General features: G+C 45.5%; 56 protein-coding genes and 1 tRNA gene (1 of these 57 only partly in view). 40 read left to right on the forward strand and 17 right to left on the reverse strand.

Annotation, left to right across the window (positions count from 1 at the left end; all coding sequences use genetic code 11):
• From ICN27_RS04185 to ICN27_RS04220, 8 genes are all read left to right on the forward strand, one after another.
• On the forward strand, positions 1–115 hold the final stretch of the coding sequence (locus ICN27_RS04185) for an NADH-quinone oxidoreductase subunit M (protein ID WP_216269081.1). It extends 1,352 nt beyond the left edge of the window; 115 of the gene's 1,467 nt are visible here — the last part of the coding sequence; the start codon falls outside the window, past its left edge; the stop codon is at positions 113–115.
• Between the two features lie 10 nt (positions 116–125).
• A complete protein-coding gene (gene nuoN / locus ICN27_RS04190; protein ID WP_215309971.1) occupies positions 126–1,631 on the forward strand; it encodes an NADH-quinone oxidoreductase subunit NuoN in 1,506 nt (501 codons plus the stop codon).
• Between the two features lie 105 nt (positions 1,632–1,736).
• Positions 1,737–2,339, forward strand: a complete 603-nt coding sequence (locus tag ICN27_RS04195; RefSeq protein WP_216269082.1) for an NUDIX domain-containing protein — start codon at positions 1,737–1,739, stop codon at positions 2,337–2,339.
• A 60-nt stretch (positions 2,340–2,399) separates the two neighbouring features.
• Positions 2,400–2,927 carry a DUF1178 family protein gene (locus ICN27_RS04200; RefSeq protein WP_216269083.1) on the forward strand — a complete coding sequence of 176 codons (528 nt, stop codon included), beginning with the start codon at positions 2,400–2,402 and terminating at the stop codon, positions 2,925–2,927.
• A gap of 82 nt (positions 2,928–3,009) precedes the next feature.
• Positions 3,010–3,762: a transporter substrate-binding domain-containing protein gene (locus tag ICN27_RS04205; protein WP_215309977.1), complete on the forward strand. Its 753-nt coding sequence runs from the start codon at positions 3,010–3,012 to the stop codon at positions 3,760–3,762.
• A gap of 44 nt (positions 3,763–3,806) precedes the next feature.
• The gene (locus ICN27_RS04210) at positions 3,807–4,460 is read left to right on the forward strand and encodes an amino acid ABC transporter permease (protein WP_216269084.1); all 654 of its coding nucleotides are present in this window, start codon (positions 3,807–3,809) and stop codon (positions 4,458–4,460) included.
• 34 nt (positions 4,461–4,494) lie between these two features.
• Positions 4,495–5,226 carry an amino acid ABC transporter ATP-binding protein gene (locus ICN27_RS04215; protein WP_216269085.1) on the forward strand — a complete coding sequence of 244 codons (732 nt, stop codon included), beginning with the start codon at positions 4,495–4,497 and terminating at the stop codon, positions 5,224–5,226.
• Entirely contained in the window at positions 5,226–5,891 is a 666-nt protein-coding gene (locus ICN27_RS04220; RefSeq protein WP_216269086.1) for an amino acid ABC transporter permease, read from the forward strand. Before ICN27_RS04215 ends, ICN27_RS04220 begins: the two co-directional genes overlap by 1 nt.
• An 89-nt stretch (positions 5,892–5,980) precedes the next feature.
• Here the strand turns inward: ICN27_RS04220 and ICN27_RS04225 are convergent, their stop codons facing one another.
• Positions 5,981–7,501: a CoA-acylating methylmalonate-semialdehyde dehydrogenase gene (locus ICN27_RS04225; RefSeq protein WP_216269087.1), complete on the reverse strand. Its 1,521-nt coding sequence runs from the start codon at positions 7,499–7,501 to the stop codon at positions 5,981–5,983.
• Positions 7,502–7,652: 151 nt separating this feature from the next.
• On the opposite strand from ICN27_RS04225, the gene ICN27_RS04230 reads away from it, so the two are divergent.
• The 3 genes from ICN27_RS04230 to ICN27_RS04240 all read left to right on the forward strand — a co-directional run bounded on the left by ICN27_RS04230 (position 7,653) and on the right by ICN27_RS04240 (position 10,466).
• Positions 7,653–8,774, forward strand: a complete 1,122-nt coding sequence (locus ICN27_RS04230) for an NADH:flavin oxidoreductase/NADH oxidase (protein ID WP_215309985.1) — start codon at positions 7,653–7,655, stop codon at positions 8,772–8,774.
• Between the two features lie 82 nt (positions 8,775–8,856).
• Positions 8,857–9,795: a Bug family tripartite tricarboxylate transporter substrate binding protein gene (locus ICN27_RS04235; protein ID WP_370624482.1), complete on the forward strand. Its 939-nt coding sequence runs from the start codon at positions 8,857–8,859 to the stop codon at positions 9,793–9,795.
• A gap of 11 nt (positions 9,796–9,806) precedes the next feature.
• Positions 9,807–10,466, forward strand: a complete 660-nt coding sequence (locus ICN27_RS04240; RefSeq protein WP_215309989.1) for a SprT family zinc-dependent metalloprotease — start codon at positions 9,807–9,809, stop codon at positions 10,464–10,466.
• 13 nt (positions 10,467–10,479) lie between these two features.
• Here the strand turns inward: ICN27_RS04240 and dnaQ are convergent, their stop codons facing one another.
• From dnaQ to ICN27_RS04265, 5 genes are all read right to left on the reverse strand, one after another.
• Positions 10,480–11,190, reverse strand: a complete 711-nt coding sequence (dnaQ, locus tag ICN27_RS04245; RefSeq protein ID WP_216269089.1) for a DNA polymerase III subunit epsilon — start codon at positions 11,188–11,190, stop codon at positions 10,480–10,482.
• Positions 11,191–14,289, reverse strand: a complete 3,099-nt coding sequence (locus ICN27_RS04250; RefSeq protein ID WP_216269090.1) for an efflux RND transporter permease subunit — start codon at positions 14,287–14,289, stop codon at positions 11,191–11,193.
• A complete protein-coding gene (locus ICN27_RS04255; protein ID WP_216861220.1) occupies positions 14,286–15,548 on the reverse strand; it encodes an efflux RND transporter periplasmic adaptor subunit in 1,263 nt (420 codons plus the stop codon). Before ICN27_RS04255 ends, ICN27_RS04250 begins: the two co-directional genes overlap by 4 nt.
• Before the next feature lie 163 nt (positions 15,549–15,711).
• Positions 15,712–16,167, reverse strand: a complete 456-nt coding sequence (gene rnhA / locus ICN27_RS04260; RefSeq protein WP_216269092.1) for a ribonuclease HI — start codon at positions 16,165–16,167, stop codon at positions 15,712–15,714.
• Between the two features lie 4 nt (positions 16,168–16,171).
• The gene (locus tag ICN27_RS04265) at positions 16,172–16,957 is read right to left on the reverse strand and encodes a class I SAM-dependent methyltransferase (RefSeq protein WP_255534977.1); all 786 of its coding nucleotides are present in this window, start codon (positions 16,955–16,957) and stop codon (positions 16,172–16,174) included.
• A gap of 36 nt (positions 16,958–16,993) precedes the next feature.
• Between ICN27_RS04265 and gloB the strand changes: the two genes are divergently transcribed.
• The 7 genes from gloB to ICN27_RS04300 all read left to right on the forward strand — a co-directional run bounded on the left by gloB (position 16,994) and on the right by ICN27_RS04300 (position 26,823).
• Positions 16,994–17,803, forward strand: coding sequence for a hydroxyacylglutathione hydrolase (gloB, locus tag ICN27_RS04270; RefSeq protein ID WP_216269094.1), 810 nt, complete (start codon positions 16,994–16,996; stop codon positions 17,801–17,803).
• Positions 17,785–19,203, forward strand: a complete 1,419-nt coding sequence (locus ICN27_RS04275; RefSeq protein WP_255534978.1) for a transglycosylase SLT domain-containing protein — start codon at positions 17,785–17,787, stop codon at positions 19,201–19,203. Before gloB ends, ICN27_RS04275 begins: the two co-directional genes overlap by 19 nt.
• A 35-nt stretch (positions 19,204–19,238) precedes the next feature.
• Positions 19,239–21,122 (forward strand): propionate--CoA ligase, encoded by a 1,884-nt coding sequence (locus tag ICN27_RS04280; protein ID WP_216269095.1) that lies wholly within the window; start codon positions 19,239–19,241, stop codon positions 21,120–21,122.
• A 244-nt stretch (positions 21,123–21,366) separates the two neighbouring features.
• Entirely contained in the window at positions 21,367–22,560 is a 1,194-nt protein-coding gene (gene carA / locus ICN27_RS04285; RefSeq protein ID WP_216269263.1) for a glutamine-hydrolyzing carbamoyl-phosphate synthase small subunit, read from the forward strand.
• Positions 22,560–25,823, forward strand: coding sequence for a carbamoyl-phosphate synthase large subunit (carB, locus tag ICN27_RS04290; RefSeq protein ID WP_216269096.1), 3,264 nt, complete (start codon positions 22,560–22,562; stop codon positions 25,821–25,823). The genes carA and carB overlap by 1 nt, the downstream gene beginning before the upstream one ends.
• Positions 25,824–25,842: 19 nt before the next feature.
• A complete protein-coding gene (gene greA, locus ICN27_RS04295) occupies positions 25,843–26,319 on the forward strand; it encodes a transcription elongation factor GreA (protein ID WP_215310005.1) in 477 nt (158 codons plus the stop codon).
• Between the two features lie 18 nt (positions 26,320–26,337).
• Positions 26,338–26,823, forward strand: a complete 486-nt coding sequence (locus tag ICN27_RS04300) for a DUF4149 domain-containing protein (RefSeq protein WP_216269097.1) — start codon at positions 26,338–26,340, stop codon at positions 26,821–26,823.
• Positions 26,824–26,930: 107 nt separating this feature from the next.
• On the opposite strand, the gene ICN27_RS04305 is transcribed toward ICN27_RS04300, so the two are convergent.
• Entirely contained in the window at positions 26,931–27,557 is a 627-nt protein-coding gene (locus tag ICN27_RS04305; RefSeq protein ID WP_215310008.1) for a YhbY family RNA-binding protein, read from the reverse strand.
• 138 nt (positions 27,558–27,695) lie between these two features.
• Here ICN27_RS04305 and ICN27_RS04310 point away from each other — a divergent pair, with 138 nt between their 5' ends.
• The 11 genes from ICN27_RS04310 to phoR all read left to right on the forward strand — a co-directional run bounded on the left by ICN27_RS04310 (position 27,696) and on the right by phoR (position 39,378).
• On the forward strand, positions 27,696–28,370 hold the full coding sequence (locus tag ICN27_RS04310) for an RlmE family RNA methyltransferase (RefSeq protein WP_216269098.1): 675 nt from the start codon (positions 27,696–27,698) through the stop codon (positions 28,368–28,370).
• A gap of 127 nt (positions 28,371–28,497) precedes the next feature.
• A complete protein-coding gene (gene ftsH / locus ICN27_RS04315) occupies positions 28,498–30,375 on the forward strand; it encodes an ATP-dependent zinc metalloprotease FtsH (protein ID WP_216269099.1) in 1,878 nt (625 codons plus the stop codon).
• 4 nt (positions 30,376–30,379) lie between these two features.
• Entirely contained in the window at positions 30,380–31,249 is an 870-nt protein-coding gene (gene folP, locus ICN27_RS04320; RefSeq protein WP_370624473.1) for a dihydropteroate synthase, read from the forward strand.
• A 43-nt stretch (positions 31,250–31,292) separates the two neighbouring features.
• Positions 31,293–32,636, forward strand: coding sequence for a phosphoglucosamine mutase (gene glmM, locus ICN27_RS04325; protein WP_215310014.1), 1,344 nt, complete (start codon positions 31,293–31,295; stop codon positions 32,634–32,636).
• Positions 32,637–32,751: 115 nt separating this feature from the next.
• Positions 32,752–33,774, forward strand: coding sequence for a phosphate ABC transporter substrate-binding protein PstS (gene pstS, locus ICN27_RS04330; protein ID WP_215310016.1), 1,023 nt, complete (start codon positions 32,752–32,754; stop codon positions 33,772–33,774).
• Positions 33,775–33,861: 87 nt separating this feature from the next.
• Positions 33,862–34,851 (forward strand): phosphate ABC transporter permease subunit PstC, encoded by a 990-nt coding sequence (pstC, locus tag ICN27_RS04335; RefSeq protein WP_215310018.1) that lies wholly within the window; start codon positions 33,862–33,864, stop codon positions 34,849–34,851.
• Positions 34,848–35,714, forward strand: coding sequence for a phosphate ABC transporter permease PstA (pstA, locus tag ICN27_RS04340; protein ID WP_215310019.1), 867 nt, complete (start codon positions 34,848–34,850; stop codon positions 35,712–35,714). The genes pstC and pstA overlap by 4 nt, the downstream gene beginning before the upstream one ends.
• 56 nt (positions 35,715–35,770) lie before the next feature.
• Positions 35,771–36,562, forward strand: a complete 792-nt coding sequence (pstB, locus tag ICN27_RS04345; RefSeq protein ID WP_215310021.1) for a phosphate ABC transporter ATP-binding protein PstB — start codon at positions 35,771–35,773, stop codon at positions 36,560–36,562.
• 12 nt (positions 36,563–36,574) lie between these two features.
• Entirely contained in the window at positions 36,575–37,282 is a 708-nt protein-coding gene (gene phoU / locus ICN27_RS04350) for a phosphate signaling complex protein PhoU (RefSeq protein ID WP_215306659.1), read from the forward strand.
• Between the two features lie 21 nt (positions 37,283–37,303).
• Complete coding sequence (phoB, locus tag ICN27_RS04355; protein WP_216269100.1) at positions 37,304–38,017, forward strand: phosphate regulon transcriptional regulator PhoB; 714 nt, start codon at positions 37,304–37,306, stop codon at positions 38,015–38,017.
• A gap of 62 nt (positions 38,018–38,079) precedes the next feature.
• On the forward strand, positions 38,080–39,378 hold the full coding sequence (gene phoR / locus ICN27_RS04360; protein WP_215310026.1) for a phosphate regulon sensor histidine kinase PhoR: 1,299 nt from the start codon (positions 38,080–38,082) through the stop codon (positions 39,376–39,378).
• 15 nt (positions 39,379–39,393) lie between these two features.
• On the opposite strand, the gene ICN27_RS04365 is transcribed toward phoR, so the two are convergent.
• Positions 39,394–39,618, reverse strand: coding sequence for a hypothetical protein (locus tag ICN27_RS04365; protein WP_215377647.1), 225 nt, complete (start codon positions 39,616–39,618; stop codon positions 39,394–39,396).
• A 661-nt stretch (positions 39,619–40,279) separates the two neighbouring features.
• Positions 40,280–41,110, reverse strand: coding sequence for a hypothetical protein (locus ICN27_RS04370; protein ID WP_215310030.1), 831 nt, complete (start codon positions 41,108–41,110; stop codon positions 40,280–40,282).
• 155 nt (positions 41,111–41,265) lie between these two features.
• Here ICN27_RS04370 and ICN27_RS04375 point away from each other — a divergent pair, with 155 nt between their 5' ends.
• From ICN27_RS04375 to ICN27_RS04385, 3 genes are all read left to right on the forward strand, one after another.
• Positions 41,266–41,451, forward strand: coding sequence for a hypothetical protein (locus ICN27_RS04375; protein WP_215310032.1), 186 nt, complete (start codon positions 41,266–41,268; stop codon positions 41,449–41,451).
• Between the two features lie 113 nt (positions 41,452–41,564).
• Complete coding sequence (locus tag ICN27_RS04380; protein ID WP_215310034.1) at positions 41,565–43,316, forward strand: alkaline phosphatase; 1,752 nt, start codon at positions 41,565–41,567, stop codon at positions 43,314–43,316.
• 158 nt (positions 43,317–43,474) lie between these two features.
• A complete protein-coding gene (locus tag ICN27_RS04385; protein ID WP_215310036.1) occupies positions 43,475–44,491 on the forward strand; it encodes an alpha/beta fold hydrolase in 1,017 nt (338 codons plus the stop codon).
• 7 nt (positions 44,492–44,498) lie between these two features.
• On the opposite strand, the gene ICN27_RS04390 is transcribed toward ICN27_RS04385, so the two are convergent.
• Positions 44,499–45,467: a hypothetical protein gene (locus tag ICN27_RS04390; RefSeq protein WP_215310037.1), complete on the reverse strand. Its 969-nt coding sequence runs from the start codon at positions 45,465–45,467 to the stop codon at positions 44,499–44,501.
• A gap of 27 nt (positions 45,468–45,494) precedes the next feature.
• Complete coding sequence (locus tag ICN27_RS04395) at positions 45,495–45,914, reverse strand: hypothetical protein (protein ID WP_216269102.1); 420 nt, start codon at positions 45,912–45,914, stop codon at positions 45,495–45,497.
• 143 nt (positions 45,915–46,057) lie between these two features.
• Between ICN27_RS04395 and ICN27_RS10465 the strand changes: the two genes are divergently transcribed.
• Entirely contained in the window at positions 46,058–46,270 is a 213-nt protein-coding gene (locus ICN27_RS10465; RefSeq protein WP_304608924.1) for a GDCCVxC domain-containing (seleno)protein, read from the forward strand.
• Positions 46,271–46,395: 125 nt separating this feature from the next.
• Positions 46,396–47,907 carry an exopolyphosphatase gene (ppx, locus tag ICN27_RS04400; RefSeq protein ID WP_215310041.1) on the forward strand — a complete coding sequence of 504 codons (1,512 nt, stop codon included), beginning with the start codon at positions 46,396–46,398 and terminating at the stop codon, positions 47,905–47,907.
• Positions 47,908–47,910: 3 nt separating this feature from the next.
• On the opposite strand, the gene ICN27_RS04405 is transcribed toward ppx, so the two are convergent.
• The 4 genes from ICN27_RS04405 to ICN27_RS04420 are packed head-to-tail and all read right to left on the reverse strand — an operon-like array spanning position 47,911 to position 51,137.
• Complete coding sequence (locus ICN27_RS04405; protein WP_255534979.1) at positions 47,911–48,846, reverse strand: GNAT family N-acetyltransferase; 936 nt, start codon at positions 48,844–48,846, stop codon at positions 47,911–47,913.
• Positions 48,847–48,891: 45 nt separating this feature from the next.
• Complete coding sequence (locus ICN27_RS04410; RefSeq protein WP_216269103.1) at positions 48,892–49,293, reverse strand: diacylglycerol kinase; 402 nt, start codon at positions 49,291–49,293, stop codon at positions 48,892–48,894.
• A gap of 9 nt (positions 49,294–49,302) precedes the next feature.
• Positions 49,303–50,331, reverse strand: a complete 1,029-nt coding sequence (locus tag ICN27_RS04415; RefSeq protein WP_216269104.1) for a glycosyltransferase family 1 protein — start codon at positions 50,329–50,331, stop codon at positions 49,303–49,305.
• Positions 50,328–51,137, reverse strand: coding sequence for a UDP-2,3-diacylglucosamine diphosphatase (locus ICN27_RS04420; protein WP_215310047.1), 810 nt, complete (start codon positions 51,135–51,137; stop codon positions 50,328–50,330). The genes ICN27_RS04415 and ICN27_RS04420 overlap by 4 nt, the downstream gene beginning before the upstream one ends.
• A gap of 147 nt (positions 51,138–51,284) precedes the next feature.
• On the opposite strand from ICN27_RS04420, the gene ICN27_RS04425 reads away from it, so the two are divergent.
• From ICN27_RS04425 to ICN27_RS04445, 5 genes are all read left to right on the forward strand, one after another.
• Positions 51,285–51,995: a 1-acyl-sn-glycerol-3-phosphate acyltransferase gene (locus ICN27_RS04425; protein ID WP_255534980.1), complete on the forward strand. Its 711-nt coding sequence runs from the start codon at positions 51,285–51,287 to the stop codon at positions 51,993–51,995.
• 65 nt (positions 51,996–52,060) lie between these two features.
• On the forward strand, positions 52,061–52,966 hold the full coding sequence (gene ppk2 / locus ICN27_RS04430) for a polyphosphate kinase 2 (RefSeq protein ID WP_216269106.1): 906 nt from the start codon (positions 52,061–52,063) through the stop codon (positions 52,964–52,966).
• A 58-nt stretch (positions 52,967–53,024) separates the two neighbouring features.
• Positions 53,025–53,852 (forward strand): hypothetical protein, encoded by an 828-nt coding sequence (locus ICN27_RS04435; RefSeq protein ID WP_216269107.1) that lies wholly within the window; start codon positions 53,025–53,027, stop codon positions 53,850–53,852.
• Positions 53,849–54,421, forward strand: a complete 573-nt coding sequence (locus ICN27_RS04440) for a chromate transporter (RefSeq protein WP_216269108.1) — start codon at positions 53,849–53,851, stop codon at positions 54,419–54,421. Before ICN27_RS04435 ends, ICN27_RS04440 begins: the two co-directional genes overlap by 4 nt.
• Positions 54,418–54,945 carry a chromate transporter gene (locus ICN27_RS04445; RefSeq protein ID WP_216269109.1) on the forward strand — a complete coding sequence of 176 codons (528 nt, stop codon included), beginning with the start codon at positions 54,418–54,420 and terminating at the stop codon, positions 54,943–54,945. The genes ICN27_RS04440 and ICN27_RS04445 overlap by 4 nt, the downstream gene beginning before the upstream one ends.
• A 7-nt stretch (positions 54,946–54,952) precedes the next feature.
• Here the strand turns inward: ICN27_RS04445 and ICN27_RS04450 are convergent, their stop codons facing one another.
• Both ICN27_RS04450 and ICN27_RS04455 read right to left on the reverse strand, forming a co-directional pair.
• Positions 54,953–57,058: a TonB-dependent receptor gene (locus ICN27_RS04450; protein WP_216269110.1), complete on the reverse strand. Its 2,106-nt coding sequence runs from the start codon at positions 57,056–57,058 to the stop codon at positions 54,953–54,955.
• Positions 57,059–57,148: 90 nt separating this feature from the next.
• Positions 57,149–57,514 (reverse strand): hypothetical protein, encoded by a 366-nt coding sequence (locus tag ICN27_RS04455; RefSeq protein ID WP_216269111.1) that lies wholly within the window; start codon positions 57,512–57,514, stop codon positions 57,149–57,151.
• A 60-nt stretch (positions 57,515–57,574) separates the two neighbouring features.
• Here ICN27_RS04455 and ICN27_RS04460 point away from each other — a divergent pair.
• Positions 57,575–57,651, forward strand: a tRNA-Pro gene (locus ICN27_RS04460).
• Positions 57,652–57,671: the final 20 nt, after the last annotated feature.

Here is a 57,671-nt window from a genome sequence, read left to right on the forward strand (position 1 = left end):
GGCAGCACTATCTATCTGTGTGATCGGTATGGGTGTTTATCCAAAGCCTTTTACCGACATCATTCATCCAGCTGTGATTAATCTGCTACAGCATGTTGCTGTTAGCAAACTCTGAGTAAAAGCTAATGCAAGCATTTGACCTATACGCCGTCCTGCCAGAACTCGTTTTACTTGTAGTCGCCTGTCTTTTGTTGGTGGCAAGCGTTTATGTTCCTGAGCGTCAGCCAGCAACCCCTGGTGTAGAGCAAGATATTTTCCATACGCCACGTGGTGTTGGCTTTGTTTACTTTTTCACCATCATCCTGTTGGTCTACTTGATTATTGCTTTTGTAGCTCGCATGGGAGACGTATCCATCGTAGCTATGAATGGCTTATTTCAGTCAGATCCCATATCAAACCTCTTGAAAGCTTGTTCATGTGCTGCGGTATTGGTGAGCTTGGTGTATTCAAAACAGTATCTGACTGATCGCGCATTATTCCGTCCTGATTTCATTGTCTTGGTTTTGTTAGCCTTGTTAGGTCAATTTGTATTAATCTCTGGCGCAAACCTACTGACACTCTATTTAGGTCTTGAGCTGATGGCTTTGCCAACCTATGCCCTGGTGGCGATGCGTCATAGCAGCGAGAAGAGTGTTGAAGCAGGCATTAAGTACTTTATTCTTGGAGCTCTGGCATCTGGTTTCTTACTCTACGGCATGTCTATGTTGTATGGCGTTACTGGATCACTAGATTTAATTGAGATCTTCCGCACTGTTGCTGATCCACGCGTCAATCATTTGGTTATGGCCTTCGGCTTGGTATTTATCATCTCCGGCTTAGCCTTTAAGTTGGGGGTTGTGCCGTTTCATATGTGGGTGCCGGATGTGTACCAAGGCGCTCCGACAGCGGTGACTTTAATGATTGCAGCTGCACCCAAGCTAGCTGCTTTTGCTTTGCTTTTCCGACTCCTGGTAAATACATTGTTGCCGCTGATGGGTGATTGGCAGCCAATGCTGGTGATTCTTGCCGTTTTATCCTTAGTAGTAGGTAACGTCACTGCTATTGCGCAAACCAATATTAAGCGGATGCTGGCTTATTCTGCGATTGCGCAAATGGGCTTTGTATTGCTCGGCATGTTGTCCGTGTTTGATGATCATGCATTTAGTGCATCCATGTTCTATGTCATTACCTATGTATTGACTACCTTGGGTAGCTTCGGTCTGCTCATGATGTTGTCACGCAAGGGCCATGATTGCGAAACGATTGACGACCTCAAGGGTTTAAATAAGCGTCACCCTTGGTTTGCCTTCATTGGCTTAGTAATGATGTTCTCTTTGGCTGGTATTCCGCCAACAGTGGGCTTTGCTGCCAAACTTGGCGTACTTGAAGCTCTCGTTGATGGCGAGCATACTTTCTTGGCCATTATTGCAGTGATCGCATCCTTGATTGGCGCCTTCTACTACTTGCGAGTGGTTAAGGTGATGTACTTTGATGAGCCAAAAGAAGAGCATGCTGCTGAGATTTCTGGATCTGGTTTTGCCCGCGGACTGTTGAGCTTGAATGCGATATTGGTTCTGGCTTTAGGGATCCTTCCAGCCGGGCTGATGGCTGTTTGCTTGGATGCAATGCGCCGCACTCTGCTAGGCTCATAGGCGGAATCATCAATTAACTTGCGATATAGGCTCCTCATCGGAGCCTTTTCTTTTGTTGTCACCCAGATTTTGTATGATGGACCTTCAATTAATGAAAGATGCACCATGACTGAAAAATCATTTAAAGACTTGCCAATTGGCGATGCCCATTTAAGGGAAGAGCGCTTGTCCGGTGAGGATATTTACGGTGGCATCTTTTTGAATATGAAGCGCGATCAAGTGAGTCTGCCAGATGGAAATCAGGCGGTGCGCGAGTATCTTACTCACCCAGGCGCAGTCGCTATTTTGGCGATCCTAGATGATGGCAGGGTACTGATGGAGCGCCAATATCGCTACCCCATTGCAAAGGCCTGTATTGAGATTCCTGCAGGTAAGTTGGAGATTGGTGAAGATCGATTGCTTTGTGCTCAACGAGAGCTTGAGGAGGAGACTGGCTACTCTGCAAGTAAATGGAGCTTTATACGCCGCATTCATCCGGTGATTTCGTATTCTACGGAATTTATTGATATCTATCTCGCTGAAGGTTTAGTCACTGGCAAAAGCCACTTGGATGATGAAGAGTTTTTGGATGTATTTGCTGCTCCTTTAGAGCAATTATTGGATTGGGTAGAGCGGGGGGAGATTACGGACGTCAAAACAACGATTGCGACCTATTGGTTGGATCGCTATCGTCGCGGTTTAGTGAGTCCTAAGCCTATCTCGGGCTAATCTAACTATCCCTTAAAATAGGTCTATTGAATTTGGTATTTTTGCCCCTATATAGATCTTATGAAAGTTTATAACCTCGCTTGTCCACTGTCTCATCGCTTTGAGGGGTGGTTTGTCTCTGAAGAGGATTGCCTTGCACAGCAAGACAAGGGAATGCTGGCGTGCCCTATTTGCGATAGCACGGAGATTTCCCGTATGCCATCGGCTCCCCATATTGCTAAATCAGGATCTAGTAAAGATACCCCGACTTCAACTGAGCTTGCCGTTGCCAGCTCAGCCGCAACGGATCCGGCTGGCGTCAGTGGCACATTAAGTGGTGATGTTGTTGCGTTGACTGGTAGTGACCATTCTCAGTTGGAGGCACAGGTACAGGCAGCCTTTTTAAAGGGTATGCGTGAGTTGATGGGGCGCTCTGAGGACGTTGGGAGTTCTTTTGCCGAAGAGGCTCGAAAAATTCACTATAAGGAATCTCCTGAGCGCAGTATCCGCGGTCAAACCACGCTTGACGAAGCTGAGGCTTTGCGTGATGAGGGGATTGAGGTATTGGCAATGCCTATGATGCCTGCCTTCAAAAACACCTTGCAGTAGCCAGCGCCTCCCTAATTCCCCTATACTTGGTGTGCACCCAGAGTCTGGATATCACCATTGATTAGGATAGGAGAATTACCCCATGAAACGCATTTTTCTAGCATTGTTTGCCGCTGTTCTAGTGCTCACCATTGCGGCTTGCTCCAAGTCCCCCGATACCAAAGAAATTAAGGTTGCTGTTTCTCCTGCATCTCCCCCCATGTTATTTGATGACAAAGGGCAGATTGTTGGCGTTGATATGGATATTTTTCAGGGCTTCTGCCAGTCTCGTGGATGTACTTTAAAAGTCACTCCGTACGATTGGGCGGGAATGTTGGGTGCTGTATCTAGCGGTCAGGCTGATGTGGCTTTCTCAGGAATTTCTATTACTGATAAGCGTAAAGAGGTGATGGATTTTTCTCAGCCTTACTATGACAATGCTTGGCATCTTGTCAGCATGAAAAATAAAAATATTCAGATCACTGATTTGAATCAACTCAAGAAATACTCTATCGGCTATCCACGTGGCATGGCTTACGATGATCTCATCAAGAATGAGCTAGAGCCAAAAGGCTACTATTCATTAAGTAAGGTTAAGCTCTACCCCTCATACGCAGAAGTGATTACCGATCTGCAGAATGGCAATTTGGACTTAGCCTTTATTGAGGAACCTGTATTTCTAAATTACGAAAATAAACTGCAGTTGCCGATTCAGAGTAGCTACGTATTTAAGGGTTTTGATAAGCTAGGTTTTGCTTTTGCTAAAGGCTCTAAGCTACGCGATGATTTTGATAAATACCTCAATGAACTGGGGCCAGAAAAAATCAAAGCCATTCTTGATAAGTGGATGAAGTAAGCCCCATTTATTAACAACTTAATCAGTAGTCAAAAGGCTGCCCTGTGACTTTTCTGGATATTCTTGCCCAGTTAGCTCAGGGCATTTCTTATACGGTTCTGGTAACTCTCGTTTGCTCACTAACAGGCTTAGTAGTCGGCTTATTTTTAGCAAGCCTACGCCGTCTCGATATTTATTGGTTAACCCCGCTGATTGACTGCTATACCTATGTCTTTAGGGGTGTACCAGTGTTGGTCTTACTATTTATGGTGTACTTTGGTTTACCAGGGATTGGCTTTAAAGTTCCACCCTTAATGGCGATGGCACTCAGTTTGGGTTTAGTGGCATCCGCCTATTTAGCCGAGGTATTTCGGGGGGCGTTTAACTCAGTAGATCCCGCTGAAGTGATTGCTGCTCAGGCTATGGGAATGACTCGTATACAGGTTCTCAGGTTTATCGAGTTACCCCAGATGCTGCGATTTTCTGTGCCGGGCATGGTCAATGAGTTCACCTCAGTTCTCAAATATTCTCCATTTGCGTATACGGTGGGGATCCCTGAGATTACCAAGCAAGCGATGACACTCACCTCTACCACGCTGCGTGGCATTGAGGTCTATCTAGCCGTGGGCATTTTATATTTTGTGATTTACCGAATTTGCTTAGTTGGTGTACAACTTCTGAGTAAGCGTTTCCAAATTCCAGGCATGTCTCCAGCATGAGCGCGAGTACTACATTATTTAAAGAGGTAATCCTGTGGCATTAATTCAAGTGAGGGATTTGGTAAAAGAGTTTGATGGGCAAACTGTCTTATCCAACATTAACCTGGATTTAAAAGAGGGTGATGTTCGGGTCTTGATGGGCGCCTCTGGCTCTGGTAAATCTACCTTACTACGTTGCCTTAATCGCTTAGTTGAGCCCACCTCGGGATCGATTATTTTTAGAGGCAAAGAGGTATTGCATCCTTACGAGGATGTCCGCGAGCTGCGTAAGCAAATTGGTTTTGTATTTCAGCAATTTGCCCTTTACAGCCATCTCACCGTGTTAGAGAACGTGTCATTAGGTCTACGTAAATTGCATCAGATGGGTAAGGCTGAGGCCAAAGAAAAAGCCCTCCAAGAGCTATCCCATTTTGAGATGACGATCCATCAAAATAAATATCCCTCGCAGCTTTCTGGCGGACAGAAGCAGAGGGTGGCTATTGCCCGTGCGCTTGCCATGGATCCGGCAGTTTTAGTGCTCGATGAGCCTACCTCAGCACTGGACCCTGTTATGTCTAGAGATGTTGCTGATCTCATCAACCGCTTGCATGGTGAGGGGATCACAATGATCTGCGTCACCCATGACCTGAACTTGGCACGCAATATTGCGGATACTGTAATGTTTTTGGATCGTGGCGTCATTCGGGCTGATGATCGAATCGATGTATTGAGTCAACATTCTGATCCAGATATTAAAGCCTTCTTTGGTGCCGAGGAGAAGCGTTAATGGGAGGGTGGCCATCCTTCGCTCGTGATCTCACGGAGCAAATGCCTTTGATTTTGACGGGGCTAGTGAAGACCTTGCAGTTGGCAGGCTTGATTAGTATTTCAGGATTGCTTTTAGGCATCGTCGTGTTTTATCTCACGCTGAGTAAAAATCAATATGTGCGTAGAGCTATTAATTCATATATCTCCTTTTTTATTGGTATGCCCCTAATCGTTTTATTGTTCTTGATGTATTACGGTTTGCCACAGTGGGGCGTGCGACTTTCTCCATTCACAGTTGCATTTATTGGATTTACATTCAATGTAGCAGCATACAATGCGGCATATCTCAAGACTGCCTTTAACGGATTGGATAAAAGTCAGCTAGAGGCGGCGAGTGCTCAGGGCTTCAGTCCCTTGCAAATCTTTCGCTTGATTACTTTGCCACAGGTAATTCGACTATCTATTCCAGCATTAACCAATCAAGTGATTGCGAATCTCAAAGATAGCTCGGTGGCCTTCTTGATTCAATACACCGAATTCTTTGCTCGGGTTCAAGAGTTGGCTGCGACCAATTTCCAATTCTTTAAGGCCTATTTTTTGGCCGCCTTAGTCTATCTAGCCCTAGTATCGGTGATTGTATTGTTCGCTCGGGCTATTGAGAGGCGTTATCTTATTCCCGCCTAGTATTGCTACTGAATCGAAAATATACGATAAAAAAATAGCGACCCGAGGGTCGCTATTGTCATTTACAGATCCTCTCTGCGGACCAGAATTTATTTCGAAGTCGGCATCACAAATTCTGCGCCCTTGGCAATACTCTCAGGCCAGCGTTGCATCACACTCTTTTGCTTGGTGTAGAAGCGAACACCTTCTTTACCGTAGGCATGCATATCGCCAAAGAGGGATTTCTTCCAACCGCCAAAACCATGCCAAGCCATTGGCACGGGGATAGGTACGTTAATACCAACCATACCCACTTGTACGCGGCGAGCAAATTCACGGGCAATATTACCGTCGCTTGTAAAGCAGGCCACACCATTACCAAACTCACAAGAGTTCACTAAATTGAGTGCTTCAGTGAAGTTCGCTACACGCATGCAAGATAGTACTGGCCCGAAGATTTCTTCTAAATAGATCTTCATCTCGGAGGTCACGTTATCAAACAGTGTGCCACCGATAAAGAAGCCATTCTCATGCCCTGGCACCTTCAAACCACGACCGTCTACTAATAGCTTTGCACCAGAAGCAACGCCGCTATCAATGTAGCCAGTGATGCGCTCTAGGGCAGCTTTAGTAACAATAGGGCCCATTTCAGCATCGAGCTCCATGCCGTTCTTCACCTTCAGAGTCTTAGTGCGCTCGATGAGTTTTGGCATGATTTTCTCAGCAACATCACCGACCAAAACCGCTACTGAAATTGCCATGCAGCGCTCACCAGCAGAGCCATAGGCCGCACCAATCAAAGCATCAATCGTCTTGTCGATATCAGCATCAGGCATCACTACCATGTGATTCTTAGCGCCCCCTAGAGCCTGAGAGCGCTTGCCAAAGTGCGCGCAACGCTCATAGATATAGTTGGCGATGGGGGTAGAGCCTACAAAGCTTACTGCTTTGACGTCAGGATTTTCAATCAAGGCATCTACAGCTTCTTTATCGCCTTGCACCACGTTAAACACGCCATCAGGCAAGCCAGCTTCTTTTAATAGCTTTGCCATAAACAAGGATGCGGATGGATCAGTGGGGCTAGGCTTAAGAATGAAGGTGTTACCACAGGCAATCGCCACTGGGAACATCCACATTGGGACCATGACAGGGAAGTTAAATGGCGTCACGCCAGCAACTACACCTAAAGGCTGGCGCATTACCCAGTTATCAATATCGGTCGACACTTGCTCGGTGTAATCACCCTTGAGCAGCTCCGGAATGCCGGTGGCGAACTCCACAATTTCAATACCGCGAGTAACTTCACCCTGGGCATCAGTAAACACTTTGCCGTGTTCAGCAGTAATCATGGCGGCCAACTCATCACGGTTTGCGTTGAGTAGTTCAAGATACTTAAACATAATGCGCGCACGGCGCAATGGGGAGGTTTGGCTCCAAGTCTGGAATGCTGTCTGAGCATTTGTTACAACATCATCAACCTCTTTGCGGCTAGCTAGGGCTACGCGTCTTGCAACAGCGCCTGTAGAGGGATTAAATACATCGGCGAAACGACCATCTTTTGGGTTAACGACTTTACCGCCAACGAAATGGCCAATATCTTCTTTTGATGTAAAAGCTTGGGGTGCGCTCATAGTGATTTACTTAATATTCTATTGTCTGGTTTTGGGTTCAATAAAGATGCTTGGGCTAGATTCCGCACAACTTTGTGGTCTCGTTTATTCTACTGAATCTATTTTATCGCTTTAGCTAGTTTTACGCTTTTTCAGCCCTAAAGGTAAGCAAATGAGTCTTTTATTCTCCAGTTATGTTCTAAGCTCCCCTAAAGGGCCTCTAACCCTATCAAACCGAGTCGTTGTGGCCCCAATGTGCCAATACTCTGCTGTCAATGGAGAGGCTCAGGATTGGCATTTAATGCACTGGGGTAATCTCCTGAATAGTGGTGCAGGACTCTTCATTATTGAAGCCACCGGGGTGACTCCTGAGGGACGTATCACCCCTGTATGCCTGGGTCTGTGGGATGACCGCACAGAAGCGGCCCTGAAAGACAAGCTCACGAGAGCCCGGAGTTTAGCTCCAGCCACCCCTGTATTCATTCAGCTGGCACATGCTGGTCGCAAAGCCTCAAGTGCAAGCCCTTGGGCTGGTGGTCAATTGCTCTCCAAGGAGCAGGGCGGCTGGGACATGGTTGCACCATCAGCTATTCCACAGTTAAAAGATGAGCGCCTGCCACACGAACTCTCAAAAACAGAGTTATCTGAGCTCATTGCCGCATTTGTTATTGCGGCGCAGCGGGCTGAGCGGATTGGGATTGATGGTATTGAGTTGCACGGTGCCCACGGCTATCTCTTGCACCAATTTTTATCGCCAATCGCCAATCAACGCACGGATGAATATGGCGGCTCTTATGAAAATCGCATCCGCTTTCCATTGGAGTTATTTGCGGCGGTACGAAAGGCCTATCAAGGAGTCTTGGGTATCCGCATTTCTGCAAGCGATTGGATTGAGGGTGGTTGGACACCCGAAGAAACGGCTAATTTTGCTGCTCGACTGAAGCCCTTGGGATGTAATTTTGTTCACATCTCTTCAGGGGGAATTTCTCCATTGCAAAAGATTGCGATTGGACCAAATTACCAAGTGCCATTTGCCAAGATTGTGAAAGACAAGTCCGGCATTCCAACGATGACAGTTGGCTTGATTACCGAGCCTACGCAAGCTGAAGATATTTTGCAAAAAGGGGATGCGGATTTAATCGCTCTAGCACGAGCATTTTTATATAAACCCCGTTGGGCTTGGGAGGCTGCTGCGGCCTTGGGTGGCATCGTGCCTTCCAATGAGCGTTACTGGCGTTGCTTACCGCGTGAAGCCCAGGCCATTTTTGGTGACGTCAAAGTAGGGCAGCGATAATCCTTAATTAAGCACAAATAAAACCCAGTTCCTGGAGATCAATGTGAAATCAATCAAACTCATCTATCGTTTTTTAGCCGTCATTAGCATTGCATTAGGCTCTCACTTTGTTCAAGCCCAATCATTCCCGGATCGACCAATTACCTTGGTAGTTCCGAACCCGCCTGGAGGCTTAGTAGACACCTCAGCGCGTTTATTGAGTGAGCCCTTAGCTCGGGTGATTGGTCAGCCTGTGATTGTGGATAACAAGCCAGGTGCCAGCGGAAATACTGCCTATCAATATGTTGCTAAGGCTAAGCCCGATGGATATACCTTGCTGATTTCGTATTCTGGATATCACGTTGGCAATCCTTCCTTGATGGATAAATTACCGTGGGATCCAATTAAAGATTTTTCTCCAGTTGGGCTCCTCACAGTTTCTACGAATGTGATTGCAGTGCATCCTTCAGTGCCTGTGAATAACTTAAAAGAATTAATTGCTTATGCTAAGGCCAATCCTGGAAAGCTTAATTACGCCTCTCAGGGCAATGGTTCGGTATCTCATATTGGGACTGAAATCTTTAAGCAAAATACAGGTGTAGATATTGTTCATGTTCCTTACAAAGGTTCTGGCCCTGCAATCCAGGATGTATTAGCAGGTCAGGTGCAAGTATTTATTACGACACCACCTTCGGTGATGCAACACGTACAAAGTGGAAAGCTGAAAGGCTTGGCTGTGACTGGTAAAAGTCGTCACCCTGGCATGCCCAATGTGCCTACGACTGCCGAAGCAGGCTTGCCTACATTTCAATTGGAATCTTGGGTCGCTTTATATGCGCCAGCGGGCACGCCAGCACCAGTCATTACTAAGCTGACCGAGTCTGTTAAGAAAAGTCTTGCTCTACCTGAAGTGAAAGAGCGTTCTGATGCAGCAGGTGTTGAGTTGCGTTATCTAACGCCTTCTCAGATGGATGCCTTGTTGAAAAAAGAATTGCCTTATTGGGATAAAGCAATCAAATCCGCCAATATCAAGCTTGATTAAGTGATCGACAAATGAAGCAACACTCTGTAAGAGAATCTTGGTTAGAAGATGCTGTAAGACATTTGGAGCCGGTATTCTCAAAGGCGGGATATGCCATACCTCCAGTGAGAGTATCTTGCGGCTTTCCAGCCTCTAGTAGCCCTAGAACAACCTTGGGGCAATGTTGGCCGCGCGAGCGCTCTGGTGGAGGAGTTAACGAGATCTTTATTTCGCCTAAGTTGGATGATCCTGTTCAGTTATTAGATACTTTGGTGCATGAGCTATGTCATGCCGTGGACGACTGCTTTAGTGGCCACGGAGAGGACTTCAAGGGCATTGCGCAGACTGTTGGTTTAGAAGGTCCCGCCAGAATGGCTCATGCGACTGAAGAGTTGATGGTGCGTCTCATGATGATTAGTCAAGAGCTTGGGCCATATCCACATCAGGCAATTGTTTTTCCACCCCCAAGGCCGAGTAATGCGAGTCGCAATAAAGCCAAGTGTAGCCAGTGTGGATATGAGGTCACGCTATTAAAAAAGTGGGCTACTTATGGCGCGCCTATTTGTCCGAAAGACAATATTCGAATGCAAGAAGCGCTTATCGAGACGATCGAAAATACGACCGAGCACGATACAGAATCTGTTACAGGATCTAAGCCAAAGGCGGATGAAATACGCCGCGCTATCAGCTAATGAGCAATATTTATTAGCCAGCAATAGTAGAAGGGCTCCAAACAGGATCCTTCTTGCTTGCCTTGGCAATGTCAGCCAAGATCTTTTCATGTAACTGGCAATCTTCTTCGCTTGCTGTCACCATTTTGAGTTTGGTGGGCAGGGCTTTGGTTTGTCCTGAGGCGTCAGTACCAACGGTGTAATCAATAAGGTCAATCGATAAGTCTTCTTGCCCACGCGTCATGGCTACATAGACTTCAGCCAATAATTGGGCATCCAATAAAGCGCCGTGCAAGGTTCGTTGTTGATTGCTAATCGCAAAGCGTTCACAGAGGGCATCAAGCGAATTACGCTTGCCCGGGAACATTTGGCGGGCATCGAGTAGGGTATCGGTAATTTTGGAGGCAAGGCCCCTAAAAGCTGGGCGCTTTAGGAGTGCAAATTCGTTATCAAGAAAGCCTAAGTCAAACGCTGCATTATGAATAACTACTTCAGCCCCATCAACAAATTCAATTAACTCTTCCACGATATTGGAGAATACAGGTTTGTCGGATAGGAACTCACGAGAGAGTCCATGCACTGCAAAGGCGCCAGCATCGATATCACGTTCAGGATTAATGTAGTAATGAAAGGTGCGATCGGTTAGGCGACGACCTACCATCTCAACGCAACCAATTTCAATAATACGATCGCCTGTAGCAGGATTAAGACCGGTGGTTTCAGTATCGAGAATAACTTGACGCATTTAGGTGCCTTCTAAAACAGATGGAGGTATTTCAAGGGGTCCGTTACCCGCGTACTTATCTAGATACAAATAGATCACGGGGGTAATAATGAGTGTTACAAATTGCGAGAAGATTAAACCACCGGCCACACTGATCCCTAAGGGTTGACGCAATTCTGCGCCTGCGCCTAAACCTAATGCAATTGGTAGGGCGCCCATCAGAGCGGCAATCGTTGTCATCATGATTGGTCTAAAACGCAAGATGCAAGCCTCACGAATAGCCATCTCTGGCGACATGCCTTGGTTGCGCTGAGCATCCAAGGCAAAGTCAATCATTAGGATCGCATTTTTCTTCACAATACCAATGAGCAGCAAGATACCGATCGAAGCAACAACGGTTAGCTCAAATCCAAAGATGCGCAAGGACAAAATTGCACCAATCGCTGCAGAGGGCAGGCCAGCCAAAATGGTGAGAGGGTGGATATAGCTCTCGTACAGAACGCCAAGCAGGATATAAATAACGCCCAGTGCAGCCAATAGCAAAATGACCTGACCCGATTGATTGTCCTTAAATACGGCTGCATCACCACCATAGCTCGTGATAATGGAAGGTGGTAAATCAACTGCCTTAACAAAGCCATCGATTGCCTTTGTTGCATTCCCTAAGAAAACATCTGGAGCGAGGTTAAAAGAAATCGTTACCGCTGGAATTTGACCCTGATGATTTACTGCAGTGGGTCCCACAGTTCTGACAAAGCTCGCCAGACTGGATAGCGGAATCAATTTATCTGTCGCTCTACCCCGAACGAAGACCTTATTCAAGTCTGTTTCAAATTGACGATCATCCTGCGCTGTTTCCAAAATCACATAATAGGTATTGACAGGGGTATAGATGGTGGATACCTGCCTTTCACCAAAGGAAGAGTAGAGGGCAGTACGGATATCGGCAATGGACACTCCCGCACTGGCAGCTTTTTCCCGATCAATTTCAATTTTGACATTCAAACCTTTTAATTGCGAGTCACTAGTGACATCCTTAAAAATCGGATCAGCGCGCATTTTTTGCAACAATTTCTCAGCCCATTCATTGACACCTTCAAAGCCAACGCTTTGAAGAGTAAATTGATAGCGGCTTTTACTGCTTCGACCACCTAGCTGTAAATTTTGTACCGGGCTCATGTAGACCTGAATACCAGGAATTTCTTTGAACTTGGATCTAAGCCCCTCCATCACCTTGCTCATTTTTTGGCGCTCATTCTTGGGTTTCAGAATGATGAAGAATCTTCCGGTATTACGGCCAGAACTTTGGCCACCGCCAAGAATAGAGATGGAGGTTGCCACATTAGGGTCACTATCAACCACTTTCGCAGCCTGATCTTGTAAAGCCATCATCGCTCTAAAGGAGGTGTCTTCAGAGGCCTCCACGGTCACGCGTAATTGACCAATATCTTCTTCCGGAAAGAATCCTTTTGGACTATAAACAAAGAGGGCAATAGTAATGACAAAGCTGGCTAACGCCCCGTATAACACTCTCTTTCTATTCGCTAAGGCTAAATCTAAATAGTGGACATACTTTTTTAAAGTCCACTCATATGCGCGATCGAACTGCTTTGTGATTTCATATTCTTTGGGGTGCTCACCAGGTTTTGGCAAAAAGCGGCTGCATAACATTGGTACTACTGTTAATGAGACAACAGCCGAAACTAGAATTGATAGCGTTACCACAACGGCAAATTCTCTAAAGAGAAGACCAATTGGACCGGCCATAAAAAATAGTGGAATAAATACTGCCACCAAAGATATGGAGATTGAGATGATCGTAAAGCCAACCTCTTTACTGCCTTTTAAAGCAGCCTTTAATGGATCCATGCCTTCTTCAACATACCGCATGATGTTTTCTAGCACTACGATTGCATCATCTACCACCAAGCCAACAGCAAGAGTGATACCCAGCAATGAAATGTTGTTGAGGCTATAGCCCAAAAAGTAGAAAACAAAGAATGCACCGATCAGAGAAATCGGTAAGCTAATGGATGGAATGATAGTTGCAGAAACATGCTTTAGAAATAGGAAGATTACTAAGACAACGAGTGCGATAGTGAGAAGCAGTGTGAGATTGACATCATGAATCGACTCAATAATTGAAAGCGATCGGTCATTAATCAGTGTTAACTGAATAGATTCCGGCATTTGCGCTTTGAGAGAAGGCAATAGTTTTTTAATGGAGTCAACCACTTCAACCGTATTGGCATTTGGTTGGCGCAGTACGGCAATCGCTATTGAGCGCTCACCTTTTGCCGAGGCAAAGGTCTTTACGTCCTCAAAGCTCTCTTGTACATCAGCAACATCTTTGAGATAAATTGGATATCCATTACGCTGGGCAACGATCAGGTTGCCAAATTCTTGAGCTGATACTAGTTGTGGGTTGGCATAGATGGTGATGAGCTGGCGGGGTCCATCAAGGGTTCCAACCGGGCTATTGGTATTGGCTTTGTTGACTGCAGCCGCCACCTCATCCATGGTGATATTGCGATTACCCAAAGCATCTGGTCTCACGCTCACTCTGACTGCATAGCGCTTTGCTCCATAAACAGCTACTTGTGAAACCCCAGAAATAGTGGATAAGTTTGGGGACATCAGGTTCTCTGCATAAGCGTTCATTTCAGAGAGGCTGATTGATGGGGAGCTCATGCGTACAATTAATACGGGTGTATCGGCAGGATTAATCTTTCGATAAGAAGGGGGTACCGTCATTTCAATTGGCAAACGGCGCTGGGCCCGTAAGAGAGCTGCTTGAACATCTACGGCTGCTTTATCAATGTCACGATCACTTGTAAATTCAAGGGTGACACTCGTTGAGCCAAGTGAGTTAGTGGAGCTGATGACTTTGATGCCATCAATTGTTGAAAATTCTTTTTCGAGTGGCAGCGCAACAGCCGAGGCCATAATTTCAGGTGATGCGCCAGGTAAGCTGGCCGATACAGAAATAACTGGCGTATTGAAACTAGGAAGAGCGGCTACTGGAATCTTAAAATAGGCAACACCCCCAGCAATGACAGTTGCAATAGACAGCAATACTGTCATTACGGGACGTCTAATGCATAACTCAGAAAGCGTCATTTTGGTTCAGCGGCAGTAGATTTATCGGCGGGGGGCTTCTCTGATTTAGCAGCTTTTGCCTCACGCACTTTGCTACCGGTGCGTAAATTCTGCTTACCCTCAACCACAATGCGATCGCCAGAATTAATTCCAGTAATGACTGAGGTGCCCAGGTACTCATAGGGTACTTTCACCGGCTTTGCGGTGACTTTATCGTCCTTATCAACTACATATACTAGACGCCCAGCAGGGCCGATGACAATGGCTTGAGTGGGAACGGCAATCACGTCTTTTAAGGTGTTGGCATTGAGCGAAACGCGTGCAAATTGCCCAGGCAGTACTTCCAATTTATCGTTCGGAATTTGTGCTTTAACTCGAACTGCCGCAATTAACGGGTCAACTTGGTTATCGATCACCAGAACCTGACCTTCATAAGTATTTTTTCCAGTATCACCAATAGTCACTTTTACCTTTAAAGGTGCATCATCTTTTTTATTTTCCAGGATGATGGGAATATCCTTTTCTGGAATGACAAACTGAACATTAATCGGGTTAAGTTGCGTGATTGTGACCATCGAACCTACGCTCGAGGTAGCAGTTGAGTTTGTTGAAGTTGTTACGACATTACTTGCTTGCACAAGAGAGCCGGGGAAGACGTTGATGATGCCTGCTCTTCCGTTAATCGGTGAGCGAATTGAGTCAAAAGAGAGTTGAACTTCAGCAGATCGAGCAGCCGCCTGAGCCGACTTTGCATTGGCGAGGGAGGTTTCTAATCCTGCCTTAGAAATAAAGTTTTTCTCTACCAACTCCTTAGCGCGTAAATATTGTTTTTGCGCGTCATCTGCCAATGCTTTTAACTTCTCATAGTTGGCGCGGTCATTTCGATCGTCTAGGGTAAAGAGGAGTTCACCTTCTTTGACTTCTTGCCCATCCTTCACATGGATGGTCTTAACTGTATTAGTAATCATTGGGCGAATATCAACGATGCTATTGGAGATAATCGTGCCAGTGGCTTCAATAATGAGAGGGACATCCTTCTTTTCAGCTACAACGCTGGTAATAGTTTGAGGTCCACCACCGCCTTTAGTAGGAGCTGGGAAAAAATAGTCATAGGTTTTAGATCCGGCATACAAAATGACCAGCACAATCAAAATGCGCCACTTGTATTGCAGAGTAAATGCTTTGACTGTGGGGTAGTCAATTTTTTTAAGCTTACTCAGGTGCGGGGAAGTTTTTTTCCAAACAGCGCACAAACGACTCATGACCCAGTTTTTTAGCATGAAAAGCTTAGTAACCAACTTATCGAGTGTAGATTCAATTTTTGACACGGTCTCAGCTTTTTCTTGGTTTTATATGGGTTAGGCGGTCAATTCTTGATCGACTCTGAATGCAATCATTCTCTCATAAGACCGTAAGAATCGGGCTGCAGGGCATTGATCCAAATTAAGGGAGAAATTCTTCTACACCCTTGTTTGCCAAGAGGTCTGCCAGCTCATTCCCAGGGTGGCCGTTATGGCCACGAACCCAATGCCAAGTGATCTGATGGTCGGGAATGAGGGCATCTAATTCTTGCCATAAATCAGCATTTTTAACGGGATCTTTGCTGGCGGTCTTCCAACCCCTCTTTTTCCAACCCTCCAGCCACTCAGTGACACCCTTTTGTACGTACTGAGAGTCGGTCCAAAGTTCTACCGAGCTAGTTTGCTTCAGGGCTCGCAGCGCATGAATGACAGCGCTAATTTCCATCCGATTGTTAGTGGTGTGTTCGGCACCACCATGAAGGTGCTTCTCATGGCCGCCAGAGCGCAAGACAGCACCCCAACCGCCGGGGCCGGGATTGCCTTTGCAGGCACCATCGGTATAAATGACGATATGAGGAAGGGGTTTGGTGTGAGGCATGCCGTTAATTTACTCGGTCTTGCTCTTTTACTAATTGCTGGCGACTTTCAGCGACAGGGTTCAATTGAGTGATCGCTGGGATGCGCAGACCTTGGACTTGTCCGATGAGGCGGATGCCTTGCTGGCGCTTGATGGCGGAAACTAAGAAAACAGCACCAAAAATAGGCCACCAGCGGTTACCAGCTGGCTCCATAAAGTCCATTCTGGCCATGCCTGACTCACCACTCAAGGGGAGTTTATAGCAGCCAAAATGACCTCTATCTAGTGAGAAGTTCAGTAGCTGCAGCCAGTCTTTAATTCTAAGAAGGCTAATAAATTGACCATCTCTCGGTAAATAGGGGGTGCCGATCAATCTACTAAGATACTGACGCATACCCCAAAGACTAGCCGGATTAAATCCAGAAATAATTAAGCGGCCCTCTGGGCGAAGGACGCGCTCAGCTTCTCGCAAAATTTGATGGGGATCAGCAGCAAATTCCAAGACATGGGGCAACACCAGCAAATCAATGGATTCAGAGGCAAAGGGCAGTTCATTGGCATTGCCCTCAATCTGATGCCAATTAAACTGGCCAGCCTGCTTTTGGCGATCATGAGTGTTAATCAGTAGCGCGTGCAAGGGCATGCGGTTTTCTGCCAAGGTATTGATTTGCGGCAAACCAATTTGCACGGCATAAAAACCAAAGACATCCGCCACGATTTGATTAAAGCATTTTTGCTCCCAGGCAAGTACATAGCGCCCAGGGGGCGATTGCAGCCATTTTTCCCATGAACTCCATGGTGGTGCGGGCATCTGAGAGGGGGCGGGTGGGGTTGGTATCATCGGTCTATGGTGAAGAATACTTTATTGCAAGTTTGGCCGATACCGGCTTTTGATGACAATTACCTCTGGTGTATCCATGATGGCCAGTCTGCTTTGATCGTTGATCCAGGTGATGCTGACCCTGTACTGCAATATCTTGAGCAACATCAGTTGACCCTGACTGGTATTTTAATTACCCATCACCATGCAGACCATACCGGCGGCATTCTGACTTTGCTCAATACCCTTGGCTCGAATATCCCGGTTTATGGCCCTGCCGCGATTGATATTCCGGGTCGTACCCATGCCTTGATGGAAGGCGACAAGTTAGAAGTCGCTGCGCCACGGATTAGTCTTGAGGTTTACGAAGTGCCTGGCCATACTTTGAGTCATATTGCCTACTTTGCAAACATGCAGGCCAATGTAGTTGAGCCCATGCTGTTCTGTGGTGATACCTTATTTGCATCTGGCTGCGGTCGTTTGTTTGAAGGCACTCCAACGCAGATGAGCCAGTCTCTCGCGAAGTTTATCGATTTGCCTAAAAACACGCTGGTGTATTGCACCCATGAATACACCTTATCCAATATTCGCTTTGCACTGGCAGTTGAGCCGAATAACGCCAACCTGATTACTTGGGCGGAAACTGCTAAAGCTCTGCGCGATCAACACCTGCCAACATTACCAACGACTATCGGGCAAGAGCTGCAAGTGAATCCATTCATGCGCTGTGATCAACAGGCTGTGATTGATGCCGCCCTCGAGGTCTCGGGTGAAAAATCTCTCCCAACACCCGCACATGTCTTGGCGGTAATTCGGGCATGGAAGGATCGGTTCTGATGTTGTGGCGCTATGCGGCGATATTGCTGATTACGCTACTCACAGGTTGTGCCAGTACTGGAGACTGGTCCTCTGATGTACCGACACGTCAAGATCCACGCGCTTCTAATGCAAAGCGGGTAAACCTAAAAAATCAATCCGTCAGCGATCTGTACGCACCATCAAGCAACCTCTGGATTCGGATTCGGGATGGCTTCGAGATGGAGCCCATGAATACACCGCTGGAGATCGAACAAGTACGTTGGCTTAGTGCACGCCCAGACTATGTGCATCGCTCAATGGCTCGGTCATCACGCTACCTGTTTTATATCGTGCAAGAGGTAAATGCGCGCAAGATGCCAACAGAGATCGCATTGCTTCCATTTGTCGAAAGTGCATTCGTGACGCACGCCAAATCTAGTGCAAAGGCCATGGGCTTGTGGCAATTCATGCCTGCAACTGGCAAAGATTTTCAGTTAACGCAAAACGTCTTTAGGGATGAGCGCAGGGATGTTTTGCAGTCTACTGATGCAGCATTGGATTACTTGCAACGTTTGCATAAGCAGTTTGGTAGCTGGGATCTCGCTTTAGCCGCCTATAACTGGGGCGCGGGCAATGTCTCCAAAGCCCAGAAACGCAATCTTGCTGCAGGACTTCCAACCGATTACCTGAGTCTTAAGATGCCTAATGAGACTCGCAACTATGTTCCGAAGTTAATGGCCTACCGGCAGATTGTTTTGGATCCGAAAGCCTACGGGATTGTTCTGCCAGATCTAGAAAACCATCCGTATTTCGTTGCCGTAGATGTCGGGTCAGATATCGACGTTGCCTTAGTCATTAAATTGAGTGAAATTCCAGAGGACGAGTTTCATAGTCTGAACCCCTCATTTAATAAGCCGGTCATCTTGAGTAATGCTAATCAGCAAATCTTGCTACCGTTTGGACATGCTGAGGTCTTCCAGGAAAACTTGAAGAAATACACCAAGCCACTATCTTCTTGGACGGCAGTGCAAGTGACCAAGACAGAATCAGTTGAGCAAGCCGCAAAAACGCTTGGTGTTGATGCCGACACCTTAAGAGCAGTCAATGGCATTCCCAAAAGCATGAGAATTAGGGCGGGTTCAACGGTTCTCGTTCCTAAAACGAGTCAGCGTCCTGGTGATATCTCAGTGGCGTTAGCCGAAAATGGCAGCCTCAGTTTGGATAAGTCAGCGCCTAAAAATTGTGCAAAAGGGGCTAAGTGCGCAGTGGCAAAGTCTGGAAAAGGCACTTCTAAGGGTAATTCTTCTGGGAATAATGCTGCAACTCAGCATAAATCCGCATCGACAGGACTTGCAAAATCTGCGAAAAATGTATCTTCGAATGCAAGTAGCTCGACCCCCAAGACTTCGGCTAGCAAAGGGGCCAGCAAGATTCAGTAAGTCCAGATACTTTAATTTACTTATTTAGGTTGACCATGTCCTATAAATCAGAACACGAACGCTCCATTAAAGATCCAGATGGATTCTGGGGAGAGCAGGCAAAACTCATTCATTGGGAAAAACCATTCAATAAAGTTCTGGATTACGCAAATCCTCCGTTTGCTAAATGGTTTGAGGGTGGCTTAACCAATCTTTGCTACAACGCAGTCGATCGTCACCTCAAAGATCGTGCCGAGCAGATCGCTCTAGTCGCGGTTTCAACAGAAACGAATCTAGAAAAAGCATACACATTTCAGGAGTTGCACGAAGAGGTCAATCGTATTGCGGCCATCTATAAAGCCAACGGCGTTCAAAAGGGTGATCGTGTATTGATTTACATGCCGATGATTGCTGAGGCCTGTTTCGCAATGCTCGCTTGTACACGCATTGGTGCAATTCACTCTGTGGTCTTTGGTGGCTTTGCATCCCACAGCTTGGCATCACGTATCGACGATGCCAAGCCGAAAATGATTGTGACTGCAGAAGCGGGCGCACGAGGCGGTAAAGCAGTTCCTTATAAGCCCTTGCTCGATGAGGCAATCAAGCTCGCCAGCTACAAGCCTGAAAAAGTCCTGATCGTGAATCGTGGCCTAACTGAGTTCACCGCAGTGGCCGGTCGTGACTTGGACTACGCAACTGAGCGCCAAAAGCACCTCAATGATTTAGTGCCGATTGAGTGGGTGGATGCAACTCACACTTCATATATTTTGTATACCTCTGGCACTACTGGTAAACCTAAGGGCGTACAACGTGACACCGGTGGTTATGCAGTCGCCTTGGCTTCCACCATGAAGCACATCTTCTGCGGCAATCCTGGCGAGACCATGTTCTGCACCTCAGATATCGGTTGGGTAGTGGGTCATAGCTACATTATTTACGCACCCTTGCTAAACGGTATGGCAACTATTCTTTATGAAGGCACGCCCTTACGTCCTGATGCAGGTATTTGGTGGGAGTTGGTTGAGAAGTACAAAGTTTCAGTCATGTTCTCTGCGCCAACTGCAGTTCGTGTTCTCAAAAAACAAGATCCTGCCTTCTTAACTAAATATGATCTCTCGAGCTTGCGTGCTTTGTTCTTAGCAGGCGAGCCTCTGGATGAGCCAACGGCAACTTGGATCCATGATGCGATCAAAAAGCCGATTGTGGATAACTATTGGCAGACCGAAACGGGTTGGCCGATGTTGGCAATTCAGCGTGGCGTAGAAGTGATGCCGCATAAGTTTGGCTCCCCTGGCGTCCCTTCATTTGGTTACAACATGAAGTTATTGGATGATGCGACTTCGGAAGAGTTGGGTCCGGATCAAAAAGGCGTTATTGCGATTGAAGGTCCTTTGCCTCCTGGTTGCATGCAAACGGTTTGGGGTGATGACAAGCGTTTTGTCAGTACTTATTGGGAAACTATTCCCGGTAAGACTATTTACTCCACCTTTGATTGGGGTATCAAAGACAAAGACGGTTACTTCTTTATTTTGGGGCGGACTGATGATGTAATTAACGTTGCTGGTCATCGACTGGGCACTCGTGAGATCGAGGAGAGTATTTCTAGCCATCCGAATATCTCTGAAGTAGCAGTAGTGGGAATTGAGGACAAACTCAAGGGTCAAGCTGCGATCGCCTTTGTGATTCCAAAGGATGCCTCTAATACAGCTACTTTAGAAGCGGAGTGCATGAAAACCGTCGACACCACATTAGGTGCAATTGCTCGTCCTGGCCGTGTTTATGTGGTTACGGCTTTGCCCAAGACCCGTTCAGGCAAGATCGTCCGCCGTGCTCTCCAGGCTGTAGCTGAAGGGCGCGATCCCGGTGATATCAGCACTATGGAAGATCAAACCGTTTTAGCTCAAATTAAGACCATCATCGAACAAAGCGCAAAGTCTTAAATCCAGCTTGGCAGCATCAAAATAAGCCCCTCAGTCTGGTGACTGAGGGGCTTATTACCTTGCAAGCCTCATTGGCTGGGAATCCAAGGATTTATACGCAAAACTGGTATGATTCAAGGGTTCAAAACTTAATAAATTACCCTAGCGCTTAAAGACACTCACCTCCCGCACAAACAGTCCTGGGTTGGTCTTTTTGGGGTGTTGAGCGTCGGATGGAGCAGGGACTGGAGATGGTTTGTCACCCTTGCTTCCTTCTTTTCCTCCCGCCGTGTTGGCCTTAGCCGACGGCACTATATTTCCTGGTCTTAGTATTGGCGCTCCTGGCGAAACTACCGGCGAAGTTGTTTTCAATACTGCTCTGACTGGCTATCAAGAGATCATCACTGATCCTAGCTATTCACGCCAAATTGTCACCTTGACATACCCGCACATCGGCAACGTTGGGGTAAATGATCAAGATGCTGAGTCGGATCAGATTCATGCGGCTGGCTTGGTTGTAAAAGATCTCTCTAAGCGTGTTTCGAATTTCCGTGCCGAAGAAAGTCTGGATAGCTGCCTCAAAAAAGCAGGGGTAGTAGGCATCTCTGGTATCGATACGCGTAAGCTCACTCGCATTCTGCGTGATAAGGGTGCTCAGTCTGGCGCGATTGTTGCCGGCAAGATGGGCGATGACGTAGCGGCCCTGGGTAAGAAAGCCTTGGATCTCGCTAAAGCCTTCCCGGGCATGGCTGGTTTAGACCTTGCTAAAGTCGTGACCACAAAAACTCCATACCAATGGCGTGAGGCTGAGTGGGATCTGCACGGACCTGACGGCAAACCCGCATATCGATCTTTAAATACTGGCAAGCCAAACAAAAAAGTGGTTGCTTATGACTTTGGTGTGAAGCGTAATATTTTGCGGATGTTGACCGAACGTGGCTGTGAGCTAACCATTGTTCCTGCGCAAACTAGTGCCGCCGAAGTGTTGGCAATGAATCCCGATGGTGTGTTCTTATCAAACGGCCCCGGAGATCCCGGTCCTTGTGATTACGCGATTGCTGCTGCAAAAGAAATTATTGAGAAGGGCGTTCCGACTTTCGGTATTTGCTTGGGTCACCAAATTATGGGCTTAGCTGCTGGTGCTAAAACCTTGAAGATGAAATTTGGTCACCATGGTGCGAATCACCCGGTAAAAGATTTGGATACTGGGCGCGTCGCGATTACCTCTCAGAATCATGGTTTTGCAGTAGATGCGAAAACTTTGCCTGACAACATTCGCGTTACGCACGTGTCTTTATTTGATGGATCACTGCAAGGTTTGGCTTGGAAAGATAAGCCTGCTTTGTGTTTCCAAGGGCATCCTGAGGCCTCACCAGGCCCTCACGATATTGCCTATTTATTTGATCGTTTTGTGGAGCTCATGAATGCTGCCGCTGTTGGTAATAAGGGGGGCAAATAATGCCTAAGCGTAGCGACATTCAGAGCATTCTGATTATTGGTGCCGGTCCAATTGTGATTGGACAAGCTTGTGAGTTTGACTATTCTGGTGCGCAAGCTTGTAAAGCGTTGCGTGACGAGGGTTACAAAGTCATTCTGGTAAACAGTAATCCTGCCACCATCATGACAGACCCCGAGATGGCAGATGTAACTTACATCGAACCGATTACTTGGGAAGTAGTGGAGCGCATTATTGCCACTGAGAAACCCGACGCTATTTTGCCAACCATGGGCGGTCAAACTGCCTTGAACTGCGCACTCGATTTACATCGCCATGGCGTCCTCGAGAAATACGGTTGCGAATTGATTGGCGCTTCACCAGAGGCGATTGATAAAGCGGAAGACCGTCAAAAGTTTAAAGATGCGATGACCAAAATTGGTCTGGGTTCTGCAAAGTCTGGTATTGCGCACTCCATGGATGAGGCGCATGAAGTGCAACAACGTATTCAGAAAGAAACTGGTAGCTTGGGTTTCCCAGTAGTCATTCGACCTTCGTTCACCATGGGTGGATCAGGCGGTGGCATCGCTTACAACCGTGAAGAATTTGAAGAGATTTGTAAGCGCGGTTTAGATTTATCGCCAACCCGCGAGCTCTTGATTGAAGAGTCTCTCTTGGGTTGGAAAGAGTTCGAGATGGAAGTGGTCCGTGACCGTGCAGATAATTGCATCATCGTTTGCTCAATCGAAAACTTAGATCCGATGGGTGTGCATACTGGTGACTCGATCACGGTTGCCCCCGCACAAACCTTGACGGATAAAGAGTATCAAATTCTGCGTAACGCCTCGATTGCGGTCTTGCGTGAGATTGGTGTGGATACTGGTGGTTCAAACGTGCAGTTCTCGATTAATCCAGTCGATGGTCGCATGATCGTTATTGAAATGAACCCACGCGTTTCACGATCATCTGCCTTGGCTTCAAAAGCAACTGGTTTTCCGATTGCCAAGATTGCTGCGAAGCTAGCGGTGGGCTATACCTTAGATGAGTTGAAGAATGACATCACAGGTGGCGCAACTCCAGCATCCTTTGAGCCATCAATCGATTACGTAGTCACGAAGATTCCTCGTTTTGCCTTTGAGAAATTTCCACAAGCAGATTCTCGTTTAACCACACAGATGAAATCGGTCGGTGAGGTGATGGCCATTGGTCGTACATTCCAAGAGTCATTTCAAAAAGCATTGCGCGGTTTAGAGGTTGGTGTTGATGGCTTGGATGAAGTTTCCACAGATTTGGATGACATCATTCAGGAGATCGGCGAGCCAGGTCCAGATCGTATTTGGTATTTGGCGGACGCTTTCCGTATGGGTATGGGCTTGGATGAGGTTTACAACGAGACTAAGGTAGATCCTTGGTTCTTGGAGCAAATCGAAGAACTCATCACCATGGAGACTGAGCTCAAGCAGCGCAAGCTCGACAGCTTGTCAGCTCCTGAGTTGCGTTTCATTAAGCAAAAAGGTTTCTCAGATCGTCGCTTGGCGAAATTGCTTGGAGTAGATGCTTCTTCCGTTCGAGCAGCACGTCACCGCCTCAAAGTGGTTCCAGTCTACAAGCGAGTGGATACCTGCGCTGCTGAGTTCTCTACGAATACAGCCTATCTTTACTCCACTTACGAAGCAGAGCATGGCGAGTGCGAATCTCAGCCAAGCACTAAAGATAAGATTATGGTTTTGGGCGGCGGTCCAAACCGTATTGGTCAAGGTATTGAGTTTGACTACTGCTGCGTTCACGCAGCCTTAGCAATGCGCGAAGATGGTTATGAAACCATCATGGTGAACTGCAACCCAGAAACAGTTTCTACTGACTACGATACTTCTGATCGTTTGTATTTTGAGCCATTGACACTAGAAGATGTTCTAGAGATCGTAGCAATTGAAAAGCCCAAAGGTGTCATCGTTCAGTATGGTGGTCAGACTCCGTTGAAGCTGGCTTTGGATCTCGAAGCGAATGGCGTACCAATTATTGGTACGTCACCAGACATGATTGATGCGGCAGAAGATCGTGAACGCTTCCAGAAGTTATTGCATGAGTTGAACTTGCGACAGCCGCCTAACCGTACCGCCCGTGCGGAAGATGAGGCTCTGAAGCTGGCTGAAGAAATTGGTTACCCATTGGTAGTGCGTCCTTCCTACGTATTGGGTGGTCGTGCAATGGAGATCGTTCATGACGGTCGTGATCTTGAGCGTTATATGCGTGAAGCGGTTAAGGTTTCGCATGATTCACCGGTATTACTAGATCGCTTCCTGAACGATGCGATTGAGTGTGATGTGGACTGTATTAGTGATGGTCAGCATGTATTTATTGGTGGCGTGATGGAGCACATTGAGCAAGCTGGTGTTCACTCGGGTGACTCAGCCTGCTCCTTGCCACCATATTCCTTATCGGACGAGACGATTACAGAAATCAAACGTCAAACCGCGGCCATGGCCAAAGGTCTCAACGTGGTTGGTTTGATGAATGTGCAGTTTGCGATACAGCACGTCGATGGTAAAGATGTCATCTATGTACTCGAGGTGAACCCGCGTGCTTCTCGTACTGTTCCGTTCGTATCCAAAGCAACCGGTTTGCAGTTAGCCAAGATTGCAGCTCGCTGTATGGTGGGTCAAACTCTAGAGCAGCAGGGCATTCTGAATGAAGTTAAGCCAGCTTACTACTCGGTAAAAGAAGCCGTGTTCCCATTCAATAAGTTTCCAGGTATTGATCCGATCCTAGGGCCAGAGATGCGCTCTACTGGCGAGGTGATGGGTGTTGGTAAGACTTTTGGTGAAGCCTTGTTTAAATCCCAATTGGGCGCAGGGATTAAATTGCCTAAGAGTGGTACTGTGCTCTTGACTGTTAAAGATAGCGACAAACCTAAAGCAGTTGAGGTGGCTAAACTGTTACATCAATTGGGATTCCCAATGGTGGCTACTAAAGGTACTGCCGCAGCTATTGAGGCGGCTGGCTTACCCGTACGCGTAGTCAATAAGGTGAAGGATGGTCGTCCACACATTGTTGACTTAATCAAGAATGGCGAGATCTCCCTAGTATTTACTACGGTTGATGAGACACGTACTGCAATTGCGGATTCACGCTCCATTCGTACGAGCGCTCAAGCCAACAACGTGACTTACTACACTACGATTAGTGCAGCGCGTGCAGTCATGGATGGTTTGATGACCTCACAAAACGGTAACAAAGGGTCGCTTGAGGTGTATTCATTGCAAAATCTACACAAGACTCTCAATTAAATTAAATGAGGTAAGAAGCATGAACACAATTCCTATTACCAAGCGTGGCGCAGAGCTACTCAAAGAAGAGTTACACCGCTTAAAGCATGTAGAGCGTCCATCTGTGATTAATGCAATCTCTGAAGCGCGTGCACAAGGTGATCTTTCTGAGAATGCTGAGTATGACGCTGCTAAAGAGAAGCAAGGTTTTATTGAAGGACGCATTCAGGAGCTTGAAGGCAAGTTATCTGCAGCGCAAATCATTGATCCGGCTACTTTGGATGTGAACGGCCGCGTAGTATTTGGTGCTACGGTGGATCTTGAGGACTTAGAAGATGGTACCAAGCTCACCTATCAAATTGTGGGTGATGATGAGGCTGATATTGCCCTGAATAAGATCTCTATCAGCTCACCGATTGCGCGTGCCTTAATTAGCAAAGAAGAGGGCGATGTGGTTGCGGTTCAAGCTCCTGGCGGTAATCGCGAAGTAGAGATTCTTGCGGTTCGCTACATCTAATACCTAGCAAAAGTTCATATGCAGACTGTAGAGACCCCGAATCATCTGGCGGCTCAAAGACTGTTTATTCTGATTGCAGGCCTTTGGGTTGGCAGCATACTTGCGGTAGGTTATCTGGTTGCTCCGGCTATCTTCAGCACGATGACCGATCGACAGGCTGCTGGCATGGTAGCTGGTAGCATCTTTAAATTAGAAGCCTATCTCAGCTTGATTGTCTGCATTGGCCTGATGGTTCTAGCCAATCTCCTTGTGAATCGTGGCCTCAATCAATTCAAGTTCATTCGCTGGCTCTTGTTGGCAATGCTACTTTGTGCAATCGCAGCTAGCTTTATCTTGATCCCTTGGATGAACGCCTTGAGAGATGATGCCCTCATGCAAGGTATGCCGGTCATGCTTTCTCCTTCAGCCACTGTGTTCGGAAGGCTGCATGGCGTGTCCAGCATGCTGTTTATGCTGCAGAGTATTTTAGGAATCTTCTTAGTTTGGCGACTGACTAAGAGATAGGTCAAAGAGTAATTCAAAAAGTAAGTCAAAAAGTAAGTCAAAAAGCAGGCAATAAAAAACGCCGACTAGCGACGTTTTTAACTACAGCAGTTTTAATCCTCTGAAGATCAAGAGCCCAATGATTTCTTCTTGGTGCTGCTCATGCGGACCTTGCGTTTCTTAATGGGGGCGGGCGCTGCAACTGCCTTGCGATAACCCGGTGATGACCAACCAATTTTTGATTCAGCAGCATCAGCGCGTAGAACCCGTTTCTTGGGGGCAGCGCTTTTGACCGCAGCCGCTCTTTCAAAGGGTGATTTGCTAGCTGCTGAGCGTCGATCTGATCTCTCAGAGGTGCTGGTGCGAACACCAGCTTTCGCTACCACGCGATTCGGCTGACGCTTAGTGCGGGGTGCTTGTAATGTCTTTTTCGTTTGCTTGCTAGATCTACCCAAATTGACCAGTGCTGCATCGACGATATCAATCGGCTTCCAGATCACTAGTAATTTTCCAATGTGCTGAACGGGTGCGGCGCCCAGTTTGTCGCAGAGCTCTTCATAGATAGCGATGCGTGCTTCACGATCATCGCCAAAAACACGAACCTTAATCAAGCCGTGATGAGAAATGGCTGATTTAGCCTCCTTAATCACCGCAGGGGTAAGGCCATCGCCGCCAATCATGACAACTGGGCTAAGCCCATGGGCATCGGCTTTAAGGGATTTACGTTGTGCGGGGGTAATAGTAAGTGCAGTCATGGGCTCGATGATAGAGCATTGGTGCTTGTAAAACAGGGCTTTCGGCCTGATTTGAGCCAATATCAAGAAGTTTCCAGTCAATTCCTTTTGCCTTGTAGAGCATAAACAAGGAAAATGGAAGGTGAAAGTGGGTAAGTTGTGGCAAAGAATAAATTTAATAAAAGTTGGTTGCAGGATCACCTAAATGATCCCTACGTGAAGATGGCTCAAAAAGAGGGTTATCGCGCACGAGCCGTCTATAAGCTGAGCGAAATAGATGAGCAGGATCGACTCATCAAAGCAGGTATGACAATTGTGGATTTAGGAAGCGCTCCAGGGAGCTGGTCTCAGTACGCCCGGAATCGCCTGACTGAGCTCGGTAAAAATAATTCGAACATTGAATCCGGTAAACCAGATGGAATCATTATTGCAATCGATATTCTGCCGATGGAGGACATTGCAGACGTTTCCTTTATTCAGGGGGATTTCCGCGAAGATGAGGGTTTAAAGGCCTTAGAGGCACTTTTACCGGCGAATGCGGATGGAAAAGTCGATTTTGTGATGTCCGACATGGCTCCCAATTTATCCGGCGTGGGGGTGGCAGACGCGGCCCGAATGGCTTTTTTGGCTGAAATTGCCTTGGATTTTTCGGTTCAGCATCTGAAGTCTGACGGGGCTCTATTAATTAAGTGCTTTAACGGCAGTGGCTATAGCCAGATTGTGGAATCCTTTAAAAAGGTCTTTAAAACAGTGGCTTCCAGAAAGCCAAAAGCCTCTAGAGCCAAGTCTTCAGAAATCTTTTTGCTCGGCCGAGACCTTAAAGTGCCCAAATAACCCCCCAAAAAAAGGGGTTTATAAAATAAATTAGCTCTTCGCTATTGAAAAAGCCTAGTAGTAGAATCAAATACTTAGGTATAGCAATCCGCTTTAACTCCCGGATTAATCCGGCAAAGGTCTCCTTTTGAATAGCAATATGTTGCAAAAAATTGGTGTGTGGCTCATTGTGGGTTTGGTCTTGTTCACTGTTTTTAAACAGTTCGACAAGCCTAAAGATCAGAATCAAGTCACGTATTCTCAATTCATGGACGATGCCAAAGCAGGCAAAGTTAAGCGAGTGGATGTGCAAGGTCGCACCTTGCAAGTGACTCCAAATGACGGCAACAAATATTCCATCATCTCCCCGGGAGATATTTGGATGGTTGGCGACTTAATGAAGTTTGGTGTCCAGGTCACCGGTAAAGCAGATGACGAACCGAATATGTTGGTTTCTGCTTTGTATTACCTTGGACCTACTTTATTGATTATTGGTTTCTGGTTCTTCATGATGCGTCAGATGCAGGGTGGCGGTAAGGGTGGTGCATTCTCTTTCGGCAAATCCAAAGCACGCTTGATTGATGAGAATAGTAATACTGTTACTTTTGCTGATGTTGCTGGTTGCGATGAAGCAAAAGAAGAAGTCTTTGAGATTGTGGACTTCCTCAAGGATCCGCAAAAGTTTCAAAAGCTCGGTGGTCGTATTCCGCATGGCATATTGCTTGTAGGCCCCCCAGGTACTGGTAAGACTTTGTTGGCGCGTGCGATTGCAGGCGAGGCAAAAGTTCCATTCTTCTCCATCTCTGGATCAGACTTCGTGGAGATGTTTGTTGGTGTTGGCGCCTCACGCGTGCGCGACATGTTTGAGAACGCTAAGAAAAATTCTCCTTGCATCATCTTTATTGATGAGATCGATGCCGTTGGTCGTCACCGTGGTGCCGGTATGGGCGGCGGCAATGATGAGCGCGAACAAACTCTGAACCAAATGCTGGTAGAGATGGACGGTTTTGAAAGTAATAGCGGTGTCATCGTTGTTGCTGCGACTAACCGTTCCGATGTGTTAGATAAAGCCTTATTGCGTCCAGGACGTTTTGATCGTCAAGTGCACGTCGGCTTGCCAGACATTCGTGGTCGTGAGCAAATTTTGCAAGTGCACATGCGCAAAGTTCCAATTGATCCAGATGTGGACGCAGCCGTATTGGCGCGTGGCACCCCTGGTTTCTCGGGCGCAGATTTAGCAAACTTGGTCAATGAGTCTGCATTGTTTGCAGCACGTCGTAATAAGCGTGCTGTCGATATGAAAGACTTTGAAGACGCAAAAGATAAGATCTATATGGGTCCTGAGCGCAAGTCAGCAGTCATGCGTGAAGAAGAGCGTCGTAACACGGCGTATCACGAGTCTGGCCATGCTGTAGTTGCCAAGATCTTGCCTAAAGCAGATCCAGTACATAAAGTTACCATCATGCCGCGTGGCATGGCCTTGGGTGTGACTTGGCAATTGCCTGAGTTTGATCGTGTGAACTTATACAAAGATCGCATGTTGGAAGAGTTGGCTATTTTGTTTGGCGGCCGCGCTGCTGAAGAAGTGTTCTTACACTCCATGAGTACAGGTGCTTCAAATGACTTTGAGCGTGCCACCAAAATGGCGCGTGACATGGTCACTCGTTATGGCATGAGTGATAGCTTAGGTACGATGGTCTATGTAGATACCGAGTCTGAAAGTATTTTTGGGCGCAATAGCTCTAAGACAGTTTCAGAGTTAACTCAGCAAAAGGTAGATGCAGAGATTCGTGCCTTGGTTGATAGCCAGTACGCATTAGCAAGATCGATCCTAGAGCAAAACCGCGACAAGGTTGAAGCCATGGTGACTGCTTTGCTTGAATGGGAAACCATTGATGCTGAGCAGATTAACGACATCATGGAAGGTCGCCCACCGCGCGCTCCAAAGCCACCACCAGCAACCCAGTTTGGTAACTCTGCTGGTACGCCGGGTCCTGCTGCCGGTGCCGCCCCAGCTACTGCTTAGTAAGGTGAGCAAGCAAACTCTGCCCGCAACATGGTGTTGCGGGCGTTTTCTTTTTGACTTTAGTAAACGTCAGCGCCCACTAGTGATGGGTATTCTGAATGCCACGCCAGATTCCTTCTCGGATGGTGGCAAGTTCAGAACTCCAAGTGATGCTATTGCTCAAGCAGAGCGCATGATTGCTGATGGTGCAGACATCATTGATATCGGTGGTGAGTCCACTCGTCCAGGCGCCGAGCCAGTCTCTTTGCAAGAAGAATTGGATCGCGTCTTGCCAGTGATTGAGGCTTTAAAGGATTGTGGCGTCGCCTTATCAATTGATACCTATAAAGCAGAAACCATGCGTCAGGCGCTCCATGCTGGAGTTGATTGTGTCAATGACATCTGGGCTCTACGACAAGCGGGTGCAGTAGAAGCCATCATTGAGAGCGATGAGCGTTATCCAAACAAGCAGTGCGGCCTTATCCTAATGCACATGCAGCGTGATCCACAAACCATGCAATTTGATCCTGAATATCAAGATGTCATCGTAGAAGTGAAGCAGTTTTTACAAGAGCGCGCACAGTTACTTCAAGAGAAGGGTGTCGCTCAAAACCGCATCGCCGTTGACCCTGGCTTTGGCTTTGGTAAAAGTCTGGAGCACAACCTCAAGATGCTGGCAGATTTTGATCAATTCTCGCAATTGGCTTATCCGGTATTGGCAGGGATGTCTCGTAAATCCATGCTGGGCAAATTAACAGGTCGCGATACCAATGACCGTGTAGCACCTAGTGTGGCAGCCGCCATTCTGGCTGCCGATCGGGGTGCTCGCATCATCCGCGTCCATGACGTTCAGGAGACGGTCGACGCCTTGAAGCTCTGGGAAGCTATTCAGTAATAAGCTGAATAGTTAAATAGCCACAAGTTTTATAATCAAGCTCATGAAAAAACAATACTTTGGTACTGATGGCATTCGCGGTGAAGTAGGGCAATTTCCGATTGTTCCGGAGTTCATCACGCGCCTTGGCTATGCTGCAGGTAAGGTCCTGAGTAGCCAAGCAAAGCCTGGTGAGCGCTGCAAGATTTTGATTGGAAAAGATACGCGTGTTTCAGGTTACCTATTAGAAGCTGCTTTAGAGGCAGGCTTTGCTGCCGCAGGTGTTGATGTGATGTTGTGTGGCCCAATGCCAACTCCTGGCGTTGCTTACCTTACTAAAGCATTGCGTTTATCTGCAGGTGTAGTGATCTCGGCTTCACACAATGCTTATCAAGATAACGGTATTAAATTCTTTTCAGCAGAAGGCGGTAAGTTAAGCGATGAGTTTGAACTGTCTATTGAAGCTGAGCTCGCTAAACCGATGGGTTGTGTCAGTTCAAAAGAATTAGGCAAAGCATTTCGTATCGATGATGCTGCCGGTCGCTATATTGAATTCTGTAAATCTACTTTTCCTGGAGAACTTAATCTCAAGGGTATGAAGTTGGTTGTAGATTGTGCTCATGGCGCTGCGTATCATATCGCTCCCCATGTCTTTCATGAGTTGGGTGCAGAAGTCATCTCTATTGGTGTTCAGCCCGATGGCCGCAACATTAATGATGGCTTTGGCGCTACAGCCCCTGCAGCATTAATTGCTAAAGTTAAAGAAACTAAAGCTGATCTCGGTATTGCTTTGGATGGTGATGCCGATCGTTTGCAAATGGTCGATGCTTCTGGCCGATTGTTTAATGGCGACGAGCTTCTATACGTTCTGGCAAAAGACCGCATTGAGCGGGGCCAAGTCATTGGTGGAGTAGTGGGCACCTTAATGACTAACTTAGCGGTAGAGAACGCGATAAAAGGTCTTGGAATTGGATTTGAGCGCGCTAATGTAGGCGATCGTTATGTCCTGGAGTTACTCAAGCAAAAAGGCTGGATTATTGGCGGTGAAGGCTCAGGCCATCTGCTTTGTTTAGATCAACATTCAACCGGTGATGGGACGATTGCCGCATTGCAGGTATTGGCAGCGATGAGTCAGGCTAAAAAGAGCTTAGCCCAACTCCTAGATTCAGTAAACATCTTCCCTCAAGTGCTTCTGAATATGAAGTTCAAGGCCGGCTACGACTGGAAGACTGATAGCACCCTCAAATCCAAGATTAGTCAGGTGGAGACTGATCTCAAGGGCACGGGAAGGGTACTTATCCGCGCCTCAGGCACAGAACCCGTCCTGCGGGTCATGGTTGAGGCTCAAGATGGCAACGTGGCCATGAGCGCGGCTAAGGGCATTGCCGATCTAATACCAAAATCATAAGTAATTGATTTAATTGAATTAATTTTAATTAGAACACTTGTCACAAAAGAGTCATACATACATCGTATCGTCCTCATATCGCAATGTTGCGTAATTTATCTGAGGAACGATTCACATGAACTCATTTTTGAAAAAAGCGTTAGTGATTAGCGCGATTTCATTTGCTCCAGTTGCATTTGCAGCTGATATGACTGGCGCTGGCGCAACATTCCCATATCCAATTTATGCTAAATGGGCCGAAGCCTATAAAGCAAAAACCGGTTCTAACCTGAACTACCAATCTATCGGCTCTTCCGGTGGTATTAAGCAAATCAAAGCAAAGACAGTTGATTTCGGTGCAACCGACAACCCAGTGAAGTTCGAAGATTTAGAAAAAGATGGCATGGTTCAGTTTCCAGCCATTATTGGTGGCGTAGTTCCTGTTATTAACGTAGAAGGCGTTAAGCCATACGAGCTCAAGTTATCACCGGATACCTTGTCTGATATTTTCCAGGGTGTTATCACTAACTGGAATGACAAGCGCATTGTGCTGAATAACCCTGGCATGAAGATGCCTGACTTGCCAATTACTGTTGTTCATCGCGCGGATGGTTCAGGAACTACTGCAATTTTTACAAATTACTTGGCAAAAGTTAGCCAGAATTGGAAAGATGCAGTTGGTGAAGGTGCTGCAGTGAAATGGCCTGCTGCCTCATCGGTTGGCGGTAAGGGCAATGAGGGTGTTGCAGCAAACGTTTCTCGTGTCAAAGGCGCAATCGGATATGTTGAGTATGCGTATGCCAAGAAAAATAAAATGACTAGTGTTTCTATGAAGAACAAAGATGGTCAATTTGTTCAACCTGATGACATCACTTTTTCTGCTGCAGCGGCTGGTACAGATTGGTCCAAGATTCCAGGTATGGGTACATTCATTACCAATGCTGCTGGTGCTAAATCATGGCCAATCACTGGTGCATCTTTTATTCTCTTGTACAAGAACCCAGAAAACAAATCTAATGCTGCTGAAGTAATTAAGTTCTTTGACTTTGCATTTAAGGATGGCAAGAAGATGGCTGAAGAGTTGGATTACGTGCCAATGCCTGATGTCACAACAGATTTCATCCGTAAGAATGTATTTGCTAAGGTTGTTACTAAGTAATGTTCAATGATTAAGATTTCTTAATCATTACTGAATAACAGCTCCACCAAAAGTGGGGCTGTTTCAATATTTAAATAAGCATAATTTATGATTGAATCCACCCAGTCTCACGCAGCACCGACGCCCCAGGCGCTTCGTATTGCTAAGTTACAGCGTATTCAAGACTTTCTATTTCATGCAGTTACCCAATTTTTTGCATTATCGGTACTGATTGCATTAATCGGCATCATCATCTCACTCATCATTAATGCGTGGCCGGCACTAGATAAATTCGGTATTGGCTTCTTCTTTACCAAAGAGTGGGATATCGTTAATGGAGAGTTTGGTGGATTGATCGCCATCTATGGCACCGTCGTTACTTCTTTGATTGCTTTGTTAATAGCAGTGCCATTAAGCTTCGGTATCGCCGTATTTTTAACTGAGTTATGTCCAGGTCCACTTCGTAGACCCTTGGGTACCGCAGTTGAATTACTTGCCGCAGTTCCCTCAATTATTTACGGTATGTTTGGCTTATTTATTTTTGCTCCTTTATTCGCGGACTATATTCAGCCAGCTTTAGCCGCCACCCTCGGACAAGTACCGGGTTTGGGAATTTTATTTTCTGGTGCTTTTAATGGCATTGGTATCTTGTGCGCTGGACTCATTTTGGCGATGATGATTCTGCCCTTTATCGCCTCAGTAATGCGTGATGTATTTGAAATTGTTCCGCCTGTTTTAAAAGAGTCCGCTTATGGTATTGGTTGTACCACTTGGGAGGTGGTTAAGAATGTCGTTCTCCCTTACACCAAAGCAGGTGTTATCGGTGGGATTATGCTTGGATTAGGCAGGGCACTTGGTGAGACTATGGCGGTGACATTTGTAATTGGTAATGCCCATCGTTTGTCAGCATCGCTATTTGCTCCAGGCAATTCAATTGCATCAACGCTCGCAAATGAGTTTGGTGAAGCTGAGCTCGGACCTCATTACTCCTCTTTATTTGCCCTAGGTCTTGCGCTCTTTATGATTACATTCATTGTGCTAGCTATTGCAAAGTGGATGCTCCTGAATATGGAGAAAAAACAGGGACTGAAGACATGAACGGCCTCTCAAATATTGATCCAGCAATTTTTGCCAAGCGTAAGCGTGCTAATAAAATTGGCCTAATACTTTCTACCGGTGCCATGGTTGTAGGTATGGCATTCCTCCTGTGGATTTTGAGCATTCTTTTCATCAAGGGGTTTTCCTCAATTAACCTTGATGTGTTTACGCAAAGCACCCCTGCGCCTGGATCTGAGGGCGGCGGTTTGGCGAATGCGATTCTTGGTAGTTTGATGATTGTCGCCAGCTGTACTTTGATCAGCACCCCAATTGGGGTTCTTGCTGGTTTATATCTCTCTGAATATGGCGATAGAAGTAAGGTGGCTTCGATAACCCGCTTCGTTACTGACATCATGCTATCAGCGCCATCTATTGTGATTGGTTTGTTTGTGTATGCGATTGTGGTTGCGCAAGTACGGCATTTCTCTGGTTGGGCCGGTACGATTGCACTAGCCTTGATCGCTATTCCTGTAGTGGTGCGTACCACAGAGAATATGTTGCGCTTAGTTCCAGGTAGCTTGAGGGAGGCTGCCTATGCCCTAGGTACCCCGAAGTGGAAAGTGGCTTTCATGATTACCTTACGCGCTGCACAAAGCGGTGTTATTACTGGGATCTTGTTGGCGCTTGCTCGTGTGAGCGGTGAAACAGCACCTCTCCTGTTTACTGCCCTGAACAATCAATTCTTTACAACCAATATGAATGCCCCGATGGCGAATTTACCAGTGGTCATTTTCCAGTTTGCAATGAGTCCTTATGACAATTGGGTTGATCTCGCCTGGGCAGCTGCTTTGTTAATCACATTTGCAGTGCTTGGATTAAACATCCTCGCTCGTGTTGTCTTCCGTGAAAAAGTGCAAAGTTAATGGCCAATATGAAAACTATGTTTGACTTAAATACAATCGATAGTCAAGGAAACAGAATGAACGACAATACCAATATGCAAACAGCCAAAGAAGTTAAAAATGCGCTTGAAGTACGTAATTTGAATTTCTTTTACGGCTCTTTTCAAGGTCTTAAGGATATCAATTTAGATATCGAAGAGGGCAAGGTTACTGCATTCATCGGACCATCCGGCTGCGGAAAATCGACTTTGTTACGCACTCTAAACCGCATGTATGACTTGTATCCAGGTCAACGTGCTGAGGGTGAAATTAACTTTTATGGCCAAAATATCCTAGAGTCTGGTCAAGATTTAAATCTACTACGCTCACGTATTGGTATGGTTTTCCAAAAGCCAACCCCATTCCCAATGTCCATTTACGAAAACATTGCGTTTGGTGTGCGACTTTATGAAAAGCTTTCTCGCTCTGAAATGGACGAGCGAGTAGAGTGGGCCTTAAATAAGGCTGCTTTGTGGAATGAAGCTAAAGATAAACTCAATCAAAGTGGCTTATCCTTATCTGGTGGTCAACAGCAGCGTTTATGTATTGCTCGCGGGGTTGCGGTCAAGCCATCTGTGATTTTGCTGGATGAGCCAACTTCTGCCTTAGATCCAATTTCTACGGGTAAGATTGAAGAGCTCATTAATGAACTTAAGCATGAGTACACGATTGCTATCGTCACTCATAACATGCAGCAGGCTGCTCGTGTATCCGATTACACTGCCTATATGTACCTAGGCAGTCTCATCGAATATGGCAAGACTGATGAAATTTTCATTAAGCCTAAGCGAAAAGAAACAGAAGATTACATTACCGGCCGTTTTGGTTAATTGGAGATACACATGCCTGATAGACACCTTTCCTCACAGTTTGACGCAGATTTAAATTCCCTCTCCAGTCGTTTGCTAGAGATGGGCGGGCTCGTTGAGTCTCAGATTTCAACGGCTATGCGCGCTTTCACGCAAATGGATATTGATACTTGTAATGTTGTCATCCAGAACGAAAAGCTCGTAAATGATCTCGAAATCCAGATTGACTTAGCTTGTACTGAACTCATTGCCCGTCGTCAGCCTACGGCACGAGATTTACGTCTCGTCATGGCTGTTTCAAAGGCGATTACCAATTTAGAGCGTGCCGGTGATGAAGCTGAACGCGTTGCCAAGAGAACCAAGCGCTTAATTGAAGCTGGAGCTACTCACAATATTAATGTTGCTGAAATTCGTTTATCCGGACAGATGGCAATTTCTCTTTTGCGTCGTAGCTTAGATGCTTTCGCAAGATTAGATACCGTTGCGGCTGCAGAAGTAGTGCAGGAAGATCGTCAGATTGATGAAGAGTTCAGAGGATTTGTTCGCAAGCTGATTTCATACATGATGGAAGACCCGCACACGATTTCAACAGGTCTAGACATGTTGACTATTGCTAAGGCAATTGAGCGCATTGGCGATCATGCAAAGAATATTGCCGAGTTCGTTATTTATATTGCCAAAGGCTCTGATGTGCGTCATATCCCGCATGAGGATTTGGTCCGCGAGGCCAATAAACCGTAACCAATTAAAACGGAATCCCAGATGACTCACCGAATCTTAGTTGTTGAGGATGAGCCTTCGATTGCTGAGCTGATTGCAATCAACCTGACTCATGCAGGCTATGAAGTTGAAAGGGCGCTCCAGACTGATCTTGCTATGAATATGATGCGAGATCAGTTGCCTTCTCTTTTAATCTTGGACTGGATGCTCCCTGGTAAATCAGGCGTTCAATTTGCTAAAGAGTTGAGATCCAATGAGCGCACCCGCTCTTTGCCCATTCTGATGCTGACTGCTAAGAGTGACGAGTCAGATAAGGTTCTTGGCTTAGATTCTGGCGCAGATGATTATGTAACCAAACCTTTCTCACCCAAAGAGTTAGTTGCACGTGTCAAGGCCCTTTTGCGTCGCCAAACCCCAATAGAGGACTCTGGCCCTTTGGCGGTGGGCCCATTAAGAATGGACCCACTCTCTCATCGTGTGACAGCTGTTTGGCCTAATATGGAGCCTCAATCCATTTCCTTGGGGCCTACCGAATATCGCCTTTTGCAGTTTTTGATGGCCAATCCTGAAAGGGTTCACTCTCGGACAAATTTGCTCGATAAGGTATGGGGGAATGAGGTTTATATCGAGGAGCGGACTGTAGACGTACATATTAAGAGATTAAGGGCAGCCCTATCCCCTTCGGACTGTGATCGCTACATAGAGACGGTTCGCGGAAGTGGCTATCGAATTACCAAGATGCCCACCCAGACCTAACTAGAATCAAGCCCTAAACTAGAGTTTTGGATCCGATGGAGCAGATGCTCTAAGATTGTCGTATGTTATCCGTTATTACTCGTTTTACCATGCTTGTCTGCTTGGCTTTTCTTGCCGCATACATAGCATCCTCTAATTTAGGCTCCTTTTCGGGGGTTGCGGCGGCAATATCCGTGCTTGCAGTGCCTTTGATTTATTCCTATATCAATTTAGCTCGTTTAAGAAAATTTACCTTATCCGACTCAGTTGAGTCCATGCCTTTGCCAAGCGGCTACTGGGAAGAAATCTTTTTTCGCCTTCAGCGTTTAGTCCGCAATCTCAAACAGCAAATACTCTCTATAGAAAAACAGCACAATCGTTTCATTGAAGCTTTTCAGGCCTCTCCTAATGGCATTGTGATGCTGGATAGTGAGGATCATATTGAGTGGTGCAATGCGATTGCAGAGCGTTTCTTTGGATTGAGTTTTAAGCGTGATGCGCTTCAAAGGATTAATTTCCTGATACGACGCCCAGAATTTATCCAGTATTTATATAAGAGGGCCTTTGAGGATCCATTATTGATGGAGAGAATGGGGCCAAACTCTAATCTGAGTTTGATGTTACAAATTTTCCCATTCGGTGATCAACGACATCTCTTGCTTGTGCAGGACGTAACCGATCTTCAAAAGGCTGATGCAATGCGACGTGATTTCGTAGCAAACGTTTCGCATGAAATGAGAACGCCAATTACTGTATTGATGGGTTTTTTGGAGACTATGCAGTCGCTTGACTTGGAGAGATCACAGCAAAGCAAATATTTTGAAATGATGATGTCTCAGGCTCAGCGAATGAAGAGTTTGGTGGAAGACTTGTTGACCCTAGCTAATTTAGAGGCAAATACTTTGCCCGCCCCAATACAAGAAATTAGTATTACCACTCTGATGGCACTTTTAAAGAATGATGCAGAGGCACTTTCTCAGGGTCATCATATCCTTAGCTTTGAGATCTCAAATTCAAATAACTTGATGGGAGAAGAGCGGGAGATCCTCTCTGCCTTTGGTAATCTAGTCTCCAATGCTATTCGATACACACCAGATACCGCCTCAATTAAGGTGAGATGGAGTGTCAATGAGCGTGGTGAAGGTGAGTTTTCAGTGACTGATACGGGGCCAGGTATTGCATCTGAGCATCTATCTAGACTGACTGAGCGCTTTTATCGCGTGGATAGAAGTCGATCTAGGGATACTGGAGGTACTGGCTTGGGATTGGCGATTGTGAAACATATTGCTAATCGTCATCAAGCCCAACTCATCATTAACAGTACGCCCGGACAGGGCAGTACCTTTACTCTTCAATTTCCGAAGGAGCGTATTTCAGTTTAAGAGTACTTGTATTACTTAGTCCTTCTTATCTTTCTTATCCTTTTTGTCCTTCTTATCTTTTTTCTTCTTGGACTCTTTAGGTAGCTTGTCTAACTTGCCATTGGCATACAGGCACCATACTTTGATTTCCTCAAGCAGCTCATTTAAGTCTTCATAAGACAGATTTTTAAAGTCTTGTAGGCCAATAGCACCAGACTCTTGAAGCTGTTTTACAGCATCTTCATATTTATATTCGCTCATGGGTATCCGGATAAAAGTAATAGGAACGAGCCTATCCTAGCAAAGTAATATGACAAAACTGCCTTTTTCGCATCTGGAAGGGCATTTAATCTAGATCGGGGGGAGATTTCAGGTTTACGTTTAATGCCCTAATCCGCGCTAATAACCTTTCTGGCGGACCTCCCATTACAAGAGCGGGCAGGATTGTGACAAGCGATAGTCCGCCCAATACCAGTTCACCAGCCCCAAATGCTGCCGATATAGGGGGCCAAGACCAGATGCTGGCTGAGGTTGTCATCCCAAGTGCAAGACTTGTGGATTACTTGCGTTGAATTGAGTAACGTGAGCGGCCTGTTCATCCCGCAACACTTTTCCACGATCATATAGATAAGGGGATTTCATAATTCTCTCCATCAGAAGTCATCGCCTAAGAAAAAAATCGCTATTTATGGGTAAGGGAAGCATTGGAATTAAAGTCAAAATGAATGCTTAAGGCAGCAAAAAATTTATTCAATATCAATTTTGACATCAAGCTGCAATACTCAAGCGATAAAATAAATTTAGTTAAGTTAATCAACTCTATGGAGATTTATATGAAACGATTTTTTATCAAAGTACTGATTATTTGGCATGAGATTAGAGTGGCCTATCGCAATCGGAATATGCAACACCGTCTTGGTAGTTAAAAGCGCCAAGTGAATCCGATCTCTGAGCGAGAGGCATTGATACCTGAGTTGCTCATAATGATTCCCATATTTGCTGCACTTTTCATATAGGAGATGCCAATATCAACACTATTACTTGCTGATATGATGGCTGCAATCAAGGTATAGTTGCTCAGATATTGCTCGGCGCTCGGTGGATTAGTAGTTAGGCCTATATCTAGCGCCAACTTTACTTTGTCTGCTACCTTCCAAACAGGTGCCATAGAAAAGAACCAGATATTGGTTCTATTTTCTGTCGCGCCAGTGCCAATTTTGTAATTGGTGTTGTAGAGAGATTTGCTATACGTTGCATTTAAATGAATTTCCACCAAATCCCAGTATCGTGAAGCAATCAGATTGACGCCATAATTTGGTAACGCGAGACCTAATCCAGCGACTTGCTGCTGTGGTGATCCAGGCAGCGTGATGCTGGGTTTAACTGCTAAGCCCCACTGATCATTCTCGGCAAAGCGCCATTTCATGGCAATAACCTTATTAGATACAGGGGAGAAACTGCCGCTTGGCGTCGCAAAGTAGGTAGCGCCCAAAGATAGCTCGATATTGTCTGTGATACCCCTGGTGTAGGTGAATGGCAAGGCCCTAGCACTTTGCCTGCCAAAATACTCCTCACCAGGCGTAATGACGTCAACAGTATTAGCTGATCCGCCACCATGAGACGCCGTTATAAAAAAATACTGCTCAATCTGATTGAGCCCTTTGGCCACTGTACCTGCATCATCTGTATTTAGTGGTTCAAATGCCTTACATGCTAGTGGAATTAGCAGCAAAAAGAGGGCAATCTTATGCATTGAACTTGGAAGCCTAAAAGCTATCATCTTAATTGCAGAACATTACAAATCAATGTCAAATCAAGCCCTGGTTACTTGGTGCATTTACTATGGTATTGCAATGAATCTGAAATATTTCCTTCTTAACATCATGGTTCCAATACTGAATGGGGAATATGATGAATACAAATAGGGATATCAATTTATCAACTATATTTCGACGCAATCTTGACCTGATTCCTTCTGAGAATGTCAATATCAAGCAAGAATTTCTCAATGAAAAGTACGAAAAGACTGAGCACCGTGACAATGTATTTCTTGTTGATCAGAAATACACCTTAAGTCTCGATGAACTTATTTAGCTATTGATTTGCGTTTAAAAGGCTAGTTATCAAAATTACAGTATGAAATGTCATGAGAATGACATCATCAATAGCCATCATGAACAGTAAACCTACACCATAAGAATCTACGTATGCCTATTATCAAAATTGCTTACCCAATTTTATTTATCGCCCTACTCATTCAGGCAATTTGGGTAGAAGCAGCGACTATTTACCCCATTAATAAGGCATCGATTCTTGTTGGCTCGTCATTTGATATCAAAATTGAATTTGACCAAGAGTACAAATTAGAGGATTTGGATATTCAGCTTAATAGTGCGCCAATCAAAGCACAGATTAAGACACAGCCAGTGTTTATTTCCAATGAATCAGGAAAAGGCAGCTCCCTGATTTATCGAGATGTTCAGCTTTCAAAGCCCGGGCAATATGCTCTCATTGCCAAGAGCGGTCAGGAAAGCATCCAGGTCTCTTGGGATGTCTATGCAAGTGGCCCCCGAAAGGTCAAGAACGTCATCCTCTTCATTGGTGATGGAATGACGATAGCAAATCGTACTTCAGCTCGCGTTTTATCTAAGGGAATTGATGAGGGTAAGTATCAGGGTAAGTTGTCATTCGATGATATGCCCAATATGGCGCTTATTGGAACCTCAGGCTCTGACTCACTCATCACCGATTCTGCAAACTCCATGAGTGCTTACACAACCGGTCATAAGACTGCGGTAAATGCCATGGGTGTATATGTTTCTCGTGCAGCGGACAACTTATCCCATCCTAAAGTAGAAACCATTTCTGAATTAATTAAGCGTAAAACCAAAATGTCGGTCGGCATTGTATCGGATGCTGAATTGCAGGATGCGACTCCAGGTGCCATGGTGGCCCACACTAGAAGACGCGCTGATAAGCCATATATTGCCGATCAACTATTTGCCAGTGGGGCGGAGGTCATTTTAGGTGGAGGCTCCGCTTACTTTTATCCGCAGTCTACTAAAGGGTCAAAGCGTAAGGATGATAAAAATCTGCTTGCCCAATTTCAATCTTCGGGATATTCAATTGCTTTAAATAAGCAAGAATTATTGGCGACTGGCAATGCTAAGGAAACTAGCAAGCTATTCGGAGTATTTCATCCGGATAACATGGATGGGTCCTTAGACCGTCTTTTTCTCAAGAAAAACACAGTAGCACAGTACCCTGATCAGCCAGACTTAACCGAGATGACACAAGCGGCGATCAATGTCTTATCCAAAAATCCCAACGGCTTTTTTTTGATGGTTGAAGCAGCTTTAATTGATAAGTTTAATCATCCGCTGGACTGGGAGCGAGCCGCTTTTGACACCATCATGTTAAGTAATGCTGTACAAATAGCTAAAGATTTTGCAAAGAAAAACCCAGACACATTGATCATTGTTACCCCTGACCATACCCATAGCGGCTCAATCAGTGGTGTTGTGAATGATGCTAAGCCAGGACCCCTAAGAGAAAAGGTTGGGGTGTATGCAGATGCTGGCTATCCAAACTATCCAAAGGCCAATACGGCAGGCTATCCAAATCAGATTGATGTAAGCAAGCGTTTGGCCTTCTTTTATGGAAATTACCCCGATCACTATGAGACGCTTCACCCAAAACTCGATGGCACATTTAAGCCAGCAATTAAAGATGAGTCTGGTAAGTATGTTGCCAATCCCAAATACGTCCAGCTACAAGAAGATGCTATTCATATGACGGGTAATCTGCCTTCACATCAAGAGATGGGTGTTCACACGGCTGATGATGCAGTACTCAATGCCATGGGTCCTGGATCGGAAAAGTTTCGTGGATTCATGGATAACACTGAGGTATTCAAGGTTATGGTCGAAACTCTTGGCTTGGGTTACACCAAGCGCTAGGAAAGCAAATGAGTAATGCTATTTAAGATCTATTACTTGAGATAGATTCCCTTTTAACGGCGCTTTTACTTTATTAATTCATTGCTGTTATTCGATAGCTTTGTAGTTCACAATGAATGCTGACAAGAAATCTCTTGTTATGAATGGACTTGGTCTTAATGAAAAGAAAGTTATACGATTCGCTGGTGGACTTAAGGCTTATAGTTTCTAAAGTGCTGGGGTTTACTCAAGAGATCAAACACATCACCCCAGTGATCACAGTAGGCCGGTTTGGGTTGACGCACGAGATCTCAGATAAACCCTCAGAAGTCATTGAGTTACCCCCTAAAGAGGAGCCCATTCGGCCTAACGCACTTTTAAAGTCAAAGATAGACCTTATTCGACTAGAGACTCGGTATTTTGATATTACAGACGAGGGAGGTAACAGAAAGCTTGCCTACAGCATCTCTGGGAATATCAACGCAGAAAAAGTATTACTTTGCTTGCCTGGTCTATTGGAGACCAAAGACTCCTTCACCGTTTTGCATGCTCATTTTTTAAGATTTGAAGATTGCAAAGTAGTTAGCGTTGATTTTCCTGGAAGAGGGGATTCTGAGTCAATTTCGTCATCTCAAAAATACACCATGTCACTCTACTTATCAGACATTCAAGGCTTAATGAAAATGCTTTTGAGCAATCATCCATCGACTACTCAATTTACTATTTTGGGAACCAGTATGGGTGGTGTATTAGCTATGTACTTAACAAAGTCACTTGGAAAACGAATTTCCGAAATCATTCTCAATGATATTGCCTTAACTGTGAATTGGTCTGCCCTCTATTCTTTATATAAATCAATGAAAAATGAAGTTGGTTTTAAAGAAGTTAAACAATTAGCAAAAGATTTGAGAGTGGATGAGAGAGCATTTGCAGATGTCCAGTTACCAGGCCATTTTGATTTAAATTACAAGGCCGATATATGGGGGATGAACTTCCATGAGGCGATTGAGGGGTACAAGGGTAAGGTGGCGCTGATTTATGGCGCTGACTCAAAGGTATGTACTCTCCAGCGTGTACGCTCAGCAAAGGCTGCAATACCCGGATTCATTTCTTTCGAGGTCGAAAAAGCAGGGCATCCAGTTCCCTTTACACCCCAAGTTTGTGAGTTTATCCAGCTGCAGATGAAACTTAAATAAGCTATTGCTAGTTATTTGCTTTGAGAATGATTGGACTAAAAGTAAAGGGTTGCTCTTGCGCAGGATTAACCTGAACTTCAACAGCTTGTACTTGATCGGCTCCCATTACTTGAAGTCGTAATACATTTTCTAATACCTTTTTTTGATTCTTGCGATATAGGGGCTGATCAATGATTAGTCGATGACTATCACCATGAATCAGCAATACTGGCTTATTGAAAATCTCTGACATAGAGATCAGGCTTTCTAATGTATCGCGATAGCCACTATCGCTACTTGTCAATTGACTAGGTTTATAAAACATATCGGCTTGATAGGCAAAGATGATGCCATTCAAGCTTCTTTGGGTGGCTAAATTAAATGCATGTTCGATCCATGCTAGGTTAGCTTGATTTCTATCTTGATATTCTTTGATAGCAGACTCTGCACCCTCATTATTGTTATTCGAACCAGGTATGTGGATGCTGACAAATAGAAAATTATTCTTTATCCAGTAAGCGTTTTCTACATACTTGGAATGCTTAGGATCTAAGTCAGACTGCCTTTGGACGCGTAGCGTATTTTTACCTAAGCTTTGATTGGTGCTAAAAAATACTGTTCTGAGTGCTGATAGTCTTTCCAATGGATCGTACGCTCCAGCCATGGGTCGGTGGCAGTCAGTCCACTCATTGTCTCCTGGGGTATAGATTAAGGGTGCTTTGAAGTTTGAAAAATAGGATTTAATGATTTGATTGTGTTCATCACTACAAAGTGACGAGCCAGATTTAGTATCTCCAATAAAAATACTGAAACTTGGTTTAAGTCGGTTTATTTCTGTGATTAAGTTTTCAAAGCGTTGAAAATCTTGTGGTAGTGAGTAGGGCATATCACCCAGGGCGATAAATTTAAATGTCTGACCAACAGCAGCTGTTGTAAAGCTTGCTATGGCGATAGCTAGAAAAAATGCTCTGAAGCGAATTGCTTTGAAAGATCTCATTTATTTTTGAATAATTCGCTTATTTGTTTATTTGTATTGCTGAGGCTCATCATTGATTTCCTTAATCTCTATCTCGCCGAAAATGTAGGTATTTTCTTTTAGAGCCTTCCACCCTAGATCTTGAAATACATGTGCGTATTCACCAGAAAACTTTTTTGATTTTCCATAAAAAATATCCGTTAGTTCATCTTGTTCGTCTTCATCAATGGTCTCAGAAAAATAGATTACCTTTTCCCCATCATAAGTCTTACTAATTTCTGCCCCAGGAATATCGCCGATACGCATTCCCACTTGAGGTTCATATTGACTGATGAACTTTGGTTTTGTAGTTGTTATGATGGATCCAAGCTTCCAGACTGTCCCGCATTTAATTTCTTTATTCTGTTTTTTAAAGATATGTCTTTGGACTAGAGAGCCCATTTCAAGAGGGATAATTTGATACAGCATCCCATATCTCCTGTAGTGAATTTAAGCCTTTATCATGCTCTTAAAGTGTGACGATTCGGTGAAGATCAGTGGGCTTGATGAATGTTTGGTCAGGACTTTGTATATAGGTTTTGACTGTCTTCATTTTGTAATAGTTTCAGTTCATGATCACCCTTGTGACTTCACAACATACGATCATTACCTGCCCTAACTGTTACGGACAAGAAACCCTAGAGATCTCTCAAGGCTATTCTCAGCATTTATATCGCTGCCCAAGTTGCAGCATCATTTTGAAGCCCAGATCAGGAGATTGCTGTATTTTCTGCAGTTTCGGAAGTCAAGATTGCTCCAGTGCGGAGCAAAATTTAGCTGCCTAGGCCTCTTCCCAGTAGACTAGGGTCTCGTTTCACGAATGTGTCATCAGAGTTTCATAAAATAGACATATTCAAGTAAACCTGCTTCTATTGGAAATGCTGTGTCCTTACATCAGAATAAATCCGTAATGAACGCTACTGACCTCGTCGCTGCAGTCGATCTTGGGTCTAATAGCTTTCGTATGCTAGTAGCTCAAGTCGTCAAGACGCCTTCCGGTACACAACTGCGTCCGATTGATACGCTGCGTGAGTCTGTCCGCTTGGCTGCTGGCTTAACTGATAATAAATTATTAGGTAATGATGCCTATCAGCGAGGAATTACAGCAATTCGGCGCTTTGGTGAACGCATTCGGGGGTTTGATCCTGCTAATGTGCGCGCTGTTGCCACCAACACCCTGCGCGTAGCTAAAAATGCACCACACTTTATCCGGGAGGCTGAGGAGGCCTTGGGTTTCCCCATTGAAGTGATCGCAGGAGTTGAAGAGGCGCGCTTAATCTACATTGGTGCCGCTCATGAAGTGCCGGCAGTACAGGGTAATCGCTTGGTAGTGGATATTGGCGGAGGCTCTACCGAGCTAATCATTGGCAAAGGTTACGAGCCCAAGCTGATGGAAAGCCTGTACATTGGTTGCGTTTCTCATAGCCTGAGATTTTTCCCTAAGGGCAATATCGATTCTCATGCTTTTAAAGAGGCAGAGCTAGCCGCGCGAAGAGAAATTCAGGTGATTTCTGAAGCATATCTAAAGGCTGGCTGGAAGCAAGTTATTGGTTCTTCGGGGACCGCACGCGCTTTAGCCGAACTGATTGCAGAAAATAACTTCAATGGCCAGGTAGATAACTCTGATGGTTTGATTACCCGCGATGGTTTAAGAGCCATGAAAAAGCATCTTCTGAAGTATGAGCATATTAATCAGGTTGAGCTACAAGGCCTCAAGGATGATAGGCGCTCAGTTTGGCCGGGTGGCCTTGCCATCATGATTGCTGTTTTTGATGAGCTTGGTATCGAGTCCATGGAGGTCACAGATGCCGCCTTAAGAATCGGCGTGCTTTATGACTTGCTAGGTCGCTCTCAGCATGAAGATATGCGCTTTGTGACAGTTGAGCAATTTATGCAGCGTTACGCGGTAGATCGTGAACAAGCTAGGCGCGTTGGCAATCTAGCTGCTGAGTTTTTGGCACAATTGCCTAAGCCAGATGAGGAGAGCCGGGCTGATAATATTGCATTATTGCAATGGGCTGCCAATCTTCATGAAATCGGCTTATCGATATCGCATAACGGATATCACAAACATTCTGCCTACATTGCTGGTAATGCCGATATGCCGGGCTTCTCAAAAAACGATCAGGCTAGATTAGCCGCCTTACTCATTGGTCACACCGGTAAGTTAGGAAAGTTAGCGAATAATGCTTCTTTCTCTGATTGGCGTATGTTGTTTTGTATGCGGCTTGCGCAGGTACTTTGCCGCGGACGCAGTGATGTCAATTTATCCAAGGTGAAAGTCTCGGAGCACAATGGAGACTATTTAGTTAGCCTCTCCAAAGACTGGGCTAAGGAGCATCCATTAACAGAGTTTAGCCTTCAAAAAGAAGCGGCCGAATGGGTGCGTATCGGCCGACCTTATAGCATTAGCTTGAAGTAATGCTTACAACCCTAGGAAATGCTTTGCGTAACGAGGATTGATTTCTGATAGACGCAACATGGTCAATACATCTGCTGTATTGAAATCTGGATCCCAGGCGGGTGCGCTACAAATCTTAGCGCCTAGTTTCAAATAACCTTTGATCAATGGTGGAGGCTCTACCTCTAAACCGCCATTGAGTCGCTCAAGCGGCAAGGGTAGGCGCGGGAATGCATGATTTTCAACTGGAGCCATTTGATCGTTGCTTAGTGAGTTGTATAGACTCGCTGCAAAGTGACCGCCATCACCCATGGGGATGCTGGCACATCCAAGCATGATTTCATAATCGTGTTTTTGCATGTATTGCGCTAAGCCGCTCCACAAAGCCATGATGACTGCACCAGAACGAAAGTCTTCGTGCACGCAAGATCTCCCGAGCTCAACTAATTTGGGGCGCAAGTGGTCTAGTCGGCTCAAATCAAACTCTGAATCTGAGTAGAGACGCCCAATCTCCAAAGCTTTGTGTGGCGGGAGCACGCGATAGGTGCCGACCACCTTTAATGACTCCTGATCACGAATCAGTAAATGGTCGCAATAGGCATCGAATTCATCAATATCGAGGTTCTCTGGATTGCTTGGAAGCTTCGCCCCCATCTCTTCTGCAAATACCTTGTAGCGCAGGCGCTGCGCTTCTTTAATCTCACTCGCATTGCTAGCCCAAGTAATTTGAAATGCAGGGCGCTTTGGCTTAGCGATCGTTTTCTCAGCAACTGGGTCTGGGGTTCGCAGCTCAGCTCTGGCTTTAGTAGCAAATTTCTTGCCAAATAACTTCTTTGCAATTTTTTTAGAAAAGAGCTTTTTAATCGCCTCAGTTTTACTTTTTTTAATCTTCTTTGGCTTTACTTCAAAGCGAGAATTAAATAGATCAAATGCAGCAAGGGGATTTGGAATATCTGACATAGTGTTCCTTAAGTATTAATAATCAATAGTAAGAAATGGGTGTTACTAATTGATGACAATGGGGATGCAAATCGTTGCCCACAGTAAGGCGGAAATGAGTAGGGTAAGCATGACTGCGGCCGAACCAAAATCTTTTGCTCTTTTCGATAGATCATGATGATCAAATGAAATTCGATCGATAGCTGCCTCAACGCTAGAGTTCAGCAGCTCAACCACTAAAACCATGATGAGCGAAGCAATCAGGGCACATTTCTCAAGAGGGCTAATTGGCAAGAAAAGAGCAATTGGGCTCAGCACTACCAGCAGGAAAAGTTCTTGTCTAAAAGCACTTTCCTCTTGAAATGCATAGACTATGCCGCACCAAGAATTCTTGGCTGCATGCCACGCGCGTGTGAGGCCGCGGTTACCCTTATGTGGGTTTTGCTTAATGTCGTAAGGTGCTGACAAAATGAGTTCTTAAGCGAGGGCAGTAACATGAACAGCCGTGGAGGGTACGGGCTTTAAATGCTTGGCGAATTGCTCCGAAGCCGCTCTCCAAGAAAACTTCTCAGCATGAGCCCTAGCCAGTTCACGAGGAATTTTCAGGGCTTGCATACAAGCTACTCGCAGATCTTCGTGCATTGCGCCAGCAGCAGAGTTGCCTAAAACATCAATTGGACCGGTCACTGGATAGGCTGCGACTGGTGTACCACAAGCCATGGCTTCTAAAATTACCAGCCCAAAAGTATCGGTTTTGCTTGGGAAGACAAAAACATCGGCAGCAGCATATACTTTCGCCAACTCTTCCTGCTGTAGTACACCTAGATAATTGATATTCGGGTATTTTTCTTTAATACCGGCCATTGCAGGACCGTCACCAACAACCCATTTAGAGCCTGGTAGATCTATCTCCAAGAAGGCGTTGATATTTTTCTCTATTGCCACTCGACCAACATACAAAAAGATTGGGTGAGCGCTATTGAGAGCTTTAGAGTCTTGCATTTTGAAGATGTCTAAATCTACGCCTCGTGACCACAGCACGACATTTTTAAGGCCAAACTTCTCGAGATCATCTTTAACGACAATAGTTGGCGCCATTACCGCCATCGAAGGGCCGTGAAACCAGCGAATAAAAGCATAGGTAATGCTTAAAGGAATTCCGGTGCGGGCTTTGACATATTCAGGGAAGCGGGTGTGATAGGCCGTAGAGAATGGCAAATCATTCTTTACGGCATAAGAGCGTGCTGATAAGCCCAAAGGCCCCTCTGTAGCAATATGCATTGCATCAGGCGCAAATTCTTTAATGCGGCGAGCCACTTCCTTTCCGGGGAATAAGGACAAGGCAATATCTGGGTAGGTAGGGCAGGGGATGGATTTAAAGCCAGTCGGGGTAATCATTTCGACTTCATGGCCCATGCCGATGAGTTCAGCTCTAGTTTGTTTGAGCGTTCTTACAACACCATTGACTTGTGGATCCCATGCATCAGTAATGATCATAATTTTCATACGGTAGCCTCTTTAATAAGTGTTGCAAGCTCAGGTTGGAGAGTAATTTCAGGTGCTTCCACTGGATCACCATGAATATGTGTCCAGTAGATAATTTTCAGTTCACCGGTCGTGGTCTCTACTAGTGCTGATAGGCTTTCGACCCAATCACCATCATTGCAATACAACAGACCATCGATTTCACGAATTTCTGCTTTGTGAATATGGCCACATACGACGCCATCACAATTCCTTAGGCGGGCTTCTCTGGCCATGATGTGCTCAAAGTCAGCGATATAACTGACGGCATTTTTTACTTGATGCTTAAGATATTGGGAGAGTGACCAGTATTGCAATCCCATCTTGACGCGCAACATATTGAAGTAGCGATTAATGTACAAAATAAATGAATACAGCGAGTCGCCAACATAGGCAAGCCATTTAGCGTATTGCATTACGCCATCAAATAAATCGCCATGGGTTACCCACAGCTTCCGTCCATCTAAGGTTGTGTGGATGACCTCTTCTTGAACCTTGATATCGCCAAAGGACATACCAAAGTACTGACGAGCCGCTTCGTCATGATTACCAGGAATGTAAATCACTTCAGAACCTTTGCGGGCTTTACGCAATAACTTTTGAACAACATCATTGTGGGTCTGTGGCCAGTAAAACGACTGTTTTAAGCGCCAGCCATCGATAATGTCGCCCACCAGGTAAATCTGATCGGCTTCATTGTGCTTTAAGAAATCGAGGAGGTAGTTTGCCTGACACCCTGATGTTCCGAGGTGTACATCTGAAATCCAAATCGCTCTGTAATGCGTCATGAGTACGTATTAAGCCGATTCATTATGAAGGCCTCATGACACTTTTACGACAGTTTGATGACTTGATTTATATTACGGCTAGATATGAGGCAATCCCAATCAAACCCCACTTCAACTCCGAGCAGTTGGCTTCGCTATTGGATATGGATGCAAATCCTATTGCACGTGATTGTTGGGGTATGCAAACTCTCTTTTATTTTCCCCTTACTAAATCAAAAACAAAAAGACCACCACATACAAGAGTGGTCTAAGAAATTATTAAAAATCTTTCATATTCCGTTGCGTGTGATTGGCGCGGAGAAATTACTCTCTAGCCCACATTTGCTGGTATCAAATCACATCTCGTGGTTAGATATTCATGTAATTAATGCATTTAAACCGGTCCGTTTTGTCGCAAAATCGGAAGTCCGGAGATGGCCTATATTTGGATGGATGGCGCAGCAGTTGGGCACCGTCTTTATTCGCAGAGATAGTGCGCGTCATGCGAGACAGGTGGTAGACCAGATGGCGGAGGTTCTGAAAGTAGAGTCGATCTGTATTTTTCCCGAAGGTACTTCTACTTCTGGGGAGTCAGTATTGCCGTTTAAGCCCAATCTATTTGAATCTGCCATTTTGGCTCATGCTCCAGTATTTCCGATAGCCATTGCTTACCGTTCAAGGTCAACGGGTCTGAGGAGTGATGCCCCTGCCTTTATTGGAGATATGGGTCTGCTCGAATCGATGTCCAATGTTATTGCCAGCCGGGATATAGAGGTGCATTTAAGCCTACTAGAGCCTTATTTGACTCACAAATCTGCAAATACCGATCGAAAAGCACTCGCTCTCTATTGCCAGGAAGCTATTACTAAAACCTTATAAACAGTATATGTAATAAAAGTGTCATATCCTAGAGGTACAAAGAGTTATCAGTATCGGAAAGAGATATGACGTCAAAGCATAAAGAAATAGATGAGTGGTACAAGCGTGCTCGGGAAGATATTCTAGATAGCATGGACGAAGAGCTCGAAATGGAGCTCGATGATGATCGCTTGTCACCTGATGGTGGAAGTGCCTCTGTCATACCTCGAAATGTTTACTTCAAGGAATTATTTCGCCTGCAAGGTGAATTAGTAAAGCTCCAAGATTGGGTGGTTCAAAATAAACTTAAGGTAGCTGTTTTATTTGAAGGTCGCGATTCTGCAGGTAAGGGTGGCGCGATCAAACGAATTACCCAACGTCTTAATCCCCGCGTATGTAAGGTCGTTGCATTGACTGCGCCTAGCGAGCGTGAAAAAACCCAGTGGTATTTTCAGCGCTACGTATCAAACTTACCTGCTGGTGGCGAGATCGTATTGTTTGATCGCAGCTGGTACAACCGTGCTGGTGTTGAAAAGGTCATGGGATTTTGTAATGATGCCGAGTACGAAGAGTTTTTGCGTACAGTTCCTGAGTTTGAACGCATGATTATTCGCTCCGGAATCATTCTGATTAAGTACTGGTTCTCTATTTCAGATGATGAGCAATATAGTCGCTTCATGGTGCGGATTCATGATCCATTAAAGCAATGGAAACTGAGCCCAATGGACTTAGATGCTCGCCGTCATTGGGAGGCCTATACCAAGGCAAAAGAGACTATGCTTGAGCGTACCAATATTCCTGAAGCACCGTGGTGGGTTGTGGCTGCAAACGATAAGAAAAAAGCTCGCCTCAATTGCATTTCTCACCTGCTGACTCAAATTCCCTATCAAGAAATTGAGCATCCAGAGGTTACCTTGCCCGCACGAGTTCATAACCCTGATTATCTTCGTGGGCCTGTGCCAAAAAATATGTACGTTCCCGAGATCTATTGATTTTGTGAACGCAGGTCTCTAGGTGTTAATCTCTCAGTATTCACCAAGGGGATAGCACTTGAAATCAAAGCAGGGTATTACCAATAGGGAATTTAAACTACTCATCAAACCTCAGGGTTTGGATAGACGTAGCCGTATTACCGCTTTAAGCGATCAAATTCTCAAGTTCTGCAAAAAAAGCAAGGTGGATTTTTTCCACTTAGATAACGCTACAACTGGCTTGCGGAATATTTATTTCTACGATACACCAGGCGAAGATTTCAGGCGCAATAATATTATTTTGCGCGTTCGTGAATCTCGTCAAAATATTTGGGTGGATGATTGGTGTGAGGTGACTTTAAAGTGCCGTACGGGCGATTTACAGAAGTCCCACGAATTTGACCCATCACCTAAAAAATCCATTAAGTCACGCTTACGTCTGAAGGAAGAAATTCTTCGAGGCGATGCTATTGGTACAAGTAGGGCAATTTATTCCAACAACGCAATTTTGGATGCAGTGCCTATTGACGGCCTCTTTGAGAAATCCTTAGCAAGTGTTGCAAAGTTCTTTCCTGGCCTAGTCACTCTGCCAATTGATAAAAAATCCCCCATCCGAATTGTTGGCGGACGCACCAATAAGATTCTTGAGGCATGTTTGCCAATTGGAAACTTAGTATTTGGTGATGGCGTGCAAGCACATTGTGAAATTGCTATCTGGATGAAGAGTGTAGGCGACCCTATTGTGGGTGAGTTGGCCTTTTCATATCGGATGAATGATGCCAACCGTGGTCAAGTAAAAGCGCATAAGCGTGCTGATAAGTTCTTCAAGAAGCTCCAAATTGAACTAGAAAGCTGGTTAGAAATTGGTAGCACTAAAACAGCTTTAGTCTACGGAAAACCTGAGTGACTTCTCAGATGCAAGATGATGTGACGATAACTCAGTCTCCAGACTTACGTGATCTCTTTGTTCAATTTTTGATTATTGGTGCTGTCAGCTTTGGCGGTGGCATCATTGCCTACGAACGTATCCTCTTGGTTGAAAAGAGAAAGTGGCTCTCAGCTGATGAGTTTATGGCCTACCTAGCGATTAGCCAGACCATGCCTGGACTAAACTCAGTCAACTTAGCAGTACTCGCAGGAGATCATCTGCGAGGTATTCTCGGCGCCATGATTGCCACTCTAGGGCTCATATTTCCGGGGTCATTATTTGTGCTAGGTATCGGCATGATCTACGCTAGTACCGCAGATCATCCTTCGATTAATCTCATCTTGGCTGGTATTGCAGCAGCTGCTACCGGCTTGCTAGCGGCCATTACTTACAAAATCGGAGATGCTCACTGGCGTCATCTGAAGTCCTTAGTCATCATTGTTATGACATTTATATTGATGAGCATCTTCAAGCTTACATTGCCATATGTGATCTTGATTATGGCTCCGATATCGATCTATCTGTATAGGCCAGGTCAACCCCAATGAGTCTATTGATCCACTTGGCCTGGACCTTTGCCTTGCTTTCTATTCTTGCAGTGGGTGGTGGCACTGCTGTTTTGCCCGAGATGCAAACCATACTTGCACATCAGTTCGGTATAGACCATACCCAATTTGTTCATATTTATAGTATCGGCCAGTTGGCGCCTGGCCCCAATATGTTGATGGTCTTAGTGATTGGCTATCAAATTGCTGGGCTCATTGGTGCAGGCGTAGTCTTGCTATCCTTCTTTTTGCCTTCAAGCCTGATGTGCTTTTATATGGGGAGGCTCTGGAATCGTTTTGGAGAAAGTCCTTGGCGACGATCTATTCAAAACGCGCTTGAGCCCATTTCGATTGGCCTCATGTCATCTGGTGTTTATGCTGTTGCCAAGGCATCTGTAGTGAGCAGCATTACCTTGGGGCTTGCTCTAGTTACTCTGTATCTCATTCTCAGAACCAAGATCAATCCGGTGTTAGTTATTTTGTTCTCTGGAGGACTGGGTGCCTTATTGATGTCTTATCTGAACTAGTAAAAGTTTAGAAGGTTCCTCTTAGGCCTAGCATCAGACTTCTACCAGGCTGAGGCGCATACAACCTCACAGCCATTGGTGTAGTGGCATACCGAATTTGCTCATTGAGTAAGTTCTTCAGATTCATATACACGGTCCAATTCACATCCTTTACTTTTTCCGTATAAGAGATGCCAGCATTTAATAAGTTATAACTTGGGGCAGGACCTTGTTCCCAGTTTGCCAGGCGATTTTGTTGATAGCTGTAGATATAAGTCGCATTGGTAAGCCAACCATTGCGCTGGTGCGCCAACTCTGCACCTAAACGTGGGGCAGGCTGCAAGGGTAGATTGCCTCCCGCATCAAATGTTCCTTGTGAAGCATCGCCAAATACTCGGCTCCCTAAGCCAGTTTGATTCCAGTTATAAGTAAGTTCACCCTCAATGCCCTTGATTGTTGCCGCAGCTTGTTGTGCTGTGACTACGTTAAAGCCGTCACCTTGTTGTCCGCCATTATTAATGGCGCTACCAGTGTAATAACCATAAATATAGTTATTGAATCGGTTCGCATAAATACTTGCCTTGCTTCTGAGTAATCCACTGTTCTTCTGAATATTGAACTCTAAGTTATGCGAGGTCTCTTTGCTAAGGTTAGGATTGCCAATATCAAAGGTGGCAGTAGATTCATGTGCGCCATAAGAATAGAGTTCTTGAGCACTTGGCGCTCTTTGTGACACGGTATAAGCCACTCCAGTGCCGTACCCTTGCATGAAGCTCCATAAGCTACCAGCAGAATAGGATAGGAGATTGAATTTGCGATTTTGCAAAGTAATACTAGGAGTAGTTCCAGTGGGAGTAACTGTGGGCTGGGCCTCTAAAGTCGTGCCTAAATTGGGGTTCTGGGCAACATTGTTATAGCGCAGACCTAGGCTTCCTTGTAGAGAATTCCAATTACCTTCCTCAATCCAAAATAAGGCATTGGAGTTAGTTTTTGTTGGGGGGACAATAGCATAACTACCTGTACCTACTTCCGTTGCATTAAGAGAGGCAGCGGAGACCTGTGCCCCGAAGGTACCTTTCCAGCCAGCTAAAGGATTGTGGGCGAGTTCTAAGCGAGCCTCATTGGCAATGTTCTTCCAAACTGAGGCAGCGGTACCCACGTTATTAAATTCAGTATGGTTGTAATTTGAATTCGCTGCACTAAATTTGAATGATGAAAACCCTGTCAATGGATCTCGAGTTTGATGTTGGATGTCATATCGATTTTGCGACTGGTTTATGGATCCACCTTCAGGTGTTGGAATGCCATAGTTATTATTTAAGCGTTCTACAGAAACCCCGGTATATCCATTCTGTCCTATATAAGAAACGCCAACGCCCAAATTATTCTGCTTACTAAAAGAATTCGGCAACTTACCAGAATAGTTATTCCCGCCGTTGCCCTCCGGTGGAACAGTCCATCCTCCCGTAGGCTCACCTTGAGACTGGGTGGAGTTCCCTGGAATACGATAGTTATCAGCATTATTAATGGCTGTATCCACATGCACTGCAACCGAACCAAATGCCCCATCTACTTCAACCGCTCCAGCTCTCCCATTGCTAACGGTCTCGTAACTGGTGTTAATTGCACCAGTTGGTCTATCGGGTAGGTTGGTCAGGATACGATCATTCACTACGTTCACGAGTCCACCACTTGAGCCTGATCCATAGAGTAGAGCAGCTGCACCACGCAGAATTTCAACTTGGTGCACATTTTGCATATTGTTTCCAACGGCATGATCTTGCGAGATGTTGGATACATCGCCAACTGATAGACCATTTTGCAAAATTTGCACACGAGCACCTTCTAGACCTCGAATGACTGGTCGAGATGATCCTGCGCCATATCCTGTAGCGGATACGCCGAGCTCATTAGCCAATGTCGCGCCTAAATTTGTACCTAATTTATTCAGTAGCTCATCACCTTGCAAAACCTTCGTTGGCGTCAGAATGCTCTGAGTGGCCTCTTGCGATCCTGTTGCAGTGATTTCTAGGCTTGGTCCTACTGATTGAGCATTAGTGACTGAGCTCAATAATCCGGAGATAAGAACAAAAATAACTTTTTGCTTACTTAAAAAATGATGAGAGTGCTGCATAGTGAAGCTTTCATTCTGAAAAATGCACCTAACAAGGTGGATGCATTGAATAAATCGGTAGGCCAAGCATTCGCTTGACGTGATGATGAATTACAGAATGAAGCTAGGCGGAGCTCTGGATTGGTAAAGCCCAATTTGAATACGGGCTAGTAGCGGGTTGTTTGAGGCTAAGTGCGCTTCCTGTGAGAGGTCGCTAGCAAGGAAAAGATTGGATGTTGAGCCAAGGAAACCAGCCAGTGTCAGTGCATCAAGTAAATGACAGCTGTCAAAGCTATGGTCAAGTGAGGGCGCTTGATCCGTACAACTCAGTTCAATATTTTGATGCTGGATTCCGGAGTGAGCAATGCTGTGAGCAAAGCCAATCCAGTGGGTGCCCAATAAGCAACCAAGCAGAAAACCGAGGGCAAGGTAGCCCCTGAGTTGCTTTCTGAATTTGCTTAAAAATGAGGCTTCCATGCCCCGAATCTTACAGTATTTGCCCCTGTAGGGCATCTCGGTGTAGAATATCGATTCCGTCGGAGTGTAGCGCAGCCTGGTAGCGCACCTGCTTTGGGAGCAGGGGGTCCAAGGTTCGAATCCTTGTACTCCGACCACTTTCCCTTATTGTTCTAGT

The sequence above is a fragment of the Polynucleobacter sp. Nonnen-W13 genome (assembly GCF_018881735.1).
Classification (GTDB): domain Bacteria; phylum Pseudomonadota; class Gammaproteobacteria; order Burkholderiales; family Burkholderiaceae; genus Polynucleobacter.

What these genes read in the sequence shown, in the direction of transcription:
- greA (WP_215310005.1), top strand. Translation starts at nt 25,843, where the DNA reads ATGAACACAATTCCTATTACCAAGCGTGGCGCAGAGCTACTCAAAGAA.
- ICN27_RS04305 (WP_215310008.1), bottom strand. Translation starts at nt 27,557, where the DNA reads ATGACTGCACTTACTATTACCCCCGCACAACGTAAATCCCTTAAAGCC.
- ICN27_RS04255 (WP_216861220.1), bottom strand. Translation starts at nt 15,548, where the DNA reads ATGCTAAAAAACTGGGTCATGAGTCGTTTGTGCGCTGTTTGGAAAAAA.
- rnhA (WP_216269092.1), bottom strand. Translation starts at nt 16,167, where the DNA reads ATGCCTCACACCAAACCCCTTCCTCATATCGTCATTTATACCGATGGT.
- gloB (WP_216269094.1), top strand. Translation starts at nt 16,994, where the DNA reads ATGGTGAAGAATACTTTATTGCAAGTTTGGCCGATACCGGCTTTTGAT.
- ICN27_RS04445 (WP_216269109.1), top strand. Translation starts at nt 54,418, where the DNA reads ATGAGTCTATTGATCCACTTGGCCTGGACCTTTGCCTTGCTTTCTATT.
- dnaQ (WP_216269089.1), bottom strand. Translation starts at nt 11,190, where the DNA reads ATGCGTCAAGTTATTCTCGATACTGAAACCACCGGTCTTAATCCTGCT.
- pstB (WP_215310021.1), top strand. Translation starts at nt 35,771, where the DNA reads ATGAACGACAATACCAATATGCAAACAGCCAAAGAAGTTAAAAATGCG.
- ICN27_RS04280 (WP_216269095.1), top strand. Translation starts at nt 19,239, where the DNA reads ATGTCCTATAAATCAGAACACGAACGCTCCATTAAAGATCCAGATGGA.
- carB (WP_216269096.1), top strand. Translation starts at nt 22,560, where the DNA reads ATGCCTAAGCGTAGCGACATTCAGAGCATTCTGATTATTGGTGCCGGT.
- ICN27_RS04450 (WP_216269110.1), bottom strand. Translation starts at nt 57,058, where the DNA reads ATGCAGCACTCTCATCATTTTTTAAGTAAGCAAAAAGTTATTTTTGTT.
- ICN27_RS04420 (WP_215310047.1), bottom strand. Translation starts at nt 51,137, where the DNA reads ATGACGCATTACAGAGCGATTTGGATTTCAGATGTACACCTCGGAACA.
- ICN27_RS04220 (WP_216269086.1), top strand. Translation starts at nt 5,226, where the DNA reads ATGGGAGGGTGGCCATCCTTCGCTCGTGATCTCACGGAGCAAATGCCT.
- ICN27_RS04275 (WP_255534978.1), top strand. Translation starts at nt 17,785, where the DNA reads ATGGAAGGATCGGTTCTGATGTTGTGGCGCTATGCGGCGATATTGCTG.
- phoU (WP_215306659.1), top strand. Translation starts at nt 36,575, where the DNA reads ATGCCTGATAGACACCTTTCCTCACAGTTTGACGCAGATTTAAATTCC.
- ICN27_RS04205 (WP_215309977.1), top strand. Translation starts at nt 3,010, where the DNA reads ATGAAACGCATTTTTCTAGCATTGTTTGCCGCTGTTCTAGTGCTCACC.
- ICN27_RS04200 (WP_216269083.1), top strand. Translation starts at nt 2,400, where the DNA reads ATGAAAGTTTATAACCTCGCTTGTCCACTGTCTCATCGCTTTGAGGGG.
- ICN27_RS04380 (WP_215310034.1), top strand. Translation starts at nt 41,565, where the DNA reads ATGCCTATTATCAAAATTGCTTACCCAATTTTATTTATCGCCCTACTC.
- ICN27_RS04405 (WP_255534979.1), bottom strand. Translation starts at nt 48,846, where the DNA reads ATGTCAGATATTCCAAATCCCCTTGCTGCATTTGATCTATTTAATTCT.
- ppx (WP_215310041.1), top strand. Translation starts at nt 46,396, where the DNA reads ATGAACGCTACTGACCTCGTCGCTGCAGTCGATCTTGGGTCTAATAGC.
- glmM (WP_215310014.1), top strand. Translation starts at nt 31,293, where the DNA reads ATGAAAAAACAATACTTTGGTACTGATGGCATTCGCGGTGAAGTAGGG.
- ICN27_RS04415 (WP_216269104.1), bottom strand. Translation starts at nt 50,331, where the DNA reads ATGAAAATTATGATCATTACTGATGCATGGGATCCACAAGTCAATGGT.
- ICN27_RS04395 (WP_216269102.1), bottom strand. Translation starts at nt 45,914, where the DNA reads ATGCTGTATCAAATTATCCCTCTTGAAATGGGCTCTCTAGTCCAAAGA.
- pstA (WP_215310019.1), top strand. Translation starts at nt 34,848, where the DNA reads ATGAACGGCCTCTCAAATATTGATCCAGCAATTTTTGCCAAGCGTAAG.
- ICN27_RS04265 (WP_255534977.1), bottom strand. Translation starts at nt 16,957, where the DNA reads ATGCCCGCACCACCATGGAGTTCATGGGAAAAATGGCTGCAATCGCCC.
- ppk2 (WP_216269106.1), top strand. Translation starts at nt 52,061, where the DNA reads ATGACGTCAAAGCATAAAGAAATAGATGAGTGGTACAAGCGTGCTCGG.
- pstS (WP_215310016.1), top strand. Translation starts at nt 32,752, where the DNA reads ATGAACTCATTTTTGAAAAAAGCGTTAGTGATTAGCGCGATTTCATTT.
- ICN27_RS04300 (WP_216269097.1), top strand. Translation starts at nt 26,338, where the DNA reads ATGCAGACTGTAGAGACCCCGAATCATCTGGCGGCTCAAAGACTGTTT.
- ICN27_RS04375 (WP_215310032.1), top strand. Translation starts at nt 41,266, where the DNA reads ATGATGAATACAAATAGGGATATCAATTTATCAACTATATTTCGACGC.
- ICN27_RS04370 (WP_215310030.1), bottom strand. Translation starts at nt 41,110, where the DNA reads ATGCATAAGATTGCCCTCTTTTTGCTGCTAATTCCACTAGCATGTAAG.
- ICN27_RS04250 (WP_216269090.1), bottom strand. Translation starts at nt 14,289, where the DNA reads ATGACGCTTTCTGAGTTATGCATTAGACGTCCCGTAATGACAGTATTG.
- nuoN (WP_215309971.1), top strand. Translation starts at nt 126, where the DNA reads ATGCAAGCATTTGACCTATACGCCGTCCTGCCAGAACTCGTTTTACTT.
- ICN27_RS04240 (WP_215309989.1), top strand. Translation starts at nt 9,807, where the DNA reads ATGAAGCAACACTCTGTAAGAGAATCTTGGTTAGAAGATGCTGTAAGA.
- ICN27_RS04425 (WP_255534980.1), top strand. Translation starts at nt 51,285, where the DNA reads ATGCAAATCCTATTGCACGTGATTGTTGGGGTATGCAAACTCTCTTTT.
- ICN27_RS04195 (WP_216269082.1), top strand. Translation starts at nt 1,737, where the DNA reads ATGACTGAAAAATCATTTAAAGACTTGCCAATTGGCGATGCCCATTTA.
- ICN27_RS04390 (WP_215310037.1), bottom strand. Translation starts at nt 45,467, where the DNA reads ATGAGATCTTTCAAAGCAATTCGCTTCAGAGCATTTTTTCTAGCTATC.
- ICN27_RS04225 (WP_216269087.1), bottom strand. Translation starts at nt 7,501, where the DNA reads ATGAGCGCACCCCAAGCTTTTACATCAAAAGAAGATATTGGCCATTTC.
- ICN27_RS04365 (WP_215377647.1), bottom strand. Translation starts at nt 39,618, where the DNA reads ATGAGCGAATATAAATATGAAGATGCTGTAAAACAGCTTCAAGAGTCT.
- phoB (WP_216269100.1), top strand. Translation starts at nt 37,304, where the DNA reads ATGACTCACCGAATCTTAGTTGTTGAGGATGAGCCTTCGATTGCTGAG.
- ICN27_RS04455 (WP_216269111.1), bottom strand. Translation starts at nt 57,514, where the DNA reads ATGGAAGCCTCATTTTTAAGCAAATTCAGAAAGCAACTCAGGGGCTAC.
- ICN27_RS10465 (WP_304608924.1), top strand. Translation starts at nt 46,058, where the DNA reads ATGATCACCCTTGTGACTTCACAACATACGATCATTACCTGCCCTAAC.
- pstC (WP_215310018.1), top strand. Translation starts at nt 33,862, where the DNA reads ATGATTGAATCCACCCAGTCTCACGCAGCACCGACGCCCCAGGCGCTT.
- ICN27_RS04385 (WP_215310036.1), top strand. Translation starts at nt 43,475, where the DNA reads ATGAAAAGAAAGTTATACGATTCGCTGGTGGACTTAAGGCTTATAGTT.
- phoR (WP_215310026.1), top strand. Translation starts at nt 38,080, where the DNA reads ATGTTATCCGTTATTACTCGTTTTACCATGCTTGTCTGCTTGGCTTTT.
- ICN27_RS04230 (WP_215309985.1), top strand. Translation starts at nt 7,653, where the DNA reads ATGAGTCTTTTATTCTCCAGTTATGTTCTAAGCTCCCCTAAAGGGCCT.